Source organism: Chlamydophila parapsittaci (genome assembly GCF_006385615.1).
GTDB lineage: Bacteria > Chlamydiota > Chlamydiia > Chlamydiales > Chlamydiaceae > Chlamydia > Chlamydia psittaci.
In genome coordinates this window covers 173,015-230,685 of record NZ_CP041038.1, presented here as the reverse complement: position 1 = coordinate 230,685, position 57,671 = coordinate 173,015, and the positions used below count along the sequence as shown (strand labels likewise).

Below are 57,671 nucleotides of genomic sequence, written 5' to 3'. Positions count from 1 at the left end.
TTTGTAGAGATTTTTTTTGCTAAGTGTAGGCGATAATATTCACCATCGCTAAGAGTATTTTGTTGTTGTCCTAAGGTAATGTAGCTTAAACCTACCTTGTTAATGAATGTTAAACGATTTTGTAAATCTTGTATAATCGGCTGAGCTTGATCATCGTGAAGGGTGTTTAAGAAGTCTTTCAAAAAGTGGGTGTCTTGTTGATAGATATCTACAATGGAGGTTTGCCCTATACGTACATGTTGAGCATATGTGTGAATTCCCCATCCAGAGCATGTTGGGCAGATGTCATGGACGAGCAAAGGTTGTAAAAGAGGACAGGAGGGAACGCGGTTACAATGGTCAAGAAGGATCCTTTCTAATCCTGGATATCTGTTGGTTCCCTTAAATAATAGTTCTTGAGTATGAATATCGAGATTTTTGATGGGCGTAGTTTTTGCAATTTTTAGTTCTTTAATCAGATCGAGAATAGGTTTTATGGAGCTTTCGGGGAAGAAGAGCTCAAAGAGAGCTATAGGAGAGTAATTAAGAATTTTATCTTTATGATCCATTAAAGAGAGTTTTAAAACATTCCCTGATCCATAACATTGTTGACATTGCCCTTCAATATGCTCGCGAGATAAAAGCTTGCGTGTAACGTTAGGGTAGCTATTTCCTAAAGCATCTTGCCAGCCGAGATTAAAGGCTAGTGAATGAACAATCCCTTGATGATTATGAATATGTAATTTGGGAGTAGGGGATAAGGAAAAGGCTAAAGTTAGAGAAGATAAAAGCGAGGACTCGTGGTTTTGGGAGATTTTTGTGTGTTGGATAACGATAGCAGGATCTTCTAAAATCTCAGGGAGAGGTTCTTCAAGATCATACACTTCTTGATTGGCAAATAATTTTAGATACCCTTCTTTTTTCTTTGCTTCTAAAGCGATAGAGAGATCTTCATCTGAGGATATAGGCGCTGTTATTGTTACATAAGAATTTGCATACTCGTGAAGAAGTTTCGCAACAAGAGTTTGTGGAGTGATTTTTTCTAAGAGAGTTCCTGATAACGGGCAGTGGGGCTTCCCTAAAAGGGAAAAGAGTTTTTCAAGCCCGTCAGTAATATCTAAGGCCGAAGCTAAGGAATGTCGGGAGTTTTTCTTTATTCCTGTTTTTCTGATGGCAATAACTGGAGATAATCCTCGAACACTTTCTACTTTTGGTAGAGGGGTCTTTTTAATGAGAGCTTCACGAACATAATAAGGAAAGAGTTCGGCATAAGCGATATTTCCTGAGGCATAAAGGATATCGAAAACTAAAGTATGCTTTCCTGAGGCTGAAGGTCCAGAAATAGCTGTTAAGGCATTACGTGGCAGCGTAACATCAATGTGTTTCAGGTTGTGATGATAAGCATCTTTAACAGAAATATCTCTGAGAATATGCGTATTCTGGCTTGTTTTCGTGCATTTAGGCAGAGCTGGGGTCTTTGTAAAATATGGTTGCAAAGCTTTTGCTGTAGGAGTGTCTAAGAGAATGAGTTCTTCAGGAGAACATGAGGCCAGTACATATCCACCGAGATTTCCTCCTTCAGGGCCAAGTTCAATGACGTGATCTGCAGTTTTTACAATGTGCATATTATGTTCTATGATCACTACCGTATGTCCCTGGTGTGTAAGAGAAAACAAAACTTGGATAAGAGCAAGGATGTCATGAGTATGTAAGCCTGTTGTTGGCTCATCAAGAATATAGAGGGTAGGTTTTTTAGAGGGGGAAAGAAGCTCATAGGTAAGCTTTAATCTCTGAATTTCTCCTCCTGATAAGCTGGATAAAGGTCGTCCTAAAGGAAGATGATCGAGACCTAGAGAACATAATGCATGTATCTTTTCATGAATATGGGGAGTAGTTATAAAGAATTTCTCTGCTTCATATGCTGTCATTTCTAAAATGTCAGCGATGCTTTTCCCTTGATAATGTACGTCTAAAATTTGGGGTTGGAAACGTTTTCCATGACACAGCGGACAGGGAATGAGGGTAGAATCATCTAAAGTTACCGCCCCTATTCCTTGGCATTCCGTGCACGATCCTAACGGTAGATTAAAACTAAAATGCCCTTTAGTTAACCCCAGCCGCTTACTTTTAGGCAGTTGGGAAAATAGTTCTCGCAGATCATCAAAAGCTTTAATATACGTTAGGGAAATAGAACGTTGCGAGCGGCCAGGAAGGTCGCGAGTAATATGGACAACACGTGAAATATCCCCTCCATCTATGCGCAGGTGAGGTTCTGGTTTTCCTTGTATAAGACGTTCCATAGCAGGAACTAACGTGTCGTTAATTAAAGACGATTTTCCAGATCCTGAAACACCAGTAACCGCAGTGATTCTTTCCAAAGGTAGGGAAATGGTCACGTCTTTCAAATTGTTGGTTGTTGCATGAGATAGAGAAAGAGTGGCTTGTGTTTTAGCACGTCTTTTGGGGATATCTATAGTGAGTTCGTTTCGTAAATATTTTGCTGTTAGAGAGTTGCTTTTGCTTAGAAATTCTTGAGGAGTGCCGTTAAATAGTACCTCACCTCCGAAAATCCCTGCTCGTGGACCAATATCAATAATACGGTCTGCGAAAGAGATCATATGTTCATCATGTTCTACAAGAAGAATGGAATTCCCTTGACTGCGTAGTTTTTGAATTACTTGTATGAGCTTATCGGTATCACGAGGATGGAGTCCTATGGAAGGTTCATCAAGAATGTAGGTAATTCCTGATAACTCAGCGCCAAGATGCTTAGCAAGAGCAGTACGCTCTTGCTCTCCTCCTGATAGCGTTGCTAAGGCCCGATCTAAGGTAAGGTAGGAAAGACCCAACTGAATAAGTGTAGCAAGGCGATTATTGAACCCTTCTAGTACCTCATGCACAGATTTTGATGATGGTGTTATAGAAGAGGTTAAAGAGAACAACTCATCAAGAGGCATTTTCTGAAGTTCGATAAAAGTTTTTCCTTGCCAAGTGGCTGCAGATGCGTATTCTCCGATCCCTATTCCTTGACATTTAGGACATGGGACTGCTGTGGTCCCCTCAGGAATATATTTTGAAGGTTTCGCTCCATAGCGTACTTTTTCACCAATATCATTAAGAACTCCTCTCCACACTTTATGGGTCAGGGATTTCTTCCCAAGTGCAGGATCAAAAAGGCGTACTGGAAGAACTAGGGAGTTTTGACCGTAGAGAAAGGTGTCCTGAATATGCTCAGGAAGCTGTTTCCAAGGAGTATCTAAGCTGAAGTTTAACGTGTCTGCCAGAGATTGATAAAGGGCATGGTAAAAATAAGTAGAGCAGTTTCCAGCGAGCTTACAACAGTTTTCCCGGATGGATAAATCCTTTTGAATAAGAGAAGGGTCTTTAATAGTAATAAGAACTCCCGTTCCCTGGCACTTAAAACAACGATCTTCAAGGCTATGGGGAGAAAACAATTGTCGTGTTAATGGCGTATAAGTTTGTTGGGTTTCTGGTATATAGACTTGTGTAGAAAAGGTTTCTTCTTGGGATCCGGAATGTATAGAGCAGCGCCCCTGACCTAGTTGCAGCGCTGCGAATAAGCTGACTTTCATTCTTGCATTGTTACTTTCATTTTTAATGAAAGAATCCACGACAACATCGACAGGGTGATCAGTAGTCAGAGGAGACGATAGAAAAGGATAGATGGATGAGATTTCATTATGCATACGGATTTTCGTATATCCCTGCCTGACACACTCTTGAATTGCTGAGCTACTGGTATCTGGTAACGGAGCAAGTAGTGTGATTTGCGTACCTTCAGGGATATTCTCAAGTGTTGCAAGAATCTTTTCTTTGCTTTGTAGATGCAGCACTTTGTTGCTTACAGGATCTCTAGCCTCCCCATCCAGAGAAAATAGCAACGCAAGGTGTTGGGAAAGTTCTGTAACACTGCCGACAGTAGCATGAAAGTGATAAGCAAAATGATTTTGCTTAACAGCAATGGTTGGAGATAACCCTTGGATGCTTTCAACGTTAGGTTCAGGTAAAGAAGATAAAGTCGTCGCAAAAAATGAAGGTAGAGTGGATATATACCGTTTTCTTCCTGCAGCGTAAACAGTATCAAAAGCTAACGAAGATTTTCCAGATCCTGATACTCCTGTGAGTAGAACAATTTCTCCTGGTAGAAACTCTATAGAGATATTTTTCAGATTTCTAACTGTAATACCAGAAATACGAACGGGTAAGCTGGGCATAGATTTCATAATAACTTTGGAAATAAGAAGAAATTTTCTACATGGATAATTATAACTACTTAGTAGAAACTAGTTTGATTTACTTTTAACTTTATAGAAAGAAAAAAATCCAAGCCTTCATTTTACCTGATTCAAGGATAGGAATGCGCGATATATTCTATAAAATAGTATTTAGTTGGGGATTTCAACGTACAAATTAAGATAAAATCATGTATCGTGTCTTGAGTAGAGAAGAATGTTCGCTATAAGATAAAAAAAGTTTTTGATTGGTTTGATAAATTAGGGAAGTATGATCGCAAGAACGAAAATCATTTGTACTATAGGTCCGGCAACAAATACTCCGGAAATGCTTGAGAGGCTTTTAGACGCGGGTATGAACGTCGCCAGGTTAAACTTTAGTCATGGTACTCATGAAAGTCATGGTCAGACAATAAATCTTCTTAAAGAGTTGCGAGAGAAAAAAGGAGCCCCTTTAGCGATTATGTTGGACACTAAAGGTCCAGAAATTCGCTTAGGAAAGATTCCCACGCCAATTAAGGTAGCACGAGGCCAGAAAATCACTTTAGTAGAGAAAGAGATCGAGGGATCGCTCGAAGGAGGAGTCACTTTACATCCTCAATGTGTCTTCCCTTTTGTTCGTGAAGGTACTGAAGTTTTGATAGACGATGGGTATCTCCAAGCTGTTATCACTTCTGTTGGTGACGATTGGTTAGAGTTAGAATTTATTAATTCTGGAGAGTTGAAGTCTCATAAGTCTTTAAGTATCAGAGAAATTGATTTAGCTCTTCCTTTTATGACCGATAAGGATATCCATGATCTTAAATTTGGAGTAGATCAGGGTGTCGATGTGATTGCGGCTTCCTTTGTTCGTTGTGCTGAAGATATCGAGAGTATGCGCAAGTGCTTAGCAGATTGTGGGCGTGAGGATATGCCGATTATTGCTAAGATAGAAAATCGCCTAGGTGTAGAAAATTTCCCGCAGATTGCCAAAGTTGCAGATGGGATTATGATTGCCCGTGGGGATTTAGGAATCGAGCTGTCTGTTGTGGAAGTTCCTAGTTTGCAAAAATTTATGGCAAAAGTCTCTCGTGAAACAGGGCGTTTTTGTATTACTGCTACACAGATGTTAGAATCTATGATTCGCAATGTATTGCCAACGCGTGCAGAGGTTTCTGATATAGCGAACGCTATTTATGATGGGACATCTGCAGTGATGCTATCAGGAGAAACAGCTTCAGGTAGTCATCCTATAGCTGCTGTGAAAATCATGCGTTCTGTAATTCAAGAAACGGAAAAAAACCTCAATTACATGTCTTTCCTAGAGATTAATGATAGTGAGAGTGCTGTTAAGGTATCTCCTTATCTTCAGTCTATAGGGCTGTCAGGAATTCAAATTGCTGAGAAGGCAGCAGCCAAAGCCATTATCGTGTATACAGAATCTGGAGGCTCTCCGATTTTCCTTTCTAAGTATCGTCCACGCTTCCCCATCATTGCTGTTACACCAAACCTGTCTGTATACTACCGACTTGCTTTAGAGTGGGGGGTATACCCTATGCTTACCGAAGAGTCGGATCGTACAGTCTGGAGACATCAAGCTTGTGTCTATGGTATCGAAAGAGGAATTTTATCAAATTACGATAAAGTTTTAGTGTTAAGTCGCGGAGCACAAATGAAAGATACCAATAATCTGACATTGACAACAGTTAATGACATCGTCTCAGCATCAGCTAAATAAGCTGATGCTCGTAGGATTATGCAGATAAAAAGCGGTTTCTTGCTTTGAAGCATCCTGCTGATAACGAAGCCGTTACCAAGGCGATTGCGAGGAGTATCGGTGTTAGGATGTACTTGCTGATTCCCCAAAGGGTTTCAGGAACATGAATCGTACCAGCGCATATTAATGAGAAAATAACAACAGCTGTTATTGCTAATATTGCAAGGACTAATGCGGAGATTAGTGCTGTAACGCGTTTATTATTCTGAGAGTTTTGACAACTGCAGATGCAGTTGAGAGTACATTCAAATGAGGATCCCAAACAGTCTGTTAAGCACATAAAATTCTTTTTATTTATAAAATACCGAAAGCATTCTGGGGCAAATCAAAAAAAAAAGCAAAAAAACTCTTTTGGAAGTTAAGAATTTTTTGAAAACTTCTTGAGTGCTGTAATTAAGGGAGCTGTAGGTTGGGAGATTTTCTTTTCTAATGCTTTTCGGGTGTACAGAGCCACTGATCCCGTTTTCTTAAAATGCTTATGCAGGCGTCCTGGAAGGTCTGCTAAATCAAATACAGCGGGAAAGCTATTGGGAAGAGCATAGAGAGTTTCAAGATGTGAAAACTCTTTTATAGTATATTGGTGTAGGTTCGAGGTAAAAATCTTTTCTTTAGTCGGGTTATATAAGGCTAATGTTAACGCAGCTCCTGAGTAGAGTCGCTCTAGGTCAGAAAGAAATTGTCCGAGGTGATCAAGATCCCCAGAGTTGACAATAACGAGTATGTGACTATAGGCATATTTCTTTTTTAACCCCTTGTGCAGTTTACGTTTCCATCGTTTATGCATCCACATCCATTGCTGTGGCTTATGAGCTATGCCTGTTTCTAAGAAACTCATGAGCTTGTTCATAAGTGATGTTGTGGCATCTTTGATAGGAAGAGATTTATCAGCATAGAGCTTTTTGCTAGGAACAATAGTATAGCCGTTTTTATTCCGGCATATGGATATGGCGATCACAGGCTTGCCTGTTTTATATGCGAGTAAAGCGGGAGATGTTGTTGTAAATGCTTCATGCCCGAAGAGTGGATAAGTATAAGAAGAGATCAGTAATGCTTGATCACCGACGATGCCGATAACATACCCTTGTTGTAAGGCTTGAAGAGCAGTATTGATTCCTTGTTTCGGAGCAACAATTTTCCCTTTAAAGATTTCCCTCAATGAAAAAATTTTTTTATTTAACCGGGCGTTTTTTATAGGTTTAGCAAAGGCTAGACCTGGATAGTCTCTCGTAATATAAAGAAAAGGCAGTTCCCAGTTTGCTTGGTGGCCACAAAACAAGATAACTCCTTCATTTTCATCGAGCTTAGAAAAGGTATCTTGTAATTCTTTGTGTGTGAGCACTTCGTCCGAAGAAAATCCTTCAGGATGCGATTCTGCTGTAGCTATGGAAATTAAATCATTAAGATGACTAATGAGGCCTTCTACTGCTAACAATTCTAAAACAGTAATCATTACATGTTGTATCGAATGCTTAGCAATGGATTGTCTTTCTTTAAAAGATTTATCAGGGAAAGCTAATGCTAAATTGGTAAGAGCCGTTTTTCTATAGTCCGAGATAGTATAAAAAACGAGAGTTCCTAGAGCTTTTCCTAAGCGATGTAACAAAGAACGAGGAATATGTTTGAAAATACCGATTACAGTTATTCCTAGATAGTAAACGAAAAAGTCTACAAAGCTTTGCTTAGCACGACGCAACATAATTTAGGATCCCTACTCTACACAGCGTAATAAGAGGTTGGGGGTAAGTGAGAACGCTGTCTCTTTATTTATGAAAAATTACGCTCTTTTAGTAGTTAAATGAGCCGTTCGCATTGACACTATAATAGTCTCAATAACTCTGACAACTGTTTTTATAATTTTTATGCTTATTTAAGCTGTTAGTTATAAATCTCAAGAGGTAGATATAATGAAATTCCTACCAATCCTTTTTATGTAGCTTTGAGGTTTCTGTAGGTTTTGAACGAATAATCACCTTATTATGAGAAATCTCTGCAGAAAGATTTAATGGAAATCCATCTTTGCCAAATAAGGTAAGTTTTCTTAGATATTCACGGAAGCGATGACGTATTCCTGTTTCATCAATCAAAGCGAAATCATGAAGAATTCCATGTTCTTGTGCCATGATTGCTTGAACAAAGGTATCCTCGAGAGTCTTTTCATCTATAAACTCTACAGCCCAATTTACAGAGTTATTCTCATGTGGGGGCGCCATAACAACGGCTAAAGCAATGTTATTCTTTACGACATCTAAGAAAAGCTTACTTACGTCTTTCACATAAAGAGGGATATTAATTTGATAAATGCCCTGATTCAGAATAATTGGATGGGAAGGTTCTAAAGTATAGGCTAAAGGATTGAAAGTGTTGCTGTACTTCACAGGGAAGAAAAGCAAAACAGGGAGATTAAGATTTAGAGGAATAAATTCCTGTTTTAAAAATAATAGACGTAAAAAATCTGCTTGAGGATCGTTTAGGTTCTCATATGTATTTGTATTCCCAAATGGGATGAGAATTTTTTTCCATTCCTCAGGAATAGGAAAGATAATTTCATCATGATTCCCTTGAGCAATACGATTTCTTTCTAATTCTTCAAAAGATACCTTATTGAGATTAAACGTGAGTTCCAGTCCTTGATCTTTAAGAGCGTTGACATACTCTTTAGGACCGCTAACTTTTTGAATCAGATATTTTGGCCAAACATCCAAGTATTCGTAACCTTTAGGGGGACTACCTACAGGAGTCGTAATCGTTACTGTAATATCCTCGGTGACATATTGTGTAAGGCGAATAAAAATATCATCAGCAGAAACACTTTGAATATCTCTACGGATATTAGTTTCACCATCAAGACTGACAAGATTGTACTTGTCAATAGCTGCTATCCAGCTTTCTGAATGTCCTGTAGCACTAATAACGACTTCCAAGTTTGTGGGACGAAGATCATGAACTGTATTTTTATTCCCTGTAATCGTTAAAGAGACTTTTTTATCTAATAACCCGTTACTTTGTAATCCTAATACAGTTTGATCTGGATTGAGGTCAATAATACGCACAGGAATATTATTTAACGTTCGGGTAACAGTTACTGTTTGCCCGACGAGCACCCAAATGATGATGGCAAAGCCCAAAGACACCACCTTTCTCAGCCAATTACGAATGAAAAAACGAGAAAAGAAATCGATCATTTTTTCCAAATCCATGAGCTAAAGGGTTTATGTTTTTGTTCTTTCAGAGTAAGGATGCTTCTTAGCACAGCTTTGAATCTATCCATCTTGACTCCGCGAGTCAAAATTCCATCGCGGGATAGTGATACATAACCATTCTCTTCAGAGACAATGATGATCAATGCATCGGTACGTTGACTAGCTCCTAAAGCTGCACGATGACGGGTCCCCATAGAACGAGATAACTGTGTTGTATCTTGGGCTAGGGGAAGAACAACACGAGCATAGGCTATGGTTTCTGCTCTGAGGATTACAGCTCCATCATGCAGAGGAGAAGAAGGTTCGAAAATTGTTTCTAGAAGCTCTTCTGAAAAGTCTGCATTAATTTTTACGGAAGAAAAGCTTAAGAATTCATCGAAAGAATCTTTATTTTCAAGAACAACAAGAGCGCCAATTTGTCTCTCAGACATTTGATAAATGCAGGAAGTTAGATGCTCAATAAATTGATCCTGTAAATCAATAACAAACTTTCGTCCATGAAAGCGTACACGAGATAAAGCCAGTCGGATTTCTGGCTGGAAAATAATAAAAACGACAATGGCAGCAACATTAACGACATGGAGCATCAATCGTCGGATAATAGGAAAATGTAGCTTGTCTGCGAGAACAAAGAGAAATAGAAAAGCTAGCAAACCAAAGACAACGTCCATGGCTCGAGTTCCCCAAAAGAACTTTAACAGATAATTTAACATTACCCAAATCAGAACAATCTCTAATAAGGGCGTTGTATAGTAAGTAATATCTATGGGCATAGTTTTACTAGTTTCTTAAGAATACTCGAAGAGATTCTCACCTTAATGGCAATGGACTGCTTTCTAAAAGAAGGTAATATACTACTGTAGCATATAGAGAAAAAGGTTAACAGCAAAGTATTTTATAGTTGCAATAGTTTGTTATATACTTCACATTACAGGTTTTTTATTTGTTCTCGGATTTCTGGCGGACATGATGGATACAGTAATTTTATCTAGAATACAGTTTGGTTTATTTATTGCATTTCATTACCTGTTTGTTCCTTTGAGCATGGGTCTCAGTATGATGCTTGTCCTAATGGAGGGCTTGTATCTAGTTACGAAGAAGAATATCTATAAACAAATGACGTGGTTTTGGATTGGCGTATTTGCAATAACATTTGTTGTTGGCGTTGTCACTGGAATCATGCAAATTTTTTCCTTTGGATCTAATTGGTCGAGGTTTTCTGAATATACAGGGAACGTGTTTGGAACACTTTTAGGAAGTGAGGGTATTTTCGCTTTTTTCTTAGAGTCTGGCTTTTTAGGCGTATTGCTATTTGGACGTCATAAAGTTTCTAAGAAAATGCACTTTTTCGCTACGTGTATGGTCGCTTTAGGAGCTCATATGAGTGCTTTCTGGATAGTGTGTGCTAACTCTTGGATGCAAACGCCTTCAGGTTATGAAATGGCCATGCATAACGGACAGCTTGTTCCTGTGATGACTTCATTTTGGCAAGTAGTCTTCTCACCTTCAAGTATAAATCGCTATATTCATGTGGTATTGGGCACGTGGCTTTCGGGTATTTTCCTAGTGATTAGCGTAAGTGCGTATTATTTGCGTAAACAACGCCACGTAGAATTTGCTCTTAAGGGATTAAAATTGGGTGCCTTGACTGGTATTATCGTGCTCATTTTGCAGTTGTGGTCTGCAGATGTTACAGCACGTGGTGTTGCGAAGACGCAACCTGCAAAATTAGCTGCTTTTGAAGGTATATTTAAAACTGAAGAATACAGCCCAATCTATTTGTTTGGTTACGTAGATGTAAAAAACCAAAAAGTTATAGGCTTACCTATTCCTGGAGGTCTTTCATTCTTAGTGCATAGAAATCCTAAGACTCCGGTTACAGGTTTAGATCAAATTCCACAAGATGAGTGGCCTAACGTGCAACTGGTATTCCAATTTTACCATCTTATGGTAATGCTATGGGGACTTATGGTGATTTTGGCGGTCATTTCATGGTTTGCCTATAAGAAAAAACGTTGGGCATTAAGACCGTTCTTCTTATCCATACTTTCATTTTCTGTTCTTTGCCCCGAGGTCTGTAATGAAGTGGGCTGGTTTGCTGCAGAAATGGGAAGACAACCCTGGGTTGTTTATGGCTTATTAAAAACTAAGGACGCTGTTTCTCCTATAATCCGCGGAGAACAGGTTATGCAGTCTCTGATTTTATTTAGTTTGGTGTTTGTTTGTCTCTTATCTTTATTTCTCTTTCTTTTATGTAAAAAAATACAACGAGGACCAGACCAAAACGATCTTAATGAGGTGGAAGTATAATCATGGAATTTTCATTAACTTCGATGTTGCCAATAGCTTGGTACGCTATACTAGTGGTTGCAGTATTTGCTTATTCTCTAGGAGATGGTTTTGATTTAGGTTTGAGCACAATCTATTTCACCTCTCGTGGAGATGAAGAACGACGCGTATTACTTAACTCTATAGGACCCATTTGGGACGGTAATGAGGTCTGGCTGATTATTATTTTTGGCGGACTTTTTGCAGGATTTCCCCCCGCTTATGGTGCATTGCTATCTATTTTCTATATGCCAATATGGACTTTAGTTTTGCTTTATATCTTTCGGGGATGTTCTTTAGAGTTTCGTAGTAAGACTGAGTCAGCAAAATGGAAATCTTTTTGGGATGTTACTTTCTGCATATCCGGAATAATGATTAGCTTTTTCCTAGGTGTTATAGTAGGGAATATGGTCTTAGGATTGCCTATATCTCCTACAACTCCGTATTCTTCATTATCTTGGATACTCTTTTTCCGCCCCTATACGTTGTTGTGTGGAGCTCTTGTTGTTTGTGCTTTTGCAATTCATGGGGTAACTTTTGTTTTAATGAAAACTACCGGTGAATTACAACAGCGGATTATTAAACGCTTTCCTTATGTTTTGTCAGCATTTTTAGTTGTTTATCTACTGTTAATTAGTACTACACTTGCCATGATACCGCAAGTACAAGGGAACTCTTTCCAAGTAGGTAGTTTTGCTGGTGTCCCTACATATCCTCTGTTGACACTTTTATTGGCTATGACTTTAGGTTGTTGCTTTGCAACTAAAACTTGCATATCTCGAGAACGTTATGGCTGTGCTTTTCTCTATTCTTCGCTGAATTTACTGCTTTTAATATTATCTGCTGTAACTTTGGTTTTCCCAAATATCTTATTTTCTACAGTAGACCCTGAGAATAGCTATACGATTTATAATGCAGCAGCAAGCACAAAAACTTTGCAAAGCCTATTAGTCATTGTACTGGTTGGTTTGCCGTTTATAGCTGCCTATGGTGTGTATATTTATCGTGTTTTCAGAGGGAAAACAGATTTCCCTTCTGTGTATTAGCAGTTTTAGAGATGACGTATTTTTACCCATTACAAAAACTCTAAAATTTTTATAACATGCTGCCTATTTTCTATTTTTAGGTTGCAGTTATGTGGAAGGGCTGGATTTGTTTAATATTCTTTTCTCCTGCGGTTGTACATGCAGGAGAAACTTATAAGCCCTGTGAGGAGCTCTGGCTATCTTCTGACAACAGGACTTCAGGAATGTCGACAATTGTAGAGACTTCGGGACGTCTTCTTGTTGTTTGGCAAGATTGCGACAGCAATAAGTTGATAGGAAGGCGTTGTGACCTGGGGATATGGTCAGAGCCTTATGAAATTTTTCCTCAAGAGTCCGGCCTATTTTCCCACCCTGTATTAGTAAGAATTAGCTCTCAAGAAATTTGGCTGTTTTATAGAAAGCAACAGGTTGGAGAGAGTAGAAGTCAACCTTATGTAGCTTTTTCTTTTAATTCAGGATTTCATTGGTTGGAGCATAGACTCTTGCCTCCAGGAATAGAAGGAACAACTAGAAATCCTCCATACGTTGATAGGATAAGAAATCGCGTATACATTCCCTCGTACAATGTTTATGAAATTCCTGGTCAGGCGGTGATAGGGGACTCTTGGGTTGAAATCTATAATTTCTTTTCTAAATCTTGGGAAGGACGTATGGGTCCGATTTTAGGAGGTTCGCGAAATCAAGTTCCTATAGAACCTGCAATTGTAAAATTCACGTCGAATAAGCTCGCATTGTTTTTTAGGAATGCTTCTGTAGAAGAGAGTTATATTTGTATGGCTGTATCGACAAATCAAGGAAGCTCTTGGTCAAAACTCAAGAACCTTCCCTGGCGCAGCTATGACAATAGTATTGCTGTTCAATCCGGGAGAAATGGCAAACTGTACCTTTTTGCGAATAGTGCTCGTGCAGGAGAGAGGCTTACATGCTTCTCATCATATAATGAGGGAATAACTTGGAATCATCCTAAGCTTATTGACTCTGGTTATAGCGTAGACCCTAGTGCGTATCTAGACAGACAAGGATGCATGCATCTTGTCTATACAAGTAAAGACGACCAGGGGACTCAACGCATTAAGTACTATAGAATCAAAGAAGATACTCTACTTCTAAATTGTCCTGCATGCTGGATACTGGAAGATATAAAAGAGAGTACGGACGAATAATTTAAGAAGCTATTTCTTTGATGTTAATTATGTAATAAGCAGGGAAAGCAAAATGGTTGTTTGGGCGAGGGAGGCATTCCACAGAAACTCTCTTTCCTAACCATTTTTCTAAGTCTATTTTTGTTGCATAGACGAATGCTATAGTGTTTTCTTTGTCTTTAAGTAAAAAATCCCCGGGATTGTTTTTTACGACATGAGGATAAATTTCAAGCTCACCAACAAAAGTTTGCTTTTTCTTTTTCTCTTCCTCATAGAAGGCTTCTTGAGTAAGCTTTTTAGCGTTTTCTTGGGGTTGCATGCTCGCCCAAATTTTAAACAACGACAATTCTAGGCTTTCTCTTCCTTGAGTTTTTGGAGAAGTTTTTATTGTTGTTTGCTTACGGATATGTCGAGATAACAACGATCCTGTTGTAGGTTTCTCGATACTGTCAACAACATTAGAAGAGTTGGACACTTGTTGTTTCCCTATCGTATTATCTTGATTTGTTAATGACTTCGATAGGTAAGTATCTTGAATTTCCTCTAAAGCTTTTTGTATTAGAGGTTGTAGACCTGGGACATCATTAAATTCTTCAGATTGTATAAGGTTAATCTTTTTATAAATAGCTTCTAGATCAACCGCATCTAATGGTTTCTGTAACTCTGCTTTAGCAAAATTCATAGCGGAATCTAGCAAGTCTAAAGCGATTTTTTTCTGACCTTGTCTATGTTTATAAATATCGATAGGGCCTTTCTGAGAAACAAAGTTTTTCGCAACGTAGAAAGCACATTGGTTAGGTAAAGCAATCTCTAACCACTTTCCTTGTGGTTGGTTGGATGTTGCTTGGATTTCTGTTCCTCGGGATAATCGTGCAAGCACAGGAGCTGATGTTGAAGGCTCTAAACGTACATTCACTTGTTCGCCTTCAATAACATTGTCTAAAACAAACGTCCGAAATACATAACCTTTTAGACCTTCGGGTGCTGCAACAATGTAGTAATCCTTACTTTCACCAATTACAGCGACATAATCACCTTTGGATAGTTCTTTTACAATAGAACTATCAACATGAGGAGCTAAGCGTAGACGAACACGATTTCCTTTAATCTCTCCTGTAAATGGAGCAAAGGAAGCCTTGTCTACTTGCGCAGCGGGAGTCTTTGATGTGGAAGGTGCAGCATGCAAGCTTACTGAACTTATTCCTGACCCGATGGTAAACAAAAGCATAGAAATCGATAGCGTTCGCATGCTTTACTCCTACAGTGTATTCGCATTAGAAATCGATATAAGGATGTGACCTAGTCCTTTAGGGGAAGTACTCCCTAGAAAAAAGAATTATATCGACTGCAGTGAAAAAGTCAATTATCTTACCAAACGAGATTAGGTAGAACCTTAAGTATAGAGAACAGCTTTAATATGTTCACAATTTACCTGCCCACATGTACATCCAATAGGTGTGCCTAAGTAGACACTAAATTGCTCATTCGGATTTAGGGGATTGGTAACAAGATACAATTTGTTCCCTGTCGGACTGATATCCCATGTGCGAAAAGATAAATCTTGTTCGGATACAGTGGCTTCTTCTTCTTCACTAATAACTCTAGCAATCTGACAGTGCATGCAATTACAATGAGGCTCTGCTTTAGGAAATAGGTTTTGATTATTTCCTACTAATGAACGGATTACCGTCACCATTTTCTCTAAAATATCCGCAGGAGCGTCTGGATGATCCTTATGTTCTGGAGTATGTTGTAAGATCATTTCCATTGGACTCGTTCCCGAAAATAGAGGAGATATGAGGCTTTTATGAGCAAATATCTGCACATCGGTATCTTTGGATAATTGTTGCAAGGTATTGATTAACATACCCAGCTTGTCGTCTTCACGGCCAGATTCATCGCGCATCATTTGAGAAGATTCTAAGTGGAGAAGGTGCTCTTGGAAAGCAATATCGATAATCGCCTGATCTAAGTTAGGTATAGAAATGGTCTTTCCATCAATTAAATGCAACTTGAGGGTAGACCGACCTTGAACTTCTCCTTCTTGTGATTCGATAAAAGCTATTTGATTCCATCGTGCGGAAATGTAGGGAGGGATGCAAATCAATTGGTCATTAATTTTCACTTTCATGACGACCTCCAATGGTGAACTCTACTGTCATTGCTTAACGTCATTGTAGGGAAGCTTTGTTTTTTTTACAATCGAATTAGCAATTCGTAATATCGATTGCTAATTCATGACCTAACTTCCTAAAGATTCAGGCAGTTTTTTCTTTTTGCAAGAATTAAGAATAGAGTTTTTTTTACTTAGAATTATATAAAAGGGTCAAGAAGTTTCTAATAAATTTTTGTCAACATCGGCGCAGATTCTCCAGGTATTTGTTTAAGTATTTTCATCGTTCTACTAATAAAGATATTTGTCGTTATAAAATGATTTGATTAGGGTTGGAGCCCATTTCGTTAGGAGTTAGCTGAATGAAGAAGACAATGGTCATTGATACGAGTGTGTTTATTTATGATCCTGAAGCCCTATCATCGTTTGAGAATACACGCATCATTATTCCATTTACTGTAATTGAAGAGCTGGAGGCTTTTGCTAAAGATCGTGATGAAGCGGCAAAAAATGCTTCGCGAGCTTTGAGCAATATCCGTTTACTACTTGAAAGGTCAGGTAATCATGCCGAAGGCATTTCTTTACCCAATGGCAGTGAATTGCGTATAGAAGTATCTTCTATTGCGAATTTAGCTAATGATGAAAAACGTAGAAAACTTCTCACGTTAGAACTTCTTCAAGTGATCGCACAACGAGAACCTATGGTTTTTGTTACGAAAAGTCTGGGACGTAGAGTGCGAGCCGAGGCCCTTGGAATAGAAGCTAGAGATTATGAAAATAAGAGATTTTCTTTTAGATCTCTGTATCGTGGTTATCGTGAGTTAACTGTATCCCCATCGGATGTAGAGAACTTTTATACACATGGGTACTTAGATGTGCCTTTGGATATCGCTCCAGCGCCTAATGAATATTTTTTCATTTCTGGAGGAGAAAATTATTTTGCCCTTGGTCGTTATCATGAAACTGAGGGAAGGATTGTTTCTTTGAGAGCTCTTCCAGATAAAATTTGGGGAATAAAACCTTTAAATAATGAACAAAAATGTGCGTTGGATCTTCTTTTAAGAGACGATATAAAGTTAGTTACCCTTATGGGACAAGCTGGGTCTGGGAAAACCGTATTGGCTTTAGCTGCAGCTATGTATCAGGTATTTGATAAGGGAAATTATAATAAGTTATTGGTAAGTCGTCCTATTATCCCTATGGGTAAGGATATTGGATTTCTTCCAGGTCTTAAGGAAGAAAAGCTTCTTCATTGGATGCAGCCCATCTACGATAATATGGAATTTCTTTTTAGTATTGGTGGGATGGGGGATTTTTCCGAAGTTTTACAGTCTTTAATTGAGGCTAAAAAATTAGAAATGGAAGCGCTCACCTATATTCGTGGACGGTCTTTGCCAAAGGTGTTTATGATTATCGATGAAGCACAAAATCTTACTCCTCATGAGATTAAAACAATCATTTCTCGTGCAGGTAAGGGCACAAAAATTGTTTTAACTGGGGACCCTACGCAAATTGATAGTTTGTACTTTGATGAGAATTCCAATGGTCTTACTTACTTAGTCGGTAAGTTCCATCACTTATCTTTATACGGCCATATGTTTCTCACGCGTACGGAGCGCTCTAAACTTGCTGCTGCGGCTGCAACTATTTTATAGTTGCATAGGTCCTAAAAAATCTTGGAGCTCCTCCTGAGCAGATTTTGGAGGAGAGAGTGGCCGGTTTACGAAATTCATAACTGCGCGTGCCGGAGATATGCACCCACAGACTTTATTGAAGTAGCGAATAACTACGCGTATAACCTGAAGAATGGCTTGAAAGATAGCTACAAAGCCTTTAATTCCCAAAATTTCTAACCAAGCATTTTTGCGGATCTTGGGCACAGCTTCATTAATATCCACACAAGGTCCAATGGAGCATATTGTACTGTGACCTTTTGTTGGAATGAGCAAAACATTTTCAATATTTGCAATCCCTAATAAAGCACGCACTCCAGTAAAAGTACTGAAAATTGGCACGTAGCTAAGGAATAATTCAAAACAGGAGCGGTATAGAGGGTTTTGAAGTACGTATTGTTTGTTGGAGCCAAAATAATGATCTAATTCGCCAGTAGGAGTATGACAATGATTGATGATTAAGACAGTGTGTTCTGAAATTTTCATGCTTTGTTCAAGTTTCAGCAGGCGTTTGACTTATTTGAGAACTATAATGAAAAAGTAAGTTTCCGAATAGATACTGATTAAAGTTACTGTGCAGTTCAAAGGATGATGTATTTCTTTAGATAAAAAAGAATGCGTGCTTGGAGGCCAGGCCTTTCTATAACTAGAAAAGTATGGAGGTGGAGAGACTCGAACTCTCGTCCTTAGTGAATTCCCTGCTAACTTCTACATGCTTAGTCCCTAGTGGTACTACATTGCATTTCCTCAGCTAAGAACATCTATGGAAACCAACGACTCTCAATAATCTCGAATCAACCCCCTTGAGAATTAGAGGAGGTAGATTCCAACCAGATAGATGACGGTACTTCACAAACCTCTGGTAGAGTCCATGAGGACCGGGTTATCTAGAGGTTATCTAAATAACAACTTTTGCTAATTAAGCAGCTAATCTTTGCTCAGAGAGTTCAGAGAAACTGATAATTTCGCATTCAGCCTTAGGTTCGGCATTTATTGTTTTGTCGGCTTTTTAGGAGGCCAGCCAACGCCCTCCGCATGCGATTAACACTTCATTCCCAAGTCGAAACCTATACACCCCCGGAGTATATTGTAAGCTTTCCTGTGCTTTTGTACAACTCAAGTATCTCCCTATTTTAAATGTTGTCAAGAGAAGGAAAATTTTTCTCAAACTCTAGGGCAAGGTGGACGAAAACCTGAAAAATCTTTATTTTTAGAGTGATTTTATATCAAAACACACTCAACGGATACAATATGCATACGGAAGGGGAAGGCAGTAGGGAAAGTCTTGCTAATAGAGAAGAAAGAATATTAAATTTTTGGAAAACTCAAGAAATTTTTCAAAAATCATTAAAAAATAGAGAGGGGAGAACCCTATATTCTTTTTATGACGGCCCGCCATTTGCTACAGGTTTACCTCATTATGGCCATCTTCTTGCTGGAACAATTAAAGACGTTGTTGGGCGTTTTGCTACTATGGATGGATACTATGTTCCTAGAAGATTCGGCTGGGATTGTCATGGTGTTCCTGTAGAGTATGAAGTAGAAAAATCTTTAAATCTTACCACTCCAGGGGCCATAGAGGATTTTGGTGTTGCTAGGTTTAACGAAGAGTGCAGAAAAATTGTTTTTCGTTACGTTGATGAATGGGAGCATTATATAAATCGTGTAGGCCGCTGGGTAGATTTTTCTGCTACGTGGAAAACGATGGATGCCTCATTTATGGAAAGCGTCTGGTGGGTATTCCGTTCTCTTTATGATCAGGGGTTAGTTTACGAAGGTGTTAAGGTGGTTCCCTTCTCTACGAAGTTGGGCACACCTCTATCAAATTTTGAAGCAGGTCAAAACTACAAGGAAGTTGATGACCCTTCTGTAGTGATTAAGTTTGCTTTACACGGGGATTCTGCGTCTTTATTGGTATGGACCACAACACCGTGGACGTTAGTGTCGAATATGGCAGTTGCTGTGAACCCTGAAATCACTTACGTACGTGTTGCTGATAAAGTTTCCGGTGAGCAATGGATTTTAGGGCAAGGATGTCTATCGCGGTGGTTTTCCGACCCCGATACATATGAAGTTATAGAAAGTTTCCCAGGAACAACATTGATTGGGAAAAGCTATGAGCCACCCTTTAACTTTTTTGAGCAGAAACGTGCGGAAGGCGCTTATAAAATTCTTCCTGGCTCGTTTGTAGAGGAGAGCGAGGGTACGGGAGTGGTCCATATGGCTCCTGCGTTCGGTGAGGCAGATTTCTTTGTCTGCAAAGAGCACCGTGTTCCCATGGTCTGTCCTGTAGATAATCACGGCTGTTTTACTGAAGAGATACCTGAATATCAAGGGCAATACATTAAGAGTTGTGATAAGGGAATTATCAAGTCTTTAAAAACTCAAGGCAAGGTGTTTTATCACGGTACGATAATGCACCGGTATCCTTTCTGCTGGAGAACAGATACACCATTGATTTATAAAACGGTGAATTCTTGGTTCGTTTCCGTTGAGAAGATCAAAGATAAAATGTTGCAAGCGAACAAAAAAATCCATTGGGTGCCAGAACACATTAAAGCAGGACGTTTTGGTAAGTGGTTGGAAGGAGCTAGAGATTGGGCCATTAGTAGAAATCGTTATTGGGGAACACCAATTCCTGTTTGGAAAAGTAAGGATGGAGAAATCTTAGTTATAGGCTCTGTAGAAGAGCTTGAGAAGCTCACTGGAGAGAAGGTTTCCGATCTACATTGTCATTTTGTTGACCAATTAAAAGTTGAAAAAGATGGGAAGTCATTCCATCGCGTACCTTACGTATTTGACTGCTGGTTTGATTCAGGAGCTATGCCTTATGCTCAGAATCATTATCCTTTTGAAAATCAAGAAGCTACTGAATCTGGATTTCCTGCAGATTTTATTGCCGAAGGTTTAGATCAGACGCGAGGATGGTTCTATACTTTAACTGTTATTTCAGCAGCTTTATTCGATCAGCCTGCGTTTAAGAATGCGATAGTTAATGGTATTGTTTTAGCTGAAGACGGCAATAAGATGTCGAAGAGGTTAAATAACTATCCGAGCCCTATGAGCATAATGAATACTTATGGCGCCGATGCTTTGCGGTTGTATTTATTGGATAGCGTTGTTGTTAAAGCAGAAGATTTACGTTTTTCTGATAAAGGTGTTGAATCTGTCCTCAAGCAAGTTCTATTACCTTTAACAAATGTATTATCATTTTTCAAAACCTATACGGATTTATACGGTTTTGATGCTAACAATTACGATAAAGAAGAGATTAGTTACAGTGAAATTGATAAATGGATTCTCTCTAATCTTTATACTGTTGTTGGTAAGGTTCGTGAAAGTATGAGCTCTTACAATTTGAATACCGCTGTGAATCCTTTTGTTACTTTTATTGATGATCTAACAAATTGGTATATTCGTCGTTGTCGTCGACGTTTTTGGGAATCTGCAGATACCCCAGATAGAAGAGCAGCTTTTGCAACACTCTATGAGGTGCTGACTGTTTTCTGTAGAGTGATCGCTCCTTTCATTCCTTTCATCTCAGAAGATATATACCAGCAGATAAAAACAGAAAACTCTTTGGAGTCAGTACATCTTTGTGATTTCCCACACGTTGACCTTGCTAAGGTATTTCCAGATTTAGAACAGCGTATGGGTGATGCTAGAGAGATTGTCGGGTTAGGGCATTCCTTAAGGAAAGAGCATAAGTTAAAAGTACGTCAACCTTTGGCGAATTTCTATGTAGTAGGTCCTAAAGATCGTTTGGATGAGTTAGCTTCTTTTGAGCAGCTTATTGCAGAAGAGCTGAATGTCAAAAATATTGTATTTTATAAGGAAGCACCAAGTTTTGTAAAAACAACGGTGAAACCTAACTTTCGGTCTCTAGGTAGAAGAGTTGGAGAGAAGATCAAGGATATACAAAAAGCTTTGGCTTCTCTTTCTCAAGAACAAATACAACTGTTGTTAAAACAGGAATATATCTCTCTTAATTTAGGTTCTGAAGAGCTTATTTTAAATATGGATGATGTATTGATTTCCTGGGAAACCGATCCAGGTTATGTTGCTCGTAGTTCTTCGTTGTTTACTGTTGTTCTTGATTGTCAATTGACTGAAGAGCTTATTGTTGAGGCGATTTCTCGAGAATTGGTGAATAAAATCAATACTATGCGTCGTAATCAGAAACTTCATGTTTCTGATCGTATTGTCTTGCGAATACAAACATCAGAAGATGTGAGAAAAGCGTTTGTACACTATGTAGATTATATTTGTGAGGAGACTTTAACTACTCAATGGGAATTTGTCGATATTCTCGAAGGAGAAGAATGGGACATTAACGGTCATCCTACAGTTATCGCAATCGAAGTAGCTGCTAGACCACATTAAGCTCTAACATTCTTTCTACATAGAGAAAAGAAGACCCTCCGTTAGGAGAGTCTTCTTTTTTATTTTTTCTTATTATTCTTGGGGAACAGACGATGGTGTCGTTGATAGCGCATGTACCCAAATATACAAATAAAGAATCCTAAAGCCAGACTATTAACTAGATATCCCGGAAGTGTAGTTGGTGCGGGAACATTTTTTAAACGTCCAAAATGTCCCAAAGGCCAGAAAATCCATAAAGGTGATCCTAAGAGGTTTTCTAAAGGCACAAAGCCAAACTCTCTGCTATCAGCACTCATAGGGTAATTATCTCCTAAAACCAAAACGTGGTTCTCAGGAATTTGTATTCCGAAATTGTGAATAAACTCTGCGAATTGTTCTGGATCTTGAGGAGGAGGACCTCTGTCAATAAAGCCTATATAAGGACGATCTTCTGAAGATTCTTCCTGTTTTGTTTTTTCAGATTCTACAAACTTTTGCAAAGCGGGATCATTTTTAATGAAAATAGGAGAGTCCATAATATAAAGATTCCCCTGGTTATAAAATGCATAACGGTTAGGCAAAGGATTGTATTTAGGATTTTTCGGGATGAAGAAAGAACTAAAATTAACACCACAGTTAAATAAATCAATTACTTGGTTATCATTTAACTGCATTAAAGGATGCGTAGGTTTAAGTTTATAACGCATGCCTCCGAAACCTATTTTGTAAGCTTCTCCCTTGGAATACTCATAACAACCATCATCTACTCCGGGAAAAGGAAGACCGTAGAGTTTAGCGGATCCCTCTGGATCTGTTGCAAATGGTTGGTATTTATAAGCAACACCATCAGAAATCACAAATCGTGATGTGGTTAGATTATTCCTAATCAGGTGAATATGTTCCTGGCGTAAGGGAAGTAGCGTTTTCATCGGTTGTATTGTAGGAACAATCTGATTGTGATAATGCTGAAGATTTGGCGTGGGATAGGAAACGTTTGGAGTATGAGATATCTCTAAATATGCCTGCGTTGTTGCATTAGGTAACGTATGACATAAGCTCGCTTGTTTATGTGTCAGAATGCGCACCATAGCATAGTTGCCCATACCAAACAGATCAGCATAACTCACCGGAGAAGCGTGGTGCTGTTTTAATGCATTTGGGGTATCATTGTGCCAAACACCTTTATGGAAAAATTGGCCGTAAGGACCTTCTTGAGGCAAGGAAAGTTTCCCACACGGTTGGTGCATTTGTTTAAAATAAGCGGTAGTTTTGTTGCTATTTACGATCTCTACTGACCCATCAAAAGATATGTAAGGAACGTGATAGAGATGCTCTAAACCAAAATCATTGGGGAAATGAATAACCGAACCTTCTTTATCTAAGCCGTAAATTTTACCCCCGTAAAAATACAGGGTGTCGCCTGGTTTCCCCATACAGCGCTTAATATAACGTTTCTTCCCTGGAATGAATCCAAAATACTTGGTATCGGAGTTGGAAATGGGAAGATCACCAACAGTAAAGACTACAAGACCTCCACGAGTAACAGCTTCAGGACGAAATCCCCAAGGTTTTTTCTTAAACGGGAAATGTAAGCCGAAAGTGGTTTTAGAAACAATCATCCGGTCTTGTTCTAAAATAGTTGGACGCATGGATCCTGTGGGAACTTCATAAAGTTCAAACCAAAATTGGCGAATAAGAAAAGCTGCTAAGGCAGCAAAAAGAATGGCTTTAGTCAGTTCCCATGATTTTTTTGCAAAAGAAGCGGGATAGCGCTTGCTGAATTGCTGAGCTTGCCGTGCGAGTTGACTAGCTGCTTCCTGATCTTGTTGAAAAATGGCTTCTTCAAGTTGTTCTAATAACTTATGTAGCTCTTGTTTAGAGTCGGGATCTTGAGCAAGTTTTTTACTTTTGAGTAATTTATATGTTGAGTGAAGTATCTGACGACTTTTATTTAAAGAAAACCGATCTTTCATGAAGATGCCTAGTGAAACCCTTAATTACTTTCTGAGTTTGAATTTCTCCATAACCATATATGGAGGTTCGAAAAGGGAATTTCCCTAATCGGAATTGTGGCCATACTTAGCGCACCTAGAGTAGACGAAAGTCATACACATTTAATTCTAGTATTAAAATTAAAATGCGCACGTCTAACAAAAACCATGATAGCCATTTTACTCTATTAGATTTTTCAATCAAAAATATTTTCTAGATAAGTTTAAGAATTTCTCGATTTTCAAAGTTGAATCTATAGAAGGCATCCAGACAGGGTTTTGGAAAGGATTTTATATCTTGGGAATGCTGTAGGAATATGGAGATATAGCATTATGACCCACATCAATAGTTCGTAAGACAACCGGACCCTTGGGAGTTTCTATACTTGTCCATAGAGGGAAAACAGAGATCTCACAGGCTGTAAAATACATAAGCACGTTTTTCTCTGATAAAATAGAAGAATCTTTGGGCCAATGTGCATGCCAAGCTTGCACAGGCATTTTAACTGCAGAATTTCCTTCTAGAGTAATTCTAGGGGACCATGGGTCGTTATTTTTCCCCTGTGTCTTTATTAGATGCGCAGGAGCTTCGTTTAAAGAAAGTTGTACAAGCGTGGAAAACAGAGGCAGATCATCTGTGTGAATCTGCTGCAGTTGTTGCGTTTTTAGATTTAAAGAGAAGATACGCAAGTCTTGATTTGACAGAGAAATTACAAAAACTCTTCTGGGTGAGTGTAGACTACTAATTAAAGTTTTCCATGGGGTATTTTTCAATAGGGTACGGTCTTGTTGTGACAAATGTGGAAACTCTGTCATTTCTATCCACACAGTCTCTTCTGCTATGGATTTTACAAATAAAAAAAACTTTTGTCCCCCCTTGCTAAAGACTGCGTAATCTCCAGCTTGAGCACGAAACAAATTTTTTTTTAGAGAATGGGAAGACTGAGAAAAAGCGGAAAAAGGACAAAGGAAAATAACTAGAATGAAAAGTCTTTGGAATAGAGGAAATAAACGTGTTTTTTCTTGCTTTTTCATAAAGTATTACTGTACTCTTTTCCCTTAGTATTTCATGATGTTGTTACCCACATACCATAAGATGGTGATTTTGGAGTTGTCAATATGAAAAAGAACACCCATCCCAACTATCAACAAGTTTTATTTGTAGACTCTTCTACAGGATATAAATTTGTTTGCGGATCTACATATCAAAGCGATAAAACGGAAGTGTTTGAAGGACAAGAGTACCCTGTATGTTACGTGAGCGTCTCTTCAGCTTCACATCCTTTCTTCACAGGAAGTAAGAGATTAGTAGACGCTGAGGGTCGAGTAGACAAATTCTTAAAGCGTTACAGTAATGTAAAGCCCGCACAACCCTCCCAGGCTGCTGTTGAAGAAGCACCTGTAGTTAAAGCTAAGAAAAAAGCCCCTGTAAAGAAAAAGAAGTAATTTCTTCTTTTCATCTTCAATGTTTTTGTAAACACGTTGTCATTTCCCCTGTGATTAGGGTGTATTGAAACGTGTTTTGTCATTTAATGCCCTAGTTGGGAACGCTCATAGTTATTCAACAAATAGAGTAATTAGTAACCTTTTTTTGTTTGCAGTGACGCATATTGACAAAATATGATAAAACTATGACCCAAGTACCAATTTATAAAGTAATCAAAAGCTTTATTTACAGTGGGTTTGATCCGACGATATAGCGACTCCATAATAGAATGTTTTCATTAAGGGATGGCCTACTTACATCAGGTAGATAATTTAAGAAATTAACTTAAGAACTCCTGGCATGCTTAGCTGGAATCATGCCAAGAACTCTTGATTGAGAAGTGATACATGCAAAAAAAGATTCTAGAGTATTTGAAACGTCTCGAGGAAGTGGAAGCTAAAATCTCTAATCCAGAGATTTTTGATAACCCCAAAGAGTATAGCCTCTTAAGTAAAGAGCACGCACGGCTTTCTGAGTTAAAAAATACCTATGATAGGGTTGTGGCTCAGGAAAAAATTCTGAGTGATGATAAACAAGCTTTAGCTCAGGAGAAAGATTCTGAGATGATAGCTATGCTAGAAGAGGGAATTCAATCGGGAAAAGCTGAGGTTGATAAACTCTATAAAATTTTAGAGAATTTATTGGTCCCCCCCGATCCAGATGACGATTTGAATGTCATTATGGAATTACGTGCAGGTACAGGAGGAGACGAAGCCGCTCTATTTGTAGGGGACTGCGTAAGAATGTATCACCTATATGCGTCTGCTAAAGGATGGAAGTATGAAGTACTTTCCGCTTCCGAATCAGATATCGGTGGATATAAAGAATACGTGATGGGTATTTCAGGAACTGGAGTTAAGCGCTTACTTCAGTATGAAGCGGGAACTCACCGTGTTCAAAGGGTCCCTGAAACTGAAACTCAAGGTCGTGTGCATACTTCTGCAATTACTGTTGCTGTATTGCCAGAACCTGCGGAAGATGATGAAGAAGTTTTTATCGATGAAAAAGATTTAAAAATCGATACCTTTAGAGCTTCGGGAGCTGGAGGACAGCACGTCAATGTTACGGATTCTGCAGTGAGAATCACCCACCTGCCCACAGGCGTTGTTGTTACTTGCCAGGATGAACGCAGTCAGCATAAGAATAAAGCTAAGGCTATGCGTATTTTGAAGGCACGTATACGTGATGCAGAAATGCAGCGCCGTCATAAAGAAGCTTCGGCTATGCGGTCGGCTCAAGTGGGTAGCGGAGATCGATCAGAAAGAATTCGTACTTATAATTTCTCACAAAATCGCGTGACAGATCATAGAATAGGACTGACTCTTTATAGCTTAGATAAAGTTATGGAAGGCGATTTGGATACGATTACCTCAGCTTTGGTTAGCCATGCTTATCACCAGCTTTTGCAAAATGGAAACAAAGAAAATTCTTAAAGAAGCTGCTGCTTATTTAGAATATTGTGGCGTACTTTTCTCAGATAGAGAAGCCGTTGATATTTTGATGGATTTGCTTGGAATAACTTCAAGAGCTCAAATATTATCCGTACGTTTGAATTCCGATACTCTAAACATGTATTGGATGCGTATTCAGAAAAGAGCAGAACGTGTTCCAACAGCATATATTCATGGTAGTGTACGTTTTTTAGAATTAGATCTAGAAGTAGATTCTCGGGTGCTGATCCCTAGAATGGAAACAGAGTTGCTCGCTGAAAAAATTATACAATATTTAACACAGCATTCTCATATCCAAACATTTTATGATGTGTGTTGTGGTAGTGGGTGTTTGGGATTATCTATAAAAAAGTATTGTCCAAATGTTAAAGTAGTTCTTTCAGACATTTGTCCAAAAGCCGTAGCTGTAGCTAAAATCAATGCTTCTAAAAATAATCTAAAAGTCGACGTTCTTGAAGGGGACTTATTTGCCCCCTTTTCTTGTCCAGCTGATGCTTTTGTCTGTAATCCTCCTTACCTTTCTTTTGATGAAATTATGCGCACAGATCCAGAAGTTCGTTGTCATGAGCCCTGGAAAGCTTTGGTGGGAGGCAGTTCGGGATTGGAATTCTATGAAAGAATAGCTCGGGATTTAGACGCTGTTTTACATCCCGGGGGTGTAGGTTGGCTGGAAATTGGTTATCGTCAAGGAGAGGCAGTAAAAAGAATTTTTGCAAATCACGGTGTGTGTGGTTCTATACACCAAGATCTCTCAGCATGCGATAGGATTTTTTTTCTTGAAAATCATGCAAGTGATGCTGTATCCTCATGAGATTATTCTTGATTTTTGCTCAGTAGATGATCAGTTCTTTATCGCAAAAACTATCCTCAATTTTTTCTTCGCTGGTTGCCTCACGTAGAATTACTGAAGAAAATATCTCTGAAGCGATCCGGGAAGTCCGATTGGCGTTGTTGGACGCCGATGTGAATTATCATGTGGTTAAAAGTTTTATTGCCAAGGTAAAGGAAAAAGTTCTCGGAGAAGAAGTCTGGAAACATGTTTCGCCCGGACAACAATTCATACGGTATTTACACGAAGAATTGACAGAACTACTCGGTGATAAAACTGATTTAAATACTTCTGGGAATCCTGGGGTAATTTTACTTTGTGGCTTACAAGGAACAGGAAAAACTACGGCCTGCGCTAAGCTTGCAGCTTATGTTTTAGAGGAACGTAAAGCAAAGAAAGTGCTTGTCGTTCCCTGCGACTTGAAACGCTTTGCAGCAGTAGAGCAATTGAGAAACTTAATTTCAAAAACTAAAGCTGAGCTTTACAATAGCGAAGGACAAGATCCTGTAAAAGTGGTTTCTCAGGCTCTAGATTACGCTAAACAGGAAGGGCATGATCTTGTTTTGATTGATACAGCAGGTCGTTTGCATGTTGATGAAGTGTTAATGGAAGAATTAGCCTCCATACAAAAAGTATCTCATGCATGTGAAAGGCTTTTTGTTATGAATTTAGCGATGGGACAGGACGCTGTTTCTACAGCAAAAGCCTTTGATAATTATTTAGACTTGACTGGAGTGATTATCTCCATGACAGACGGTGATGCTCGCGCCGGCGCCGTATTATCTATGAAAAGTTTATTGGGGAAACCAATAAAATTTGAGGGATGCGGTGAGAGAATACAAGATCTTCGACCTTTTAATGCGGAATCGATGGCGGATCGCATTTTAGGTATGGGAGATACCGTGCATTTTGTACAAAAAATGCGTGAATGTATTTCTGAAGAAGAAGACGAAGAACTCGGGAAGAAGCTAATAGAATCGACCTTTACTTATGAAGATTATTATAAGCAGATTAAGGCGTTTCGACGCATGGGTCCACTTAGAAAACTCATGGGAATGATGCCAAGTTTTGGTGGCGCTAAACCTAGCGATAAAGAGATAGCGGATTCCGAAGAGCATATGAAAAAAACAGAAGCGATCATTCTTTCTATGACTCCTCAAGAGAGAAAAGAAGAAGTCGATTTAGATATGAGTCGCATGAAAAGAATAGCATCGGGTTGTGGATTGACTTTAGGTGATGTAAATCAATTCCGGAAGCGTATGATGCAATCTAAAAAGTTTTTTAAAAATATGAGTAAAGAGAGAATAGAACAAATGAAAAAGAAAATGTCTGGAGGAAACCTGTGGCGTTAAAAATTCGTTTACGACAACAAGGACGAAGAAATCACGTAGTCTATAGACTAGTACTTGCTGACGTTGAGTCTCCTCGTGATGGTAGATATATCGAATTATTGGGTTGGTACGATCCTCACAGTACAGTGAATTATCAATTGAAAAGCGAGCGAATCTTTCACTGGCTAAATCAGGGAGCCGAACTTACAGAGAAGGCTGCTGTTTTGATTAAGCAAGGAGCTCCTGGAGTTTACTGTGAATTAATGGCTAAGAAAATGGCTCGTAAAGCTGCTGTATGCCAAAAACGCCGTGCTTATCGTCAGCGTCGTTCTTTAAAAAGAGCTGAAGCAAAACAAATGTCGTTAAATAATTTTTTGGTCTCGGGATGAAGATTGATATACTTTCTTTATTCCCAGAGTATTTTGATAGTCCTTTGCGCTCGAGTATTTTAGGGAGGGCTATTAAGAGAGGGCTGTTAGAAATCCAATCCAGGGATATACGAGAGTTTGGATTGGGTAAGTGGAAGCAGGTAGATGATGCTCCTTTTCATAATGATGGGATGCTTCTTATGGCTGAGCCTGTAGTAAAGGCAATAAGGCATGTGAAAAGAAGTGATTCTAAGGTGGTGTATCTTTCTCCTCAAGGAAAGCTTTTAACAGCAGAAAAGAGCCGTGAATTAGCAAAATGCTCCCATTTGATATTCTTATGCGGGCATTACGAAGGTGTTGACGAAAGAGCCTTAGAAAGTGAAGTCGATGAAGAGATAAGTATAGGGGATTACGTTTTAACTAACGGAGGCATCGCGGCTTTAGTTGTAATTGATGCTTTATCTCGCTTTATTCCCGGAGTGTTAGGGAATCAAGGGAGTGCGGATGCGGACTCTATGGAAAACGGGTTGTTAGAGGGGCCTCAATATACACGTCCTCGAATATTCGAAGGGCGCGAGGTTCCTGAAGTGCTTCTTCATGGGGATCACCAAGCGATTTCCAAGTGGAGAAAGCAAATAAGTTTAGATAGAACCAGAGAAAGACGTCCTGATCTCTATATCCGTTATCTTTATGATCGGGACAACGAGGAAGTAACTCAGCAGGAGTCTGATCTCCAACAGTCTGTGCTAGAAGGGGAAAGTGCGGTAATTTTAGAGGTTGAAGACCTCAATCGGTCGCGCAAATTTTATTCTAAGATGTTTAGATTAAATCAACCTGTCAATGATAGACTGCAGATCCCTGGGAAGACGCAAATGACAATACATTTGCAAGAGGTAGGATTAAAAAATAAAAATATAGTCCTTTTGTCGCTTCGACTAGATTGTAAAGACGACTTTTTTAGTTTTTTAGGACGATGGAAAATGCTTGGAGGCACTCTAGAACAAGCTGACGATCGTGGAGAGGTGAGATTAGTTCGTGATTTTGACGGCCATTTATGGGCTATCTCTTGCAAACAGGCAGAATAGAAATAGAGAATGTAGGTGAAGTATATGGGGAACTTAATAAAGGAATTGCAAGAAGAACAACTTCGAAAAGAAATTCTTACGGATTTTTGTGTTGGGGATACCATTCGTGTAGCTACAAAAATTGTAGATGGTGGTAAAGAACGAACACAGACATTCCAAGGTACAGTGATGGCTCGTAAGGGTGGAGGAGCTGGAGAAGTGGTTTCTTTACACCGGGTAGCCTACGGAGAAGGCATGGAAAAAAGTTTTTTACTTCATAGTCCTAAGATTGTTGGCATTGAAGTAGTGAAACGCGGTAAGGTTTCTCGTGCTCGTCTGTACTACTTGAAGGGTAAAACTGGTAAAGCTGCTAAAGTTAAAGAGTATATTGGTCCTAGATCTTCCAAGAAATAGTTATAACGACTGAATTTAGCTGATTTCTCATTTTATTTAAGATACACCGATCTATGAACACGCTAGCTATGGATGCAGAACAGCTGTTTCTATCTAAAACTATCTTCGAAGAAGAAGTTTTCCGTGAAGGTTTTTCTCTCATAGCTGGGATAGATGAGGTCGGTAGAGGCCCTCTAGCTGGGCCTGTGGTTGCAGCAGCTTGTATTCTTCCTCGAGGCAAGGTGTTTGCCGGAGTGAACGATAGCAAAAAGCTCACACCTAAAGAAAGAGGCAAAATTCGCGATATTCTTGTGAATGATCCTGAGGTATATTATGGACTTGGAGTTGTCTCTGTAGAAAGAATAGACGAGATTAACATCCTTGAAGCAACCAAGGAAGCTATGGCAGTAGCTATAGCTAATCTACCTATTCATCCCGATTTTCTTCTAGTGGATGGTTTGCATCTACCCCATAAGATTCCGTGTAAGAAGATTATTCAAGGAGATTCCAAGTCTGCATCTATAGCTGCGGCATCGATTATAGCTAAAGAATATAGAGATGATTTAATGCGGGAGCTTCATCAGCTTTATCCTAATTATGGCTTTGATAAGCATAAGGGATACGGTACAGCCGCTCATTTAGCGGCATTGAAGGCTTTTGGCCCTTGTGATTGTCATAGAAAAAGTTTTGCTCCTGTGAGGCAGGTATTCTAATAGTTTATGAAAGATAAAGTTCGTGTTCCTTTTTCTCCCGATCATCCCCTATGCGTACCAAAATTATTTACTATTAGTGCTCCTGCTGGAGCTGGGAAAACAACGCTAGTACGTATGTTGGCTCAAGAATTTCCAGATTCTTTTCAGAAGACTTTATCACTTACAACACGAGCACCTCGTCCTGAAGAAGTTCCTGGAGTAGATTATCAGTTTGTTTCTCAAGAGGAGTTTCAACGACGCTTAGACAATGATGATTTTCTTGAGTGGGTAGCACTTTTTGGAGAGTATTACGGAACGAGTCGTTTAGGGATTGATGAAATTTGGAAATCTGGGAGACACGCGGTTGCGGTTATTGACGTGGAAGGAGCTTTGGTCTTGCGGAGTAAAATTCCCACAGTGACGATTTTTATTTCTGCGCCATCTCAGGAAGAGCTAGAAAGGCGTCTAAAACAAAGAGGATCAGAACAAGATACTCAAAGACAAGAGCGGTTGCAGCATAGTCTTATTGAACAAGCTGCGGCTAATAAATTTGAATACGTCATTATCAATGATGATTTGGAGAAATCTTACGAGGTTTTGAAAAGTATTTTTATAGCAGAAGAACATAGGAACGTATTATGACTAACAAAGATCGTTTAACCAATGAAAAGTTAAACCAGTTGTTTGACAGCCCGTTTAATTTAGTGAATTACGCGATTAAGCAGGCAAAAATTAGGATAGCAAAAGGTGATGTGCGTTCTTCTAATGCTGCTATTGAAGCTTTAGTTTTATTAGAAAAAGAAGGCGTACAAGCGGATTATATAGAAGAAGATACCGAACATGTGTCTACTCCAACTACTGAGAAAAAACGAGAAGGTGGTACTTCAGGAAGAAGAAAAGACCCTTCCGCTTATACATGGAGTGACGTGAAATAATGCCTTCACGTGTCTTAATTACCTCGGCATTACCCTATGCAAATGGACCTTTGCACTTTGGACATATAGCTGGAGCCTACTTACCCGCTGATGTCTATGCGAGATTTCGTAGATTGTTAGGGGATGATGTTCTTTATATTTGTGGTTCTGACGAGTACGGAATAGCGATCACATTGAATGCAGAACGCGCAGGTATGGGATACCAAGAGTATGTGGATATGTATCATAAGATACATAAGGATACTTTTGATAAGTTAGGGATTTCGATAGATTTCTTCTCGCGTACTACAAACCCTTTTCATAAAGATCTGGTCCAAGATTTTTATAAAGAATTGAAATCCAAAGGTCTGATCGAAAATCAAATCTCTCTTCAGTTATATTCTGAAGAAGAAAACCGTTTTCTTGCTGATCGTTACGTAGAGGGCACGTGTCCTAAATGTGGATTTGATGGAGCTCGTGGTGATGAGTGTCAAAAATGTGGCGCTGACTATGAGGCTACAGATTTAGTTAATCCGCGATCTAAATTATCAGGATCTCAACTTGTTCTTAAAGAAACTGAACATGCGTTTCTGCATTTAGAACGTATGGTGGATCCTTTATTGGCATATATCGATACGTGTTATTTACCAGAACATGTTCGTAAGTTTGTTACAGATTATATAAAGAATTTACGCCCACGCGCGATTACCAGAGATTTATCTTGGGGAATTCCCGTTCCGGATTTTCCTAACAAGGTATTTTATGTATGGTTTGATGCTCCAATTGGCTATGTTAGCGGAACTATGGATTGGGCTGCATCTCTGAGTAATCCTGATGCTTGGAAAGATTTTTGGTTGGAAGAGTCTACAGAGTATGTGCAGTTTATCGGCAAGGATAATATTCCTTTCCATGCGGCAATATTTCCAGGTATGGAATTAGGTCAGAGTATCCCCTACAAGAAGATGGATGCTTTAGTGTCTTCTGAGTTCTATCTGCTTGAAGGCTACCAGTTTAGTAAGTCCGAAGGGAATTATGTAGATATCGATTCTTTTTTGGATACGTATTCTCTTGATAAACTACGTTATGTTTTAGCAGCAACAGCTCCAGAGACATCTGATAGCGAATTTACCTTTATAGATTTTAAAACTCGATGTAATTCAGAGCTTGTAGGCAAGTTCGGGAATTTTATTAATAGAGTTCTTGCATTTGCTGAGAAAAATGGGTTCAAGGAACTAGCATATTCAACAGATCTCTTAGAAGATCAAGATAGAAAGTTCTTAGATCATGCACAGAAGATCGTTCGAGATGCTCAGGAGCATTATAGTAAGTACAGCTTACGTAAGGCATGCTGTGCAATTATGGAGTTAGCAGCATTAGGAAATGTATACTTTAATGATCAGGCGCCGTGGAAGCTGCTGAAAGAAGGTTTTACCCATCGTGTAGAGGCCATACTCTTTTGTGCATGTTACTGTCAAAAGTTATTGGCATTGATTTCTTATCCCATTATTCCAGGAACAGCTTGGGAAATATGGCGTATGCTTTCTCCAAAATCTTTAAAACTGGAGAGTCTGGATAAGGATCGAGTTATGGATCTTTGGAACATAGAGTTTTTGAACTTTTCTGAAGAGGTATTTTCCTTAACAACTCCTCAGTTATTATTTACGATCGTGGACTAGTCTATTTTCATTTAATGATAATGTTTCTGATATTGGGGCTGAGTAAGTTGTTCAAGAGCTTGCAAGAGTCCCGTACAGCGGTGTTGTGCCTTATCATTTCTTGTGGCTATAGCAATGGCTTTTTTCGTTCCGACTAAGACTACGAGTTGTTTTCCTCTCGTGATGGCCGTGTAGAGCAGATTCCTGTAAAGCATCATAAAATGTGAAGTGTGTATAGGGAGGATAATACACGGACTTTCACTTCCTTGGTATTTATGCACTGAGGTAGCATAGGCTAAAACCAAATCATCAAGCTCTGAGAAGGAATAGACGACATACTTTCCTTCCATATTCACTACAACGCGTTTATTTTCAAAGTTAATCATAGAGATATACCCAATATCTCCATTAAATATTTCTTTATTGTAGTTGTTGCGGATTTGCATAACCTTATCTCCTACAGCATAGGAATGAAACCTCCCGTGGAGAGTTGCCTGCTTAGGATTTAAAGCGGATTTTAGGACTCGATTAAGATTATGAATTCCTAAGACCCCCTTTTTCATGGGCGCAAGAATTTGAATATCTTTGGGATAGATATGGTATTTCTTAGGGATGAACTGTGTCACTAGATGGACAATATGGTCTACAGCTTCTTGAGGATCTTCCTTTTGGAAAAATAAGAAATCTTTCCGGCCTGATTCAGAATATAGGACAGGAAACTCACCTTCATTGACTTTATGAGCATTGATAATGATGTTAGAGTCGTGGACCTGACGGAAAATCTTATTGAGCTTAGTCACGGTAATCTTTTTAGAATTGATAATATCTTTTAGGATATTGCCAGGGCCGATACTAGGAAGTTGGTGTACATCTCCAATGAATATAACGATCACATGATCAGGAAGAGCTTTTAAGAAATGATATAAAAGATAGGTATCCATCATTCCAGATTCATCGACAATGATGAGATCGCAATCTATAGGGTTTTCGTAGTTCTTACGAAAAGACCGTGTTTTAAAATCATATTGTAATAGTGCATGGATAGTTACCGAGTGTTTTCCAGTAATTTCTGTCATGCGTTTTGCAGCTTTTCCTGTAGGAGCTGCTAAAATGATTTTATAAGTCACTTGCTCAAATATCTTGAGTATAGCCTTAGTGATGGTACTTTTCCCTGTTCCTGGTCCTCCAGTAATAATATGAATTTTTTCTGAAAAACACGCACGAATAGCTTCTTTCTGGTTTTGCTCTAAATGTATACTTAAGTTTTCCTCAACCCATTGAATGGCTTTATCGCTATCTATAGGGCGGATTTTCCTTGAGGAAAATAAAATACGTTTTAAATCAGAAACTACTGTTTTTTCTGCTAGGTAAATATGTTTTACCCACACGTAGGGGGTGTTTTCTAACTCTTCGATATGAAGAAGATTTTTCTCTTGCATGATGTACACTTGAGAAATGATTTCTTCAATGCGTATGAGTTTTTCTGGAATATCTTGATTGAGTAGTTTCTCTACTAACTGCGCCAGACTTTGTAAGGGGTAGCAAGTATGACCGTCTTCTTGGAGTTCTTCTAGGGAATATTGTATTCCGGCACATAATCGGCTTTGTGAGTTTAAAGGCACGCCAAGACGTGTTGCTATAAGATCAGCAGTTTTAAATCCGATGCCCTCCATTTCTCTAGCAAGAAGAAAAGGATCTTCACATATTTTTTCTATAGAGTTCTCTTTATACTTCTTATAGATTTTTACACCGTAATGAATCGCAATGTTGTACTGTTGTAGGAAGAGTAGAGTAGTCCTAAGATTTTTTTGCTCGCGGAGTTGTTCACAGAGACTATCACAGCGTGTTTGGCTAATCCCGGGGATTTCTATTAATCTTTCGGGTTGATTATCGAGGATATCTGCGGTGTCATTTCGGAATTTCTCGATGATTTTTTCTGTGATTTTTGGCCCAATGCCTTTGATAAGTTTAGAGGTAAGGTAGTTGATTATCCCGCGATTATCCCGCATTTCTTGAGAATCACAACTATAGACTTGGAAGTACTTCCCTAGGTTGGGATTTTCTGACCACTTTCCGTATACATGTAGTTGCATACCGAGCTGTAAAAAAGAATCGGGGAATTGTCCTTTGATAACGATCATGGTACCCTTATAGGGTATTCTCATACGTGCAGCAGTTTCCTTTGAATCATGATCTTCAAAAAGCACGCTTTCTAATTTTCCGGAAATTTTCTCCATAGAATTCTTAAATCTAATTTCGAGGGGTGGGTGTCCCAGGAGAATGAACTGACATATTCCCACGCTTATATTTTCTGGAATCTGGGGGTGTAACTTTTTTCAAGGTGCTTGCCTCCTGGGGAACGCTAGTTACCCTTCTCCAATATTTTTATCTATAGGAGATGCGAAAACTCTCTGGCATTTAAGCGTAACAACAAAAGACACCTATACACTAGTATTTCCAATGTGTCCATAAGAACACTTATACAGTTTCTTCTTCACCCAGAATCCAGATGGTGAAGTTTTTTGTTTTACACTTTCAAACGCGAGGTTGTGATTTAATCTTCATCAAGTTTTATTGATTAAGATAGTAAGGTGAGTTTAGCTGAAGATAAATTTTTTATTCGATGAGTATTTTTGAAGATTTGCTTTTACTTTTAGAAGCAGAAAAGACTTCTTGCTGTAAAAGATTGTTATCATAAGAAAATATATTACGCACCATGAGTATACAACTTGGTTAATCAACAAAGGGAAGAGCTTTGTTGTTTTCTGCTTCTTTTTGACTTGTTTTTTTCCCGAACAGAATCAAACAGACTAAGCTTCCTCCTAGCATAAGGAAAATCCCGATCCCTTCCTGTAGGGAGGGAAGGCTCCTTTCGTAAAGATAGGATAAAGTTAAACCAAATATGGGTTCGAAGATCAATATGGCTCCTAAAAGAGCGGGGGATAGATGCAGGCTTGCCTTATTCCATGAGAGAATGGCTCGAGATGAGGACAATATCCCCATGGCTGAACATAGAAGGATAAAGAGCAATCGTTCCGATACGGGGGTATGTGTAAGGAAATTATGAGCTACGTGTGTAATGTTCAGACAATCCAAAATGACAATCAAAGGCAGGCAGATAGCCAATGAAGATACTCCCAACATGGTGCACCATAATTCTGGGGAAATGTTAGGATTTTTTAGCAAAAAGTCATAATTGCAAATAATGTAGGCAACCCAGATTCCTGTGGAGATGATGACACAGGCAAGGCCTAGGAAATACTGTGGGGGGTTTGTAGCTGTCGTAGCATGAAACTCTGAGAGGTTGGTGAGCACGACTCCTAAGAATATCACACAACTAATGGCAGAAAGTAGGGGGTAGGAAAGCTCTTTTTTCTTTATATTTGAGTGGAAGAGAACGGCTATGGGTGCTAATCCAGCGATAATAATGGTTATTGCGGCTCCTACATAACGGATAGCTAGGGCTATACCAAAATAGTACACTACATTGACAAGGAAAGCCCAGAGGAAGCTTTGCCCCCAAATATTCAAAGTGGTATTTTTAAAGATATTTTGTCGCTTCCACAGAACGGGTAACAGAGAAAAAAGCCCAAAAATGGTATAACGGGTTAAGACAATATCTAATTCTTGAAAAGATTCTAACAAATTAGGAATGACGAACACAATTCCCCAGTAAAGGCACGCCAAAAGGCTGTGGAATAGTCCTAGAGCAAAATTACGTGATTGTTTTGTTTGAGAATTATTAACAAACATAGGTGTCTTTGCAAAAATAACGTAGTTTTATAGGCAATAAAATAAATATTTTACCAGAAATAACATTTTAATGGATTAAACACTTTATAATATTTGAGTGATTCTATTCCAAGTACTAATCCTTAGTTTATTTTTTATGAGAACAAAAATACTCGTTTACTCTGATGAGGGCGTCTCCCCCTATTATTTGCGTCATCTGATGCGTTGGTTAAGAAATAGCCTCCCTACTGAGGAAAACCTAGAAATTTGTCGTGTAAATGGGAGATTTCTTCTTTATGATCCTTTATGGGAGCTCTCTGCGAGGTTATTAGTTATCCCTGGGGGTGCAGATCGTCCTTATCATAAGATCCTTCATGGTTTAGGAACAGCAAGAATTGATAATTATATTCGTGAGGGGGGCAGTTATTTAGGGATTTGTGCAGGAGCCTACTTTGCGTGTAAGAGATTGAGTTTTCGTGAGCCAGACGCCTCTCTTTATCAAGCGGATAGAGGATTGGGTTTTTTCCCCGGTAGAGCTGTAGGCCCGGCGTATAATCAAGTGTTTTCTTATACCAGTCCCGTAGGTGTTCGTGCCGCCCCCTTACTTTTCTCGAATTTTCCTATGCCTGGGTGGGCTTTATTTAATGGTGGCCCCTATTTTGAACATGCGGATACGTACCAAGAAATTTGCGTGGAAGCACGTTATGAAGATCTCCCCAACCAACCTGCCGCGATTATTTCCCGACGTTTAGAAAAAGGTTTGGTTATCCTTTCTGGATTGCATATAGAGTATCTTCCTGAGCACTGTCAAATGCCGGAGGAGAATGTGGTAAAGGCGCGCGAGCTTTTATCAGCAGATACGTCAGTTTTGCATCAGTACCGAGCCTCTCTTTTGTCACGCCTACTTCATCATTCCACATTAGCCACAGCGTGACTCAAAGTTATTCATCTGTATTGTTCTGAGATTGTCTAGGATTTGTTTCCTTACAGAGGCTGCTGAGATTATGAATTTCAGCCTGCGTTAGGTTGGCTACGATCATAAATTGTGTTTCCATGAAGCGCCCCAGATTCAGATTGAACATGGAGTTTTCTTGGCTTCCTTGAGAATGAGAAAGGAGACCAAATGGAGATGATTCTCTTGGGAATGATGTCGTGTCTTTTGTTACAAATATTTTCCAATAATCTTCTGGAGATAGAATATAGACAGAAGTCTGATTGGGATCTAAAGGTATGTCGCGTTCTCCACTTTGATTAACTAAGAAGGTTTGCACTTCATCAAAATTGGGGGTGGGAATGCTTCTTGTATTTTCAGGAGCAGTTGCGTGTGAATCTCGTGTATTCAATACCGTTTGCAGATGAGATTGAGGTTGGAAAGATCGCAATTGACCATAGGGAGATGCATACTTATCTGCTGTAGGTGTATGTATAGAAGCTTCTCTAGATCCATAAGTAAAATATGTAGAGCTCTGTTTGTGTTCTGAGGTTTGGGGAGGAGGAGTCTCTACTGTTCTGGTTCGCTGAACAGCGTGTGTTTGGGGAGTTTGTGTATAACGCATTTGTTCAATGGCGCAGAGTAAAGCAAGAGTTTCCAGCAGACGGGCTCTGGGGTCAGGATAGCCGGAGTGTAATAACTGTAGTGTGATTATTTTGTTGTGAGTAACAGAGCTATTTAAAGCTACATAGTAGTTTATGAAGAAAGTTTTAAAAATTTCATAGAGAACTGAATCAGCATCTTTTGTGCTATTCGGATTGGTGCTTTCACGGGCTGTGACGAAATTAGGAACAATAGGAAGTACATAAGTTAAATCTTGCAGCTGTGTTCTTATGACGCGATTGTTGTGAATTTCTTCGGGTAAATCGGTTTGACAAACTTGATGTATGTAACAGCGTTGTGGTTGTTGGGCAATGAAAGCCTCTGATTCAAGTTCCTCAAAATCATATTCCGCAAGGACAAGACGAAATCCTATATAATCTTTAGAGAGGACAACATATTCGTTTTGCTTGTCGACAACTTTCCATGAAGAGAGGGCGCTTTGTAGTAAAAATAGAGGATTCTTTAAGAAAACACGCCGCCACTCATCTTTATCTGTAATGAACTCATTAGCTTTAACATGTGTGATGTATTCTATAGTCTCTAAATCTGATTCTCTAGACAGCCTTTGTTGTAATTCATCAAATACTGCGTTTGCGAGTTGAGGAGCTGTAGAGATTTCGGGTAACTGGGTAGCCTGGGGTTGTGACTCATCGTTTGTCAGTTTTAGAGTGGATGTTTTCTTACCATGAATGTGAAAAACAATTTGCACGAAGCATAGGATAGCAAGGACAGCGGAGACTAATGCTGTTACGATTACAAGGATTTGCGGAGAACAAGTTAAGCTTAGGGAGGTAACTGCCGCCGTAGCAAAAATTGCAGTTATGCTGACAAGAATACCCAAGGCGGAGGAAGAGATAGGAAGCCTACCAGAAAGAAGACAACTTCCTTGAGCCTCATTTTCAGAAATCCTTTCTTGGGGAATACTAAAGCCCACAGACCTTACTTCCTCTCTATGTCATGCGAACCTTAATGAAGAAAAAACTCCGGAGGATGGGTTCGAACCAACGACCAATGGATTAACAGTCCACTGCTCTACCGCTGAGCTACTCCGGAACACTAAAAGAAAATAATTCTAAGTGAAATAGCAAAAAAGTCAATAGGTTTTCTGTATAAATATGTTTCTGAGTTGGAGTGAGGTAAATTCGAACAGCTGGAAGTAATGGAAAAAGGCTAAGAGGTTTATTGTTTTTTAATGAAAGAAGAGTTCTCTGACAAACTCGACGATTTCATCAGTGGATTTTTTTGACGTTGTTGTAGTTTCGCATTCTTCTTTTGGTGTGAAGATGGGGTAGGCAGAGCTGAAGTAGTTATGTGATTGCTTAGATAGAGTTTTGACAATATCACCGGGGATATTTACGTGGTAGAGAGTTTCCTCCACTGCTAGATACAGAATGGAGGTGAGTGCTGTAGCTAGGTTAGGAAGAGAGTGATGTTTGCTTATGTTGCTATGGAATTCCATGGAGGGCACAGCAAGATAGGGGATATCTTTGTTGTTTGATTTTATGCCATGAATGCGGGTATTTACGAACAAACAGCGTTTGATCAGCACAGGAATATCATCAAATCTTGATGAGAAGGAGTATGACGAAGATAGAGCGCGATTTTCTTGAGCTTCTGGAGTGAAGTTTTTCCATAACAACGACCAGTTTGTTTTTGAAGATGGGCTATCATATGGAAGTATAGTGAAGTTTGCTCCGTGGATTAGAAGATCTGAGATTTCTATTTTTTTCGACAAAAGCATAGAAATCAGAGAGAAGCGCAGGTTGACGTATTCGATTTCCATGGCATAGGGGAAACGTTCCGATGGCATGGGGTTATGAATACATACGTAACGGATTTTCATTCCTGAAGTTCTCGGGGAGACTCTTCCTACGGTGACTTGAGTATGTAATTTTGCAGATAACCAGTGCTCGACAATGCTTTCTTTACGAATCCAAAAGTAGGCAGCAATGCAGAATGCTAACAAAAATAAATTTTTTAGAAGTTTAAGCATGCAGATGAGATTGTGTTTATCTTAGTTTCTAACATAGATGAAGAAAGAAATATTACAAAATGAAAAAGGTCCCCCTTCTTCTTGAGATAGATGAAGGGAGACCTTGTAAGAATAGAGAAGAAGTTCTCTACATAGGGGATTAATAATCCATTCCTGCGCCTGGCATTGCTGGAACAGAAGAGGATTTCTCTTCAGGAATATCAGCAATTAAAGCTTCTGTTGTTAATAGAAGGCCAGCTACAGAAGCTGCGCTTTCTAAAGCACAACGTGTGACTTTAGTTGGGTCGAGAATTCCTGCTTCAATCATATCGGTGTAAGCATCGCGTAAAGCATCGTAGCCTTCGTTAGAAGAGCGAGAGAGCACTTGTTGGCAGATGATAGCACCTTCTTTACCAGCATTTGCTGCGATTTGTTTTAAAGGAGCGGATAATGCTTTAAGAACAATACGTGCTCCGATTTGTTCATCTTCATTTGTAAGAACAGGAATGAAAGCTTCTAAAGTAGGGATACAACGAACTAAAGCTGTACCACCACCAGGCAAGATTCCTTCTTCAACTGCAGCAAGAGTTGCATGTTGAGCGTCATCTACTCGGTCTTTTTTCTCTTTCATTTCAATTTCTGTAGCAGCTCCTACACGGATTACAGCTACGCCTCCAGAAAGTTTTGCTAAACGTTCTTGGAGTTTTTCTTTATCGTAGTCAGAAGTGCTGTCTTCGATTTGTTTTTTGATATTTTCGCATCGAGCTTCGATATCTTCTTTGTTTCCGAGACCTTCAACAATTGTTGTGTCTTCTTTAGAAACGATGACTTTCTTAGCTTTTCCTAGCATGGATAAAGTGGTGTTTTCAAGCTTCATACCAAGCTCTTCGCTGATAAGTTGGCCACCGGTTAAGATAGCAATGTCTTCTAACATAGCTTTTCTTCTATCACCAAATCCAGGAGCTTTAACTGCGCAGACTCTGAATCCTGCACGTAGTCTGTTGACTACTAAAGTAGCTAGAGCTTCGCCTTCGATATCTTCAGCAATAATTAATAGGGGACGTCCGGATTCTGCTACCTGTTGTAAAACTGGAAGGAAATCTTTAATTCCGGAAATTTTTTTGTCGTAGATAAGCACAAGAGCTTCTTCTAACACACATTCTTGTGTCTCAGGATTTGTAGAGAAGTAGCTAGAAAGGTATCCTCGGTTGAAATTCATACCTTCAACAACATCGAGAACAGTTTCGAAACCTTTAGCTTCCTCAACAGTAATGGAGCCATTTTTTCCAACTTTTTCCATGGCTTCGGCGATGAGATTACCAATTTCAGAATCGTTGTTAGCAGAAATGGTGGCTACTTGAGCTATTTCTTTATGATGTTGTACAGGTTTGCTAATTTTTTTGATTTGATCTACAACGACTTTTACAGCTTTATCAATTCCTCTCTTGAGGTCCATAGGATTGGCGCCTGCAGTCACATTTCTCAATCCTTCACTGTAGATAGCTTCAGCAAGAACAGTAGCTGTTGTAGTTCCGTCACCAGCTTTATCTGCAGTTTTGCTAGCGACTTCTTTAACCATTTGAGCTCCCATGTTCTCGTGTTTGTCTTCGAGCTCAATTTCTTTGGCGACAGTTACACCGTCTTTTGTAACTTGAGGAGAACCAAAGCTTTTATCGATAACCACATGGCGTCCTTTAGGACCTAAGGTTACCTTTACAGCTTCTGCAAGAGTTTTAACTCCCTTATGGATTTTTTTTCTGGCGTCTTCGTTATATTTAATATTTTTTGCTGCCATTGTTTTTTGTGCTCCTTAACTTTTTGCAATCTATAAATAATTATCAGTCTTAATTGAGAACTGCCATAACTTCGCTTTCTTGAACAATGACGTACTCCTCACCATCCATGGTAAGTTCTTGTCCCGCGTATTTATCTATTAAAACAGTGTCGCCTACTTTAACTTCAAAAGGTAGGACTTGACCGTCTTTATCACGCTTCCCTGTTCCTAAGGCTAGCACTTGTGCTCGGTCTTGTTTTTTCTTTGCTGTATCAGGTAAAATGATGCCGCCGCGCGATGTAGAATCTTCTTCTTCTCTTTTCACTAAAATTCTATCGCCCAGGGGCTTAATCCTAAAGGTCGTTGCTTGATCTGACATATTGTAAGCTCCTTGTGTTTCATATTCTAAGAGACTTTGCCGTTTCTCGAAAACGATAACAAAGCCCCATGTTTTTGGCAATGATTTTAGCACTTAATAATATCAAGCGCCATTTTTTTAGTTGTTTCAAATTAAAGATGATAGCTCTTGAATTTTTCTCTCGATAAAACAAAAAGCCTTTTGGATTGGGTCAATTGTGCCCATGTCTAATCCTGATTTCTTTAAGATTTCTAAGGGGAAATCCGATCCACCACTTTTTAAAAAGTTCAGATACGAGTTCAGAGCGTTATCTTCGTTGTTAAGAATTTTTTCTAAAAAGCACAGGGCGGCTATAATCCCCGTTGCATATTGATATACGTAGAAATTGTAGTAGAAATGAGGAATTCTTGCCCATTCTATGTGAGAGAGGACATCAGATGTGATAATTTCTCCGTAAAACTCATTTTGTAAATTCTTGTAAGTTGAGGATAGGTATTCTTCAGTCAGAGGAATCCCTTGTTCTGCTGCGTGATGAATGTCGTATTCAAAAGAGGCGAATAATACCTGACGGAATAGTGTAGAGAAGATGGTATCCAAACATCTTGTCAGAATGGTGATTTTCTCTTCTTTTGAGTTGCTGTCCTTAAGCATGGAATCCATAAGAAGCATTTCATTTAAGGTAGAAGCAATTTCCGCAAGGAAAATAGGATATTGAGCGTCATGGAAAGGTTGATGTTTCCTACTAAAATACGAGTGCATACTGTGCCCCCCTTCGTGGGCAATTACAGATACATCATAAAGGGTTCCCGTATAGTTTAGGAGGATATAAGGATGGCTATCGTAACATCCTGAAGAATAGGCTCCAGAGCGTTTATTAAGATTTTCGTATTTATCTACCCAGCCTTGAGTTGTTAACCCCTGTTTTAAGATATCCGTGTATTCAGTTCCTAGAGGAAAAAGGCTAGTGTAGATAAGATCTACAGCTTCTTGGAACGCATATTTTTTCTCTTCAGACTGACTTAGGGGAGCATAAACATCATAAAAATGGAAATCTTTTAGATTTAAGCATTGTTGTTTAATGGAAAAGTACTTCGTGATCAGCGAAGAATTTTTCTTCACGATATCCATAAGGTTCGTGTACACGGTTGTCGGGATATTATTGTGGTACAACGCAGCTTCTAAGCATGAGTTATACCTTTTATTTTTTGCGTAAAATATATGTGCTTGGATTTTTCCATTAAGTAAGTCTGCAAAAGTATGTCGGTAACTGTGGTATCTTTCACATTGTGCTAGGTAGGCTGTTTTTCGTAATTCCCGATCTGTGGATTGCATATACAATGAAGCAAGTGCGTGAGAAAGAGGGTGGGAGTTACCTTCTGAGTCTGTAGCGTGTCCAAAGGGAATTTCCGAGTCACTTAAAGAAGAAAATGCCTTACTTGCTACTTCAAGAGGAGTAAAGGCAGAAGCAAGAATTTTTTCTTCTCCAGGAGTGCCTGTGTGTATAGATAGTCTAAAGATTTTCTCTAAATAGAATCTATAGGGAGCTAAACAAGGGGCCGATAAGTGCTGAGCAATTAGAGATTCAGATAAGCTGGTTAAAGCAGGTTGTACCCAAGAGGCTTCTTCGGCAAATAAGGTGCAGAGATGTGTGATAGATTTAAGATCTGCGATACCCTCTTGGTTTGTAATGTCCTGATCATGAACGAGATGGGCGTAAACATAGAGTTTGTCCAACTTTCTCTCAATAGAGAAGAGTGTAGTTAATAAGGATAGTAGAGACTCTGAATTTTCAAGTTGGTATTGCGATGCTTGAAGAGCAGGCCATGTAGGTGAGCCGTCTGTTTTTAATCCGAAAGAATCCAGGTCTGTTTTCCATGCTTCTCTATTTAGATATAAGGGACTGATATCCCAACAATCTTGAGGGGAAATTTCACTTCTTGGACGAACGTGTGGCTTGTTTAATTCTATGGTCATGACGGTCTATAGATTTTTGAAATAGTAAAAAGAACTTACTATAAATTAAGTTCTAAGAAAAAGCCAAGAACGATCACACACATTGCCGTAGATTAAAATGGATTGTCGGTATCAATAAATGTTGAGGGAATTTGTAAGTGTGTTTGTAAGTAATGAGCAAGAGCTTTTGGTCCTACTTTTTCTGTTGCGGTATGTCCAAAAGCTAGAAAGTGCAAATGATTTTCCATAGCCGTAGACCATGCGGGTTCATCAAAATTTCCCGTGATAAAGCAATCTACGTTGCAAAGAATAGCTTGAGATAGCTCTTTATATGCTCCTCCAGAAATCAGTGCTGCAGAAGAAATGATTTCTTTCCCACCAAGCGCTTGAGCTTTTATTGGAGATTGGTAGTAGGCGGACAAGTTTTCTATAAATAGTTTTATGGGCGTAGGAGAGAAGGAGCCTTGAACTCCAAGATGGGGAAGAAAGCTTCCGAAAGGTTGAAGATTGGTCCATTGCAAATCATGAGCTACCTTCCAGTTATTCCCGATAAGGGGATGAGCATCCAGGGGTAGGTGATAGGCGAGTAATTGTATGTCATGTTTGATCAAGTATTGTATTCGATCATAGAGCATGCCTGTGATGGGATAGGGCATGCCTTTCCAGAATAAGCCGTGATGTACAATCAAGACATTAGCTTCTATTTCAATAGCAGCCCGTATAGCGGGCAAATCTGCAGTTACTCCAACTGCTATCTTTTGAATATCAGAACCTGGGCTGCCTACTTGCAGTCCGTTAGGACAGTAATCAGGAAATGATTCCGGAGAGAGTAGGTCGTTTAAGTAGACTAGGAGATCAGCAACTTTCATGTAGGATAACAATAGTTAGGAGAATTCGTTTTTATTATTAATTCACAAATGAAAATTCCTGACAATCTTTACTAAGTGCTTTGGTCTAGAGTTTAAAATACAGTGTAGTGTGATTGGAGTTCTTAGATTTTTCAATCTATGATTATTCTTGTGTCTGTATTTTTAATGCTTTTGTTATTAAGGATTTACGTTATGAGATGAAGAGAAGTAATGGTTTAATTAAAAAAATAGAGATTTACTAATTAATTAATTATCCATAGACTGCTTCTGCCAATGCGTCAGGGCTTATTATTTAATCTGTTGTCCTCCCTGTACTCAAGAGAAAATTATTCTCGATAGTTAATTCTATAAGGGAGACGAATGACCTGTTTTAGTACTTTTTGTTGTTATTCTCAATCATCTTTAGTTGATGATAGTTCACATACTTGTAATTCACGGCGTTTATATCGGTGTGCTTTAGCGATCACTAACATTTGCTTTGCGATTCTTGCTCTTGTTTGCGCTGCTTTTATTGTTAGTGGAGCTTCTGAACTTATAGTGATTTTAGGTTTAGTGATTTCTTTAGTCCTTTGTGGAGTTCTCTTAGTAATTAATCTCTGTTGTTTTAGGAACTCTCATGTTGTCGTAGCGCATATCGTTGATTCAGAAATGGATGGGGTTGGTGGCTCCAATCAAAGAAGTGTAACAGGCTTAATTTCTGAGACCAATTTGATAGGAGATTCTCATGTTGTTGGAGACGTATTGGAAGAGGAGTTGCCTTTAGCTGTAGATAAAGTTGATGAAGAGTCTTTAGCTAGTGTTTCCGAGGTTGCGTCGGATTTTCATACTGCTGGAGAGGAGTCTATGGATGGGGAGTCAACGTCTATTTTAGATACTGCCTTTCAACTATCTTCTTCTAGTGTTGATGAGACCTTGATTAGAGAAGAAACAGATACAGCAGACTATAATTTAGGTTTGTTGTTTGACAATTCATTGACAGTAGATACAGAAACTACCCTTGATGCTGAGGGTTATGTAGGAGAAGAAACCCTAATTCCAGCTAGCTTTCACAGCGCAATTGGTAGAAATTACCCTGGAATGATTCATCAATTGTGTATTCAGGAGAATCTGACAATTCAAGAACTCCGCCTTCTTATAGAAGGAGTCAATCAAGGAAACTCTATTGAAAGTTACCCTAATAGCCTAAAAACAAAATTGCAGAATTTTTCCTTTTCCCAGCTACAAAGCGAATCTCTTGGTACTGGATTACGTCCTCTGGATGATGTTTTATTAAAAGAATGTCCTTTTTACTTTATCAATAGATTGATTGCCTTGGGAGATAGGACACTTCCTGAATCTCATCGATTATCTCCTGAAGTTTATTGGACAAGCCGTAGGGGATTTGCTCATACTTCTGATACAATCTTCACGCCTTTCATTTGGATTTTATCGCGCACAGTATCTAGAGAAGAATACCTCACGCTTCTTGAACATGCTGAGAATGAAACGTGGTCGCAAGTGCAGGATATCATTGTTACACTGCAACGTCGTATAATCGATAGTATAAGTAGCACATATCAACCAAGTTTCTCATTGAGAGTCTTTGATTTAAAATCGGAAGTAAATAAACCTAACTCTTTCCTTTACTTATGTAAACACGGAGTGAGTTGGGAGCAGTTACAGTTATTTACGAAATTAGATAGTCGTTCTATCGATTTTCTTTGCGAAATTGAATTGCAAAGTCGAGGGGGACATCTATGTAGAAATATGATGTCTACTTTCCCTTATACCCAAGCAGTGGAAACAAGCTTTGATCCTCATGTTACCCTATTTACATGGGATGAATGGATAGAAGACTATCAAGATAGCTCTAGTAGAAGTTTGAGATGGAGAACCCATGAATCCACAATCCAGTTGTTAAATCGTAGACGGGATGGGGGAGAGCCTTTACCAGAAGTCTCAGTGGATCATACTATGCTTTCCGGACAACCTTATTATGATTATGACATGAATACAGGAGCTAGAACGAGAACACATTAGTGTATTTACAATGCACTAAAAGAATTTTAGGAACGTACCCCTCAACTTGCTATGCAAACATCGAGTCAGAGGCTGGACAACAAGACTTTAGCTGAGGAGAAATTATCAATTTTCTCACTCTGAGACGACTGTTTTGTAAAACAATGTATTTTTATAATTCCGTAGTATTCCCTACTGTAGTTTATCTTAAATGGCTATGTAGTTAAGAGTCATTCAACTGTATTTTCAGAGTTAGATTTCCGTTATTCTAACCGGAAAATTCTGAGATTTATCCATTGTTTTTTGTTTCTAAAAATGCGTATATTTCCTCAGATTTATTTCATTCATTGGGTAGTATAGCGTGCATCCTTTACAGTCACCTTCTCATTTAGGATCTAATGCTGCTTCGATATTAGTAATCAAAGAACGTAAGGCGCAGACGTGTATTGCGGATAGTTTACGTAAACATGCTTTTGCTATAGCGAATAGTGTTTTTCTTGCTTTAATTACTACTTTCGCAACTTTGATGATTTGTGGGTTAACTCAACCGTTAATTATCCTGGGTTTGGTCATCTCTATCATTCTTTTGGGTGTCTCTTGTGGGTTATTGATTTATCGTGGGGATAAGTTAAAGTTGAAACCTTCTATTCCGCAAGGTTTTGCTTCTATAATTCAACGTGAATTCCCTTCGGTTATTTATGATTTCGTGGTTCAGGGAAAGTTGTCTCTGCAAGAGTTGCGTGCAGTGATCTCGGGACTATCTTCTGGAAATTTTGTTTTCCCTTCACAGAAGTGTCAAGAAAAGGTAGAGAAGTTTGGTCTTAAGCGTTTACAAGCAGCTTGTCAGGGAATAGATCTTCCTGATTTAGAGAAGCTCTTATTAAAGAGTTGTCCTTTGTACTTTTTTATGGGTAAGTTTATAGATTTGGGTTCTAGAGAGCTTCCTAATGCAGAGGGTATGGAACCTGAAGTGTATTGGGTATGTCGCACAGGATTATCTAGTTGCTTAGATACGGCTTTTCATCATTATCCTTGGCTTTTTTCTCGAGTAGTTTCTGAATCTGAATACCAAAGTTTATTAAATCATGCTCATAATAATACTTGGAATGAAGCGCAGCCTATAGTTGAAGGCATTCGTTCTCGACTTATCGCTGTTCTTCCACATGTGTTTGTTGATAGTTTTCATGTCGATCATAGTTGGGTGTCCTGTTGTTTAAATACCTACCAATGGGATTGGTTACTGTTCTTATGTAAACATGGTGTTTCTTGGGAGCAATTACAGTTACTTAAAGAGGTAGAATGTAGAGATATGGTCTTCCTTTCTTTATTCAATGAGGCAAATGGAGGCATGAATTTGGCACGCCTCATGCCTGTTACATACCCCTATATGCATCAAGAAGGCTCTGAGTTTGATTCTTCATTGGCTCTACTCACTTGGGACGAGTGGATTCACCATTATGAGGAGAACAAAGAAAGCCCTACATGGCATTTTTATGATCAGACCCTAGCATTCTTCAATAAGAGTAGTAGTCGAGAACTTGTAGAGAGGCGCAGTCTCTCTCATATTCCTATTTATTCCTTAAATCGCACGACAGGAGAAAGGACGCTGAATTAGCATCTTTTTAACTTGGGTTGTATTTCTATATCTTAATAATATTTTCTTCTAATTTTCTTGCATTATTCATTTTTAGTTCTATCGAACAATAGATTTAGAGGGGACCGGTTTTTTTATTGTTTTTAATTTTGAATATAATTAAAAGCTTTTGGGCTCTGCTCTGTTTTTCAAAAATATAATCTAGGACATGTTATGAGTGGCGATAGTATCTCCCTAGATGGGCGTCTTCGGAGTGCTTGGATTTCTCTGAGTTTGAGAAGTAAATAGCATTGCCCGTTAGATAAGTTATCTCACCATGCTGCGGCTATTACGAGTATAGTATATTCTGTCTTTAGTGGCGTTTTCGTGTTTTTACTTGCCTACGGATTTTCTCACCCCTTGATTATATTCGGCCTCGTCTTATCTTTGTGTATTGTCGGCATAACATCTGTTTTGGCATTGCGTCGTTTTTTGCATGAGTTACACCATCCTCTTCCTTCAGGATTTCGCCGCGTATTAGAGAAAAACTATCCTCGGGTTATTTGTGATTTAGTTTTTGATCATGCGCTTAATCTTAAAGAATTACGAGCTCTTCTCTTGTGTATGTCTTCGGGGAATTTTGATCTACTACCTGAGGAGTGTAAGGGGAGGGTGACAGCTGGTGATTTTGAGCGTTTACACATTGCTTGTCATGGGGTGCAGATTCCTGATTTAGAAACTCTATTATTAAGGAATTGTCCTTTATATTTCATAAATAAGTTTATCCAGCTTGGTCCTAGAGAACTGCCTGAAGCAGAACACATGGAGCCTGAGATCTATTGGGTGAATCGTGTGGGGTTGTCCGATGTGAACCTAACCGCTTTCCACCCTTGTGTTTGGTTATTAGCTCACATTGTTTCTCAGGAGGAATACATAACGTTATTAGAACATGCAAGACACTCTACTTGGAATAGCATTCAAGATCTTGTTAACGCGATACGTTTGAGGATGAACCATTCATTAGAGGGAATGACTGAAGATGAGAATTTTACGTCGTTATTGGCATGTCTGAATCAAGCTCCTGCGGCATGGTTGTTAGCATTTTGTAAACACGGAGTGTCTTGGGAACAATTGCAGTTATTTAAAGATGTAGATTGTGATTTATCACTTTTTCTTCACACATTCGATAAGTCACGAGTTAGTGGTGTGCTTATGGAGTTAATGCTTGTTGTTTGTCGCTACATTGATGAGGAGAACATCGAAAATTTCGATCCTAAAATTGCATTGCTTACTTTGACTGAGTGGATGAATTACTATTATCGAGATGATCAGCGTATGTATGGTCTCCATAAAGGAGCGCTGCAATTCTTTAACAAACGTAGTAGGCATATGTTACAACAACGTAACCTTTCACGAGAGCATCTCAATTACTATATGCTAAATAAAGATACAGGAGACAGATTTTTAAAGTGGATTTATTCAGAATAGGATTCTCTATAAATTCGCATTCATTCTCGCACAAAGAAAACAACGTATTATTGAACATAAGAATATGTGCTGGAGATTGTGCCAGTGAATCTTTGATAAATATACAAGGGCGTTTTTGTATTATTTGCATAAGGAAAACGGCTCTAAAGTTACTATCTCTCTAATCGGTTGGTGTAATTTATTTTTTTGCGATTTCAGCCTATAGAGCTCTCATCGATCTTCTTACAGATTCTTCAAAACTCCATGGTTTCATCACTAAGCAGATGGCATTTTGAGGTATTTTTCGTGTAAAATATTTGGAGTTATTTTCTTCTACAAGTATGCAGGACTATCGCAAGTGAGAATTGGCGATACGCTAAGCTTCCCATAGTGTCTAAGAAAGACATGCCGCTGTATAGCCATAGTAGATAAAGTATGAGCAACACACTCTTTATCTCATATCTATAGGGAACAGTGATTGTGTTATCTGGATTTAGGTTTAGAGACTTATCCGTTAAATATAAAGGTTAAATCCTTATTTTAGAATCTTAGTGACCACCAAAATACATTTTCAGAAAAACAGATGGGGAATCATGTTTTAGATAAACTACAGATCGTGATGGTAAGGATTTTCTTCCTAGACTTGCTTATAAAACTTGGGGAGAATGGAGACAACGCAGTGGGATTTTATGATGTTTAGATTACAGGGAGAACTATCCGTATCTTGGATCTTTCTGTTAGAGAACATCCTCATTTGACCTCACAAAGACAATTATATTAGTATGATTTAGGCTGTGAGTTTTTGTGTGAAAATGCAGATATTTTCTAGCTAAAGGATAGAGAAAGGTAAAACAAATAGAGGTGTTGTGAAAGAAGATCCCTATTTAGAAGTAAAAAAACGGTTAGCTTTTGAAGCAGCAAACTTGGTGGAGCCAGGCATGCTGTTGGGGTTAGGGAGTGGCTCGACATCTAGAGAATTTATCAAAGCTGTTGCTAACAAGCATAAGCAAGAAAATTTAGATATTCATGCTGTTGCTTCTTCAAAAGAGTCGTATTCTCTAGCCATGAGTTTAGGCATTCCTTTAGTTAATGACGAAGAGTTTACGGAAATAGATCTTGCTGTTGACGGTGCTGATGAAATCGATCCTCAATTGCGTATGATTAAAGGTGGAGGTGGAGCGCTCTTTCGTGAGAAGATCTTATTACAATCCAGTCGTCGACGGTTGATACTTGCAGATGAAAGTAAACATGTTCAGGTGTTAGGGAAATTTGGTCTTCCTATAGAAATTAGCCCTTTTGGTAGATCTTCTATTATTGCTACTTTGGAAAGTTTGGGGTATCTAGGGAAGTTAAGAAAACATCCTCATGGAGGATTTTTTATCACCAATAACGGAAATTATATTTACGATATTCATACTCCAAATGTATATCCTCATCCCGAGGAAGACCTGCTGAAGCTGCTACAAATTCATGGTATTATTGAAGTCGGGTTTGTTATAGCGAACGTTGAGGTATGGTTTGGTTATGCCAACGGTCAGATTGGTAAAAAGAACACCGGTAGAGTATGAGTATAGAAAAAGAGCTGCTCCAAGATACCCCTTTGGTTTTACTGAACTTTTATAAGTTAGTCAGCTTTTGTCATTATGCAGGAATAGTCTTAGGTACCGAAGAAAAGAAATTTGCGATATATGGGCATGTATCTATGGGGCAGGCTTTTCAAAATTCCGATCCTACGCATTTTGCCTTGTCAAGACCATTGACCCATGATTTACTAAATTTTGTTTTTTCAGGTTTTGATATTCATGTATTACGTGTTGTAATTAGTGATTACAAGGATAACATTTTTTATACGCGTATGTTTTTAGAGCAAAAACAAGGGGATTTCCTCTATGTCACCGATATTGATGCTCGTCCGAGCGATAGCATCCCTTTAGCGCTTACACATAAAGTTCCTATTCTTTGTGTGCAGTCGGTGTTTGATGCTGCTGTAGCTTATGAAGAATAGAAGAAAATCCCATGGTATCTTATGGCTAAAATTCCCTATGCTATTTTAGAGAAAGGTTCGTTATTATTAGCTTCTCCTGACACAGATCAGGGAGTATTTGCTCGTAGTGTAATTTTGTTATGTGAGCATAGCCTCAATGGTTCTTTTGGTCTCATTTTAAATAAGACATTGGGTTTAGAAATAGCTGACGATATTTTTACTGTTGATAAAGTATCCAATAACAACATCCGTTTTTGTATGGGAGGCCCCTTACAAGCGAATCAGATGATGCTTTTGCATTCCTGTTCAGAAATTCCCGAACAAACTTTGGAAATTTGCCCTTCTGTATATTTAGGAGGGGATCTATCTTTTTTACAAGAGATCGCTTCTAGTGAGACAGGACCTATGATCAACCTATGTTTTGGTTATAGTGGTTGGCAAGCAGGACAATTGGAAAGAGAATTCCTAGATGGGAATTGGTTTTTAGCTCCTGCAAGTTATGAATATGTATTTACCGATTGTCCTGAAAATCTTTGGTCTATGATTCTTAAAGATTTGGGAGGTAAGTATGCTTCACTGTCTACAGTTCCTGAGAATCTGTTGTTAAACTAGCTTATATTGTTTATTTACTGTTCTCTCAGTCTTTTCCTAGGTTTTAAAGTTGTCATGTTTCAAAATAACCCCGGACTTTCTTAGGGGGTTATATGTCAGTTATTGAAGAGTCAACCATGACTTACGCAGAAGCTTGTCGCTATTTTCCTGGAGGAGTCAATTCTCCGATACGTGCGTGTATTCCTGTGGGGATTGTTCCTCCCATTGTCTCTAGTGCTTACCGCGATATTTTCATAGACAGTTTTGGTAAGACATTTATTGATTTTTGCGGGTCTTGGGGATCGTTAATACACGGTCATAGCCATCCAAAAATTTTAGATGTTATTTGTAATTCAGCACCTAAAGGCACCTCTTATGGTCTCACTTCAGAAAATGAGATTTCTCTAGCAGCTACCTTATTTTCCTGTTTAGAGTTAACGGACAATAAGGTGCGGTTTGTCTCATCTGGTACGGAAGCGACAATGACCGCTGTGCGTCTTGCTTGTGCAACTACAGGGCGTGCCATAATTATTAAATTTTTAGGATGCTATCATGGACATTCCGATGTTTTGTTAAACGGTATCTCCATAGATGAGAGCACTATACACCAGGTTCCTCATATTGTAGATACCTACTTTTCGGGAAATCCTTATTTGCCTCTGAATTTGATCTTGCCTTACAACGATTTGCAGATTTTCGAAGAAGTTATGCTTCAGGTGGGGGAACGCGTTGCCTGTGTCATTTTTGAACCTATAGCTATCAATATGGGGGTGATTCTCCCACAGCCTGGATTTATTGAGGGTGTTATCGCTACAAGTCGCAGGTTTTCAGCCCTAACGATTATGGATGAAGTGGTGACAGGATTTCGCATGGGAATTCGGGGTGTGCGCTCTATCATGGATGTAGATTCTGATATTACTGTGTATGGGAAAATCTTGGGAGGAGGTATGCCGGTAGCTGCATTCCTGGCACACCAGAGGATTATGGATCATTTACTTCCTTTAGGAAAGGTATTTCAAGCAGGAACACTTTCTGGGAATCCTATTGCTATGGCTGTAGGAAAAGCTTCCATAGAGCTATGCCGTGAAGTAGATTTTTACCCTAAATTAGAGAACCTTGCACAAAGTTTCTTTGCTCCTATAGAAGAAGTCATTCGTAATCGAGGTTTCCCCGTATCTTTAGTGCGAGCCGGTTCGATGTTTTCATTTTTCTTTAGAGAAACACCCCCAAAAAATCTCAGTGAAGTGCAGGAATGTGATCAACACATGTTCGGAGTATTTTATCGTCATGTCTTTGCTCAGGGAGTGTATTTATCTCCAGCCTCCATGGAAGCGAGCTTTCTTTCTTCTGTACACAGTAAGGAAAATCTAGCCTATACTCAAAATGTGCTTATTGATAGTTTAGTGAAAACATTCGATAGCCTTTAAAATACAGGGGCTTCTCAAGATTTTGAGGATGTGGAGTATGGAGGCAAAAAAACGCGCTCGTATTTTCCAAATACTTTGTGTTTTTCCTTTGGAATTAGGCAGATGGATGGGGTTCACTTGTGCAGTGATAAAAAGCTTCTCATGGAAGAAGAGCTTATTTCGTTCTATAAGTATTCAGGGTTATGATATCGGCGTAGCTTCTCTACCAGTCGTGATGCTTACTGGCGCTGTAACAGGAATCGTTTTGGCTTTGCAGTCCTATTATCAATTGGGAATACATGGATTGTCCTGCGCTATAGGATTTTTCGTGGTAAAAAGTATTTTAGTGGAAATAGGTCCTGTTCTTACCGCTCTCGCCCTTTCTGGAAGAGTAGGAGGAGCAATTTCTGCTTTCTTAGGAACTATGCGCATGACCGAACAAGTGAGCGCAATGGAAACTTTAGGAGTAAATCCCTTAGAATACTTCGCTTTACCAAGAATCATTGCAGGCATTATGGCTATGCCTGCTTTGGTCATTGCTGCAGTTTGGTCAGGGATCTTTTGTGGATACTTACTCTGTCGTTATGCTTTTCAATTGTCAGCACAGGTATATTTGCACATGGTCTCTGGGAATGTATTCCTATCCGATATTGTGATGGTCATTGTGAAGTCTTTAGTATTCGGATTTATTATCACCTCTTTAGCTTGTTATCAGGGATTAGGGAAGCATTGCCGCATTACAGATGTTGCTAAGGTAACTACTGCGGGAGTTGTGACTTCATATATTTCTATTTTATTTGCTAATTGTGTGATTACAGCATTCTTTCATGTTCTAGGTTACTAGGGAGGGGTGTGGTAGAGCCCTGGATTTCTGTAGATCGCATTTATAAGAGTTATTGCAATACCGAAGGTCAAGGCCATACGGTATTGCAGGGGATTTCTTTGCAGGTATTTCCTGATGAGTTGTTGGTAATCCTTGGAAAATCCGGCACAGGGAAAAGCGTGCTTCTTCGGCATATTATAGGGTTAGAGGTTCCCGACTCTGGAGAAGTGCGCTATGCTAAAGAACTGACTCATAAAGGGCGTTTAAAAGATTTTACTATTGGTATGGTGTTTCAGGGAGGCGCTCTCTTTGATTTTCTCTCTGTTAGAGAAAATGTGGCTTTCGGTCTTCATGCCTATAATGAACGACATAAGGTATTTTCCCAACGAGAGATTAACGCTAAGGTAGATCAAGCTTTGTCTAATGTAGGATTAAGTTATGCTGCAGATTTTATGCCGAGTAAATTATCAGGAGGTATGGTAAAGCGAGTTGCCTTAGCTCGATCTTTAGTCTATTCTCCCAAGCTTGTCCTTTATGACGAGCCTACAGCAGGTTTAGATCCTATGACGAGTCGGGAAATGACACACTTAATCTTCCAATTGCGAAAAGAGCAAGGAATAGGAGGTATAGTCATCACTCATGATATTACATTAGCATTAGCGCTTGCAGATCGCATTGCTATCCATGATCAAGGAACTATACCCCGCATCTATACAAAGGAAGAATTTATAAGAACAAACGATGCTTTGGTTAGGCAATTCTTTGCCGGTCATCAGCATGGTGAAATGCTGATTAAGGAGGGCTCTAATGTCTAAGGAAGATCGTAAATCCATATTTTTTGGAGTATTTCTTTGTGTAGGAATTCTAGGTTTATTTTCTGTCATGCTATTCACTCCCAAAAGTCGTGGAGATGGAAAACAGGAAATCCATGTGGCCTTTACTCACCTTAGTGGAGTCAGTAAAGGAATGAATGTGTGTCTAGCAGGTAAGATTATTGGTTCTGTAGCTTCTGTACACAATATTATGGATAAGGGAATTTCCCGAGATTCCGGACAATTGTATTGCTACGAACTCGTTTTGAAAATCGATTCGGGAATTGCTCTTTATAAAGATGATATTTTTGCTATGTATTCTCCTAAAATTATAGGCGAATCTATAGTGAATATTATTCCTGGAAAGATAAGAGATGAAAACAATCGTTTGTACTCTCAGGATTTAGTCTACGGTAATAATATTGATCCTATTGAGAAATTGATACAGTTTGTTGATAAGGCAGACAAAGCCTTGGGGAAACTCGAAACAGAAACTGCCCATATGTATGAAAAATTATCTTCCTTGGTTGATGACGAGCGAGACTCTTCATTAATCAAGCAGGCTCGGTTAGCAACAGAGTCTATACACAAAAGTGCTAACAGATTAGCGGATTGCTTAGATGGTGAGCGTATAGCCCGTCTCGATGGGCTAATGAGTGACTGTCGGGAGATCGCTAGTACCGTGAAAGATTACGGATTATTATATCAATACAACTCGCAATGGAAAAAACAGCAAAAA

Annotated in this window: 45 protein-coding genes, 1 tRNA gene, 1 other RNA gene and 1 pseudogene (2 of these 48 running past the window's edge); 28 read left to right on the top strand and 20 right to left on the bottom strand. The window is 39.0% G+C overall.

Features of this window, described 5'->3' with window-relative positions:
- Positions 1 to 4,214 carry the 5' portion of an excinuclease ABC subunit UvrA gene (gene uvrA / locus FI836_RS00950; RefSeq protein ID WP_014944565.1) on the bottom strand. It extends 1,207 nt beyond the left edge of the window, so only the first 4,214 of its 5,421 coding nucleotides appear in the window; it begins with the start codon at positions 4,212 to 4,214; its stop codon lies beyond the left edge, outside the window.
- A gap of 289 nt (positions 4,215 to 4,503) precedes the next feature.
- Between uvrA and pyk the strand changes: the two genes are divergently transcribed.
- Positions 4,504 to 5,949: a pyruvate kinase gene (pyk, locus tag FI836_RS00945; protein WP_006343341.1), complete on the top strand. Its 1,446-nt coding sequence runs from the start codon at positions 4,504 to 4,506 to the stop codon at positions 5,947 to 5,949.
- 16 nt (positions 5,950 to 5,965) lie between these two features.
- On the opposite strand, the gene FI836_RS00940 is transcribed toward pyk, so the two are convergent.
- The 4 genes from FI836_RS00940 to cdaA all read right to left on the bottom strand — a co-directional run bounded on the left by FI836_RS00940 (position 5,966) and on the right by cdaA (position 9,961).
- Positions 5,966 to 6,268, bottom strand: a complete 303-nt coding sequence (locus FI836_RS00940; protein WP_013747384.1) for a hypothetical protein — start codon at positions 6,266 to 6,268, stop codon at positions 5,966 to 5,968.
- A 78-nt stretch (positions 6,269 to 6,346) separates the two neighbouring features.
- Complete coding sequence (locus tag FI836_RS00935; protein WP_013462700.1) at positions 6,347 to 7,684, bottom strand: LpxL/LpxP family acyltransferase; 1,338 nt, start codon at positions 7,682 to 7,684, stop codon at positions 6,347 to 6,349.
- A gap of 217 nt (positions 7,685 to 7,901) precedes the next feature.
- Positions 7,902 to 9,185 carry a CdaR family protein gene (locus tag FI836_RS00930; RefSeq protein ID WP_013462699.1) on the bottom strand — a complete coding sequence of 428 codons (1,284 nt, stop codon included), beginning with the start codon at positions 9,183 to 9,185 and terminating at the stop codon, positions 7,902 to 7,904.
- Entirely contained in the window at positions 9,167 to 9,961 is a 795-nt protein-coding gene (gene cdaA / locus FI836_RS00925; protein WP_006343338.1) for a diadenylate cyclase CdaA, read from the bottom strand. The genes FI836_RS00930 and cdaA overlap by 19 nt, the downstream gene beginning before the upstream one ends.
- Before the next feature lie 196 nt (positions 9,962 to 10,157).
- Between cdaA and FI836_RS00920 the strand changes: the two genes are divergently transcribed.
- From FI836_RS00920 to FI836_RS00910, 3 genes are all read left to right on the top strand, one after another.
- The gene (locus tag FI836_RS00920) at positions 10,158 to 11,498 is read left to right on the top strand and encodes a cytochrome ubiquinol oxidase subunit I (RefSeq protein WP_006343337.1); all 1,341 of its coding nucleotides are present in this window, start codon (positions 10,158 to 10,160) and stop codon (positions 11,496 to 11,498) included.
- A 2-nt stretch (positions 11,499 to 11,500) separates the two neighbouring features.
- Complete coding sequence (gene cydB / locus FI836_RS00915) at positions 11,501 to 12,562, top strand: cytochrome d ubiquinol oxidase subunit II (protein WP_006343336.1); 1,062 nt, start codon at positions 11,501 to 11,503, stop codon at positions 12,560 to 12,562.
- An 89-nt stretch (positions 12,563 to 12,651) separates the two neighbouring features.
- A complete protein-coding gene (locus FI836_RS00910) occupies positions 12,652 to 13,725 on the top strand; it encodes an exo-alpha-sialidase (RefSeq protein WP_006343335.1) in 1,074 nt (357 codons plus the stop codon).
- A gap of 1 nt (position 13,726) precedes the next feature.
- On the opposite strand, the gene FI836_RS00905 is transcribed toward FI836_RS00910, so the two are convergent.
- On the bottom strand, positions 13,727 to 14,953 hold the full coding sequence (locus FI836_RS00905) for an SH3 domain-containing protein (protein ID WP_006343334.1): 1,227 nt from the start codon (positions 14,951 to 14,953) through the stop codon (positions 13,727 to 13,729).
- A gap of 144 nt (positions 14,954 to 15,097) precedes the next feature.
- Positions 15,098 to 15,835, bottom strand: coding sequence for a hypothetical protein (locus FI836_RS00900; RefSeq protein WP_006343333.1), 738 nt, complete (start codon positions 15,833 to 15,835; stop codon positions 15,098 to 15,100).
- Between the two features lie 344 nt (positions 15,836 to 16,179).
- Here FI836_RS00900 and FI836_RS00895 point away from each other — a divergent pair, with 344 nt between their 5' ends.
- Complete coding sequence (locus tag FI836_RS00895; RefSeq protein ID WP_014943913.1) at positions 16,180 to 17,472, top strand: PhoH family protein; 1,293 nt, start codon at positions 16,180 to 16,182, stop codon at positions 17,470 to 17,472.
- Here FI836_RS00895 and FI836_RS00890 read toward each other — a convergent pair.
- Together FI836_RS00890 and ssrA are read right to left on the bottom strand one after the other, a co-directional pair.
- Positions 17,467 to 17,976 (bottom strand): hypothetical protein, encoded by a 510-nt coding sequence (locus tag FI836_RS00890; protein ID WP_006343331.1) that lies wholly within the window; start codon positions 17,974 to 17,976, stop codon positions 17,467 to 17,469. The genes FI836_RS00895 and FI836_RS00890 overlap by 6 nt on opposite strands.
- Positions 17,977 to 18,144: 168 nt before the next feature.
- Positions 18,145 to 18,569, bottom strand: a transfer-messenger RNA (tmRNA) gene (gene ssrA / locus FI836_RS00885).
- Positions 18,570 to 18,741: 172 nt separating this feature from the next.
- On the opposite strand from ssrA, the gene ileS reads away from it, so the two are divergent.
- Positions 18,742 to 21,873 carry an isoleucine--tRNA ligase gene (gene ileS, locus FI836_RS00880; RefSeq protein WP_014943912.1) on the top strand — a complete coding sequence of 1,044 codons (3,132 nt, stop codon included), beginning with the start codon at positions 18,742 to 18,744 and terminating at the stop codon, positions 21,871 to 21,873.
- A gap of 59 nt (positions 21,874 to 21,932) precedes the next feature.
- On the opposite strand, the gene lepB is transcribed toward ileS, so the two are convergent.
- Both lepB and FI836_RS00870 read right to left on the bottom strand, forming a co-directional pair.
- Positions 21,933 to 23,825, bottom strand: a complete 1,893-nt coding sequence (gene lepB / locus FI836_RS00875; protein WP_006343329.1) for a signal peptidase I — start codon at positions 23,823 to 23,825, stop codon at positions 21,933 to 21,935.
- A 309-nt stretch (positions 23,826 to 24,134) separates the two neighbouring features.
- A complete protein-coding gene (locus FI836_RS00870) occupies positions 24,135 to 24,878 on the bottom strand; it encodes a hypothetical protein (RefSeq protein WP_014943911.1) in 744 nt (247 codons plus the stop codon).
- Positions 24,879 to 24,962: 84 nt separating this feature from the next.
- On the opposite strand from FI836_RS00870, the gene FI836_RS00865 reads away from it, so the two are divergent.
- The 11 genes from FI836_RS00865 to metG all read left to right on the top strand — a co-directional run bounded on the left by FI836_RS00865 (position 24,963) and on the right by metG (position 34,047).
- Positions 24,963 to 25,289: a type B 50S ribosomal protein L31 gene (locus FI836_RS00865; protein ID WP_006343327.1), complete on the top strand. Its 327-nt coding sequence runs from the start codon at positions 24,963 to 24,965 to the stop codon at positions 25,287 to 25,289.
- A gap of 387 nt (positions 25,290 to 25,676) precedes the next feature.
- Entirely contained in the window at positions 25,677 to 26,762 is a 1,086-nt protein-coding gene (prfA, locus tag FI836_RS00860; RefSeq protein WP_014943910.1) for a peptide chain release factor 1, read from the top strand.
- Positions 26,740 to 27,591 (top strand): peptide chain release factor N(5)-glutamine methyltransferase, encoded by an 852-nt coding sequence (gene prmC / locus FI836_RS00855; protein WP_006343325.1) that lies wholly within the window; start codon positions 26,740 to 26,742, stop codon positions 27,589 to 27,591. The genes prfA and prmC overlap by 23 nt, the downstream gene beginning before the upstream one ends.
- A gap of 26 nt (positions 27,592 to 27,617) precedes the next feature.
- On the top strand, positions 27,618 to 28,961 hold the full coding sequence (gene ffh, locus FI836_RS00850; protein WP_014943909.1) for a signal recognition particle protein: 1,344 nt from the start codon (positions 27,618 to 27,620) through the stop codon (positions 28,959 to 28,961).
- The gene (locus FI836_RS00845) at positions 28,952 to 29,329 is read left to right on the top strand and encodes a 30S ribosomal protein S16 (protein ID WP_014943908.1); all 378 of its coding nucleotides are present in this window, start codon (positions 28,952 to 28,954) and stop codon (positions 29,327 to 29,329) included. The genes ffh and FI836_RS00845 overlap by 10 nt, the downstream gene beginning before the upstream one ends.
- Complete coding sequence (gene trmD, locus FI836_RS00840; RefSeq protein ID WP_006343322.1) at positions 29,326 to 30,393, top strand: tRNA (guanosine(37)-N1)-methyltransferase TrmD; 1,068 nt, start codon at positions 29,326 to 29,328, stop codon at positions 30,391 to 30,393. Before FI836_RS00845 ends, trmD begins: the two co-directional genes overlap by 4 nt.
- Positions 30,394 to 30,417: 24 nt before the next feature.
- Positions 30,418 to 30,786, top strand: coding sequence for a 50S ribosomal protein L19 (gene rplS, locus FI836_RS00835; protein WP_006343321.1), 369 nt, complete (start codon positions 30,418 to 30,420; stop codon positions 30,784 to 30,786).
- Between the two features lie 53 nt (positions 30,787 to 30,839).
- The gene (locus FI836_RS00830) at positions 30,840 to 31,478 is read left to right on the top strand and encodes a ribonuclease HII (protein WP_006343320.1); all 639 of its coding nucleotides are present in this window, start codon (positions 30,840 to 30,842) and stop codon (positions 31,476 to 31,478) included.
- A 6-nt stretch (positions 31,479 to 31,484) separates the two neighbouring features.
- A complete protein-coding gene (gene gmk / locus FI836_RS00825; protein ID WP_006343319.1) occupies positions 31,485 to 32,099 on the top strand; it encodes a guanylate kinase in 615 nt (204 codons plus the stop codon).
- On the top strand, positions 32,096 to 32,392 hold the full coding sequence (locus FI836_RS00820; protein ID WP_006343318.1) for a hypothetical protein: 297 nt from the start codon (positions 32,096 to 32,098) through the stop codon (positions 32,390 to 32,392). Before gmk ends, FI836_RS00820 begins: the two co-directional genes overlap by 4 nt.
- A complete protein-coding gene (gene metG / locus FI836_RS00815) occupies positions 32,392 to 34,047 on the top strand; it encodes a methionine--tRNA ligase (RefSeq protein ID WP_014943907.1) in 1,656 nt (551 codons plus the stop codon). The genes FI836_RS00820 and metG overlap by 1 nt, the downstream gene beginning before the upstream one ends.
- An 11-nt stretch (positions 34,048 to 34,058) precedes the next feature.
- On the opposite strand, the gene recD2 is transcribed toward metG, so the two are convergent.
- Positions 34,059 to 36,263: an SF1B family DNA helicase RecD2 gene (gene recD2 / locus FI836_RS00810; RefSeq protein ID WP_139934556.1), complete on the bottom strand. Its 2,205-nt coding sequence runs from the start codon at positions 36,261 to 36,263 to the stop codon at positions 34,059 to 34,061.
- A gap of 496 nt (positions 36,264 to 36,759) precedes the next feature.
- Positions 36,760 to 37,779: a DMT family transporter gene (locus FI836_RS00805; protein ID WP_013747382.1), complete on the bottom strand. Its 1,020-nt coding sequence runs from the start codon at positions 37,777 to 37,779 to the stop codon at positions 36,760 to 36,762.
- Between the two features lie 136 nt (positions 37,780 to 37,915).
- Between FI836_RS00805 and FI836_RS00800 the strand changes: the two genes are divergently transcribed.
- Positions 37,916 to 38,692, top strand: a complete 777-nt coding sequence (locus FI836_RS00800) for a BPL-N domain-containing protein (protein WP_014943905.1) — start codon at positions 37,916 to 37,918, stop codon at positions 38,690 to 38,692.
- 7 nt (positions 38,693 to 38,699) lie between these two features.
- Here the strand turns inward: FI836_RS00800 and FI836_RS00795 are convergent, their stop codons facing one another.
- The 7 genes from FI836_RS00795 to FI836_RS00765 form a co-directional block, all read right to left on the bottom strand.
- Positions 38,700 to 40,286, bottom strand: a complete 1,587-nt coding sequence (locus tag FI836_RS00795; protein ID WP_014943904.1) for a hypothetical protein — start codon at positions 40,284 to 40,286, stop codon at positions 38,700 to 38,702.
- Positions 40,287 to 40,333: 47 nt separating this feature from the next.
- Positions 40,334 to 40,405 (bottom strand) — tRNA-Asn (locus tag FI836_RS00790).
- Between the two features lie 136 nt (positions 40,406 to 40,541).
- Positions 40,542 to 41,345 carry a hypothetical protein gene (locus FI836_RS00785; protein WP_006343312.1) on the bottom strand — a complete coding sequence of 268 codons (804 nt, stop codon included), beginning with the start codon at positions 41,343 to 41,345 and terminating at the stop codon, positions 40,542 to 40,544.
- Positions 41,346 to 41,484: 139 nt separating this feature from the next.
- Positions 41,485 to 43,119, bottom strand: a complete 1,635-nt coding sequence (gene groL / locus FI836_RS00780) for a chaperonin GroEL (protein ID WP_006343311.1) — start codon at positions 43,117 to 43,119, stop codon at positions 41,485 to 41,487.
- A gap of 49 nt (positions 43,120 to 43,168) precedes the next feature.
- Positions 43,169 to 43,477, bottom strand: a complete 309-nt coding sequence (locus FI836_RS00775) for a co-chaperone GroES (protein WP_006343310.1) — start codon at positions 43,475 to 43,477, stop codon at positions 43,169 to 43,171.
- A 126-nt stretch (positions 43,478 to 43,603) separates the two neighbouring features.
- Positions 43,604 to 45,430, bottom strand: coding sequence for an oligoendopeptidase F (gene pepF / locus FI836_RS00770; protein ID WP_014943903.1), 1,827 nt, complete (start codon positions 45,428 to 45,430; stop codon positions 43,604 to 43,606).
- A gap of 92 nt (positions 45,431 to 45,522) precedes the next feature.
- The gene (locus FI836_RS00765) at positions 45,523 to 46,278 is read right to left on the bottom strand and encodes a Nif3-like dinuclear metal center hexameric protein (protein WP_006343308.1); all 756 of its coding nucleotides are present in this window, start codon (positions 46,276 to 46,278) and stop codon (positions 45,523 to 45,525) included.
- Positions 46,279 to 46,638: 360 nt separating this feature from the next.
- Between FI836_RS00765 and FI836_RS00760 the strand changes: the two genes are divergently transcribed.
- The 10 genes and pseudogenes from FI836_RS00760 to FI836_RS00715 form a co-directional block, all read left to right on the top strand.
- Complete coding sequence (locus FI836_RS00760) at positions 46,639 to 48,297, top strand: DUF1389 domain-containing protein (protein WP_014943902.1); 1,659 nt, start codon at positions 46,639 to 46,641, stop codon at positions 48,295 to 48,297.
- Between the two features lie 340 nt (positions 48,298 to 48,637).
- The gene (locus FI836_RS00755) at positions 48,638 to 49,891 is read left to right on the top strand and encodes a DUF1389 domain-containing protein (RefSeq protein WP_014943901.1); all 1,254 of its coding nucleotides are present in this window, start codon (positions 48,638 to 48,640) and stop codon (positions 49,889 to 49,891) included.
- Positions 49,892 to 50,083: 192 nt separating this feature from the next.
- Positions 50,084 to 51,337 (top strand): annotated as a pseudogene (locus FI836_RS00750) (DUF1389 domain-containing protein).
- Positions 51,338 to 52,182: 845 nt separating this feature from the next.
- On the top strand, positions 52,183 to 52,884 hold the full coding sequence (gene rpiA, locus FI836_RS00745; RefSeq protein ID WP_014943898.1) for a ribose 5-phosphate isomerase A: 702 nt from the start codon (positions 52,183 to 52,185) through the stop codon (positions 52,882 to 52,884).
- Positions 52,881 to 53,321, top strand: a complete 441-nt coding sequence (locus tag FI836_RS00740; protein WP_014943897.1) for a bifunctional nuclease family protein — start codon at positions 52,881 to 52,883, stop codon at positions 53,319 to 53,321. The genes rpiA and FI836_RS00740 overlap by 4 nt, the downstream gene beginning before the upstream one ends.
- A 21-nt stretch (positions 53,322 to 53,342) precedes the next feature.
- Positions 53,343 to 53,912, top strand: coding sequence for a YqgE/AlgH family protein (locus FI836_RS00735; RefSeq protein ID WP_006343301.1), 570 nt, complete (start codon positions 53,343 to 53,345; stop codon positions 53,910 to 53,912).
- 92 nt (positions 53,913 to 54,004) lie between these two features.
- Positions 54,005 to 55,318, top strand: coding sequence for an aspartate aminotransferase family protein (locus tag FI836_RS00730; protein ID WP_014944561.1), 1,314 nt, complete (start codon positions 54,005 to 54,007; stop codon positions 55,316 to 55,318).
- 37 nt (positions 55,319 to 55,355) lie between these two features.
- On the top strand, positions 55,356 to 56,141 hold the full coding sequence (locus FI836_RS00725) for an MlaE family ABC transporter permease (protein ID WP_006343299.1): 786 nt from the start codon (positions 55,356 to 55,358) through the stop codon (positions 56,139 to 56,141).
- 8 nt (positions 56,142 to 56,149) lie between these two features.
- Entirely contained in the window at positions 56,150 to 56,935 is a 786-nt protein-coding gene (locus tag FI836_RS00720; RefSeq protein ID WP_014943895.1) for an ABC transporter ATP-binding protein, read from the top strand.
- Positions 56,928 to 57,671: the 5' portion of an MlaD family protein gene (locus tag FI836_RS00715; RefSeq protein ID WP_014943894.1), read on the top strand. It continues 60 nt past the right edge of the window; the window shows 744 of its 804 coding nt (coding positions 1-744); its start codon is at positions 56,928 to 56,930; its stop codon lies off the right edge, out of view. Before FI836_RS00720 ends, FI836_RS00715 begins: the two co-directional genes overlap by 8 nt.

What these genes read in the sequence shown, in the direction of transcription:
- pyk (WP_006343341.1), top strand. Translation starts at nt 4,504, where the DNA reads ATGATCGCAAGAACGAAAATCATTTGTACTATAGGTCCGGCAACAAAT.
- FI836_RS00940 (WP_013747384.1), bottom strand. Translation starts at nt 6,268, where the DNA reads ATGTGCTTAACAGACTGTTTGGGATCCTCATTTGAATGTACTCTCAAC.
- FI836_RS00935 (WP_013462700.1), bottom strand. Translation starts at nt 7,684, where the DNA reads ATGTTGCGTCGTGCTAAGCAAAGCTTTGTAGACTTTTTCGTTTACTAT.
- FI836_RS00930 (WP_013462699.1), bottom strand. Translation starts at nt 9,185, where the DNA reads ATGGATTTGGAAAAAATGATCGATTTCTTTTCTCGTTTTTTCATTCGT.
- cdaA (WP_006343338.1), bottom strand. Translation starts at nt 9,961, where the DNA reads ATGCCCATAGATATTACTTACTATACAACGCCCTTATTAGAGATTGTT.
- FI836_RS00920 (WP_006343337.1), top strand. Translation starts at nt 10,158, where the DNA reads ATGGATACAGTAATTTTATCTAGAATACAGTTTGGTTTATTTATTGCA.
- cydB (WP_006343336.1), top strand. Translation starts at nt 11,501, where the DNA reads ATGGAATTTTCATTAACTTCGATGTTGCCAATAGCTTGGTACGCTATA.
- FI836_RS00910 (WP_006343335.1), top strand. Translation starts at nt 12,652, where the DNA reads ATGTGGAAGGGCTGGATTTGTTTAATATTCTTTTCTCCTGCGGTTGTA.
- FI836_RS00905 (WP_006343334.1), bottom strand. Translation starts at nt 14,953, where the DNA reads ATGCGAACGCTATCGATTTCTATGCTTTTGTTTACCATCGGGTCAGGA.
- FI836_RS00900 (WP_006343333.1), bottom strand. Translation starts at nt 15,835, where the DNA reads ATGAAAGTGAAAATTAATGACCAATTGATTTGCATCCCTCCCTACATT.
- FI836_RS00895 (WP_014943913.1), top strand. Translation starts at nt 16,180, where the DNA reads ATGAAGAAGACAATGGTCATTGATACGAGTGTGTTTATTTATGATCCT.
- FI836_RS00890 (WP_006343331.1), bottom strand. Translation starts at nt 17,976, where the DNA reads ATGAAAATTTCAGAACACACTGTCTTAATCATCAATCATTGTCATACT.
- ileS (WP_014943912.1), top strand. Translation starts at nt 18,742, where the DNA reads ATGCATACGGAAGGGGAAGGCAGTAGGGAAAGTCTTGCTAATAGAGAA.
- lepB (WP_006343329.1), bottom strand. Translation starts at nt 23,825, where the DNA reads ATGAAAGATCGGTTTTCTTTAAATAAAAGTCGTCAGATACTTCACTCA.
- FI836_RS00870 (WP_014943911.1), bottom strand. Translation starts at nt 24,878, where the DNA reads ATGAAAAAGCAAGAAAAAACACGTTTATTTCCTCTATTCCAAAGACTT.
- FI836_RS00865 (WP_006343327.1), top strand. Translation starts at nt 24,963, where the DNA reads ATGAAAAAGAACACCCATCCCAACTATCAACAAGTTTTATTTGTAGAC.
- prfA (WP_014943910.1), top strand. Translation starts at nt 25,677, where the DNA reads ATGCAAAAAAAGATTCTAGAGTATTTGAAACGTCTCGAGGAAGTGGAA.
- prmC (WP_006343325.1), top strand. Translation starts at nt 26,740, where the DNA reads ATGGAAACAAAGAAAATTCTTAAAGAAGCTGCTGCTTATTTAGAATAT.
- ffh (WP_014943909.1), top strand. Translation starts at nt 27,618, where the DNA reads ATGATCAGTTCTTTATCGCAAAAACTATCCTCAATTTTTTCTTCGCTG.
- trmD (WP_006343322.1), top strand. Translation starts at nt 29,326, where the DNA reads ATGAAGATTGATATACTTTCTTTATTCCCAGAGTATTTTGATAGTCCT.
- rplS (WP_006343321.1), top strand. Translation starts at nt 30,418, where the DNA reads ATGGGGAACTTAATAAAGGAATTGCAAGAAGAACAACTTCGAAAAGAA.
- FI836_RS00830 (WP_006343320.1), top strand. Translation starts at nt 30,840, where the DNA reads ATGAACACGCTAGCTATGGATGCAGAACAGCTGTTTCTATCTAAAACT.
- gmk (WP_006343319.1), top strand. Translation starts at nt 31,485, where the DNA reads ATGAAAGATAAAGTTCGTGTTCCTTTTTCTCCCGATCATCCCCTATGC.
- FI836_RS00820 (WP_006343318.1), top strand. Translation starts at nt 32,096, where the DNA reads ATGACTAACAAAGATCGTTTAACCAATGAAAAGTTAAACCAGTTGTTT.
- metG (WP_014943907.1), top strand. Translation starts at nt 32,392, where the DNA reads ATGCCTTCACGTGTCTTAATTACCTCGGCATTACCCTATGCAAATGGA.
- recD2 (WP_139934556.1), bottom strand. Translation starts at nt 36,263, where the DNA reads ATGGAGAAAATTTCCGGAAAATTAGAAAGCGTGCTTTTTGAAGATCAT.
- FI836_RS00805 (WP_013747382.1), bottom strand. Translation starts at nt 37,779, where the DNA reads ATGTTTGTTAATAATTCTCAAACAAAACAATCACGTAATTTTGCTCTA.
- FI836_RS00800 (WP_014943905.1), top strand. Translation starts at nt 37,916, where the DNA reads ATGAGAACAAAAATACTCGTTTACTCTGATGAGGGCGTCTCCCCCTAT.
- FI836_RS00785 (WP_006343312.1), bottom strand. Translation starts at nt 41,345, where the DNA reads ATGCTTAAACTTCTAAAAAATTTATTTTTGTTAGCATTCTGCATTGCT.
- groL (WP_006343311.1), bottom strand. Translation starts at nt 43,119, where the DNA reads ATGGCAGCAAAAAATATTAAATATAACGAAGACGCCAGAAAAAAAATC.
- FI836_RS00775 (WP_006343310.1), bottom strand. Translation starts at nt 43,477, where the DNA reads ATGTCAGATCAAGCAACGACCTTTAGGATTAAGCCCCTGGGCGATAGA.
- pepF (WP_014943903.1), bottom strand. Translation starts at nt 45,430, where the DNA reads ATGACCATAGAATTAAACAAGCCACACGTTCGTCCAAGAAGTGAAATT.
- FI836_RS00765 (WP_006343308.1), bottom strand. Translation starts at nt 46,278, where the DNA reads ATGAAAGTTGCTGATCTCCTAGTCTACTTAAACGACCTACTCTCTCCG.
- FI836_RS00760 (WP_014943902.1), top strand. Translation starts at nt 46,639, where the DNA reads ATGACCTGTTTTAGTACTTTTTGTTGTTATTCTCAATCATCTTTAGTT.
- FI836_RS00740 (WP_014943897.1), top strand. Translation starts at nt 52,881, where the DNA reads ATGAGTATAGAAAAAGAGCTGCTCCAAGATACCCCTTTGGTTTTACTG.
- FI836_RS00735 (WP_006343301.1), top strand. Translation starts at nt 53,343, where the DNA reads ATGGCTAAAATTCCCTATGCTATTTTAGAGAAAGGTTCGTTATTATTA.
- FI836_RS00730 (WP_014944561.1), top strand. Translation starts at nt 54,005, where the DNA reads ATGTCAGTTATTGAAGAGTCAACCATGACTTACGCAGAAGCTTGTCGC.
- FI836_RS00725 (WP_006343299.1), top strand. Translation starts at nt 55,356, where the DNA reads ATGGAGGCAAAAAAACGCGCTCGTATTTTCCAAATACTTTGTGTTTTT.